58 protein-coding genes and 1 pseudogene (2 of these 59 running past the window's edge) are annotated in these 55,349 nt (G+C 65.0%); 43 read left to right on the top strand and 16 right to left on the bottom strand.

All coding sequences use genetic code 11. From position 1 onward, the window contains the following. On the top strand, positions 1–388 hold the final stretch of the coding sequence (locus tag VNN77_08485) for an AsmA family protein (protein HXG51424.1). The gene continues 2,081 nt to the left of window position 1, outside the view; only the last 388 of its 2,469 coding nucleotides appear in the window; its start codon lies off the left edge, out of view; the stop codon is at positions 386–388. A gap of 21 nt (positions 389–409) precedes the next feature. Here the strand turns inward: VNN77_08485 and VNN77_08480 are convergent, their stop codons facing one another. Then, complete coding sequence (locus tag VNN77_08480; GenBank protein ID HXG51423.1) at positions 410–1,249, bottom strand: CmcJ/NvfI family oxidoreductase; 840 nt, start codon at positions 1,247–1,249, stop codon at positions 410–412. A gap of 108 nt (positions 1,250–1,357) precedes the next feature. Between VNN77_08480 and VNN77_08475 the strand changes: the two genes are divergently transcribed. Beyond that, a complete protein-coding gene (locus VNN77_08475; GenBank protein ID HXG51422.1) occupies positions 1,358–2,455 on the top strand; it encodes an ornithine cyclodeaminase family protein in 1,098 nt (365 codons plus the stop codon). A 51-nt stretch (positions 2,456–2,506) separates the two neighbouring features. Here VNN77_08475 and VNN77_08470 read toward each other — a convergent pair whose 3' ends face one another. Continuing rightward, entirely contained in the window at positions 2,507–3,250 is a 744-nt protein-coding gene (locus VNN77_08470; protein HXG51421.1) for a 3-oxoacyl-ACP reductase family protein, read from the bottom strand. 379 nt (positions 3,251–3,629) lie between these two features. On the opposite strand from VNN77_08470, the gene VNN77_08465 reads away from it, so the two are divergent. Continuing rightward, positions 3,630–4,589, top strand: coding sequence for an ABC transporter substrate-binding protein (locus tag VNN77_08465; GenBank protein HXG51420.1), 960 nt, complete (start codon positions 3,630–3,632; stop codon positions 4,587–4,589). A 71-nt stretch (positions 4,590–4,660) separates the two neighbouring features. Beyond that, a complete protein-coding gene (locus tag VNN77_08460; GenBank protein ID HXG51419.1) occupies positions 4,661–5,761 on the top strand; it encodes an amidohydrolase family protein in 1,101 nt (366 codons plus the stop codon). Between the two features lie 43 nt (positions 5,762–5,804). On the opposite strand, the gene VNN77_08455 is transcribed toward VNN77_08460, so the two are convergent. Beyond that, complete coding sequence (locus VNN77_08455; GenBank protein HXG51418.1) at positions 5,805–7,127, bottom strand: transglycosylase SLT domain-containing protein; 1,323 nt, start codon at positions 7,125–7,127, stop codon at positions 5,805–5,807. A 145-nt stretch (positions 7,128–7,272) separates the two neighbouring features. On the opposite strand from VNN77_08455, the gene VNN77_08450 reads away from it, so the two are divergent. The 7 genes and pseudogenes from VNN77_08450 to VNN77_08420 all read left to right on the top strand — a co-directional run bounded on the left by VNN77_08450 (position 7,273) and on the right by VNN77_08420 (position 13,593). Next, the gene (locus VNN77_08450; protein ID HXG51417.1) at positions 7,273–8,838 is read left to right on the top strand and encodes an ABC transporter substrate-binding protein; all 1,566 of its coding nucleotides are present in this window, start codon (positions 7,273–7,275) and stop codon (positions 8,836–8,838) included. After that, positions 8,835–9,752, top strand: coding sequence for a nickel ABC transporter permease (gene nikB / locus VNN77_08445; GenBank protein ID HXG51416.1), 918 nt, complete (start codon positions 8,835–8,837; stop codon positions 9,750–9,752). Before VNN77_08450 ends, nikB begins: the two co-directional genes overlap by 4 nt. Positions 9,753–9,905: 153 nt before the next feature. Next, positions 9,906–10,706 (top strand): ABC transporter permease, encoded by an 801-nt coding sequence (locus tag VNN77_08440; protein ID HXG51415.1) that lies wholly within the window; start codon positions 9,906–9,908, stop codon positions 10,704–10,706. Between the two features lie 342 nt (positions 10,707–11,048). Continuing rightward, a pseudogene (locus VNN77_08435) lies at positions 11,049–11,222 on the top strand (glutathione S-transferase N-terminal domain-containing protein). A gap of 21 nt (positions 11,223–11,243) precedes the next feature. Further along, positions 11,244–11,570 (top strand): glutathione binding-like protein, encoded by a 327-nt coding sequence (locus tag VNN77_08430; GenBank protein ID HXG51414.1) that lies wholly within the window; start codon positions 11,244–11,246, stop codon positions 11,568–11,570. Between the two features lie 132 nt (positions 11,571–11,702). Further along, a complete protein-coding gene (locus VNN77_08425) occupies positions 11,703–12,758 on the top strand; it encodes an ornithine cyclodeaminase family protein (GenBank protein HXG51413.1) in 1,056 nt (351 codons plus the stop codon). 16 nt (positions 12,759–12,774) lie between these two features. After that, positions 12,775–13,593, top strand: coding sequence for a carbon-nitrogen hydrolase family protein (locus tag VNN77_08420; protein HXG51412.1), 819 nt, complete (start codon positions 12,775–12,777; stop codon positions 13,591–13,593). Positions 13,594–13,642: 49 nt separating this feature from the next. Here the strand turns inward: VNN77_08420 and VNN77_08415 are convergent, their stop codons facing one another. Both VNN77_08415 and VNN77_08410 read right to left on the bottom strand, forming a co-directional pair. After that, on the bottom strand, positions 13,643–14,494 hold the full coding sequence (locus tag VNN77_08415; protein ID HXG51411.1) for a transporter: 852 nt from the start codon (positions 14,492–14,494) through the stop codon (positions 13,643–13,645). A 379-nt stretch (positions 14,495–14,873) separates the two neighbouring features. Beyond that, the gene (locus VNN77_08410; GenBank protein HXG51410.1) at positions 14,874–15,251 is read right to left on the bottom strand and encodes a DUF4168 domain-containing protein; all 378 of its coding nucleotides are present in this window, start codon (positions 15,249–15,251) and stop codon (positions 14,874–14,876) included. Between the two features lie 240 nt (positions 15,252–15,491). Here VNN77_08410 and VNN77_08405 point away from each other — a divergent pair, with 240 nt between their 5' ends. Beyond that, the gene (locus VNN77_08405) at positions 15,492–15,893 is read left to right on the top strand and encodes a VOC family protein (GenBank protein ID HXG51409.1); all 402 of its coding nucleotides are present in this window, start codon (positions 15,492–15,494) and stop codon (positions 15,891–15,893) included. Positions 15,894–16,003: 110 nt separating this feature from the next. Here VNN77_08405 and amrS read toward each other — a convergent pair whose 3' ends face one another. Next, on the bottom strand, positions 16,004–17,107 hold the full coding sequence (gene amrS / locus VNN77_08400; GenBank protein HXG51408.1) for an AmmeMemoRadiSam system radical SAM enzyme: 1,104 nt from the start codon (positions 17,105–17,107) through the stop codon (positions 16,004–16,006). 105 nt (positions 17,108–17,212) lie between these two features. Between amrS and VNN77_08395 the strand changes: the two genes are divergently transcribed. The 3 genes from VNN77_08395 to VNN77_08385 all read left to right on the top strand — a co-directional run bounded on the left by VNN77_08395 (position 17,213) and on the right by VNN77_08385 (position 19,232). After that, on the top strand, positions 17,213–17,989 hold the full coding sequence (locus tag VNN77_08395; GenBank protein HXG51407.1) for a sulfite exporter TauE/SafE family protein: 777 nt from the start codon (positions 17,213–17,215) through the stop codon (positions 17,987–17,989). A gap of 26 nt (positions 17,990–18,015) precedes the next feature. After that, positions 18,016–18,153: a hypothetical protein gene (locus tag VNN77_08390; GenBank protein ID HXG51406.1), complete on the top strand. Its 138-nt coding sequence runs from the start codon at positions 18,016–18,018 to the stop codon at positions 18,151–18,153. Positions 18,154–18,245: 92 nt separating this feature from the next. After that, complete coding sequence (locus tag VNN77_08385) at positions 18,246–19,232, top strand: ABC transporter substrate-binding protein (GenBank protein ID HXG51405.1); 987 nt, start codon at positions 18,246–18,248, stop codon at positions 19,230–19,232. A 113-nt stretch (positions 19,233–19,345) separates the two neighbouring features. On the opposite strand, the gene VNN77_08380 is transcribed toward VNN77_08385, so the two are convergent. Next, positions 19,346–19,744, bottom strand: coding sequence for a response regulator (locus VNN77_08380; GenBank protein ID HXG51404.1), 399 nt, complete (start codon positions 19,742–19,744; stop codon positions 19,346–19,348). A 305-nt stretch (positions 19,745–20,049) separates the two neighbouring features. Between VNN77_08380 and VNN77_08375 the strand changes: the two genes are divergently transcribed. The 3 genes from VNN77_08375 to VNN77_08365 all read left to right on the top strand — a co-directional run bounded on the left by VNN77_08375 (position 20,050) and on the right by VNN77_08365 (position 21,821). Then, the gene (locus VNN77_08375; GenBank protein ID HXG51403.1) at positions 20,050–20,526 is read left to right on the top strand and encodes a cupin domain-containing protein; all 477 of its coding nucleotides are present in this window, start codon (positions 20,050–20,052) and stop codon (positions 20,524–20,526) included. Positions 20,527–20,742: 216 nt separating this feature from the next. After that, the gene (locus VNN77_08370; protein HXG51402.1) at positions 20,743–21,294 is read left to right on the top strand and encodes a chromate transporter; all 552 of its coding nucleotides are present in this window, start codon (positions 20,743–20,745) and stop codon (positions 21,292–21,294) included. After that, positions 21,291–21,821, top strand: a complete 531-nt coding sequence (locus VNN77_08365; protein ID HXG51401.1) for a chromate transporter — start codon at positions 21,291–21,293, stop codon at positions 21,819–21,821. Before VNN77_08370 ends, VNN77_08365 begins: the two co-directional genes overlap by 4 nt. A 38-nt stretch (positions 21,822–21,859) precedes the next feature. On the opposite strand, the gene VNN77_08360 is transcribed toward VNN77_08365, so the two are convergent. Continuing rightward, positions 21,860–22,936, bottom strand: coding sequence for a hypothetical protein (locus VNN77_08360; GenBank protein HXG51400.1), 1,077 nt, complete (start codon positions 22,934–22,936; stop codon positions 21,860–21,862). A gap of 319 nt (positions 22,937–23,255) precedes the next feature. Here VNN77_08360 and VNN77_08355 point away from each other — a divergent pair, with 319 nt between their 5' ends. Both VNN77_08355 and VNN77_08350 read left to right on the top strand, forming a co-directional pair. Continuing rightward, positions 23,256–24,491: an MFS transporter gene (locus VNN77_08355; GenBank protein ID HXG51399.1), complete on the top strand. Its 1,236-nt coding sequence runs from the start codon at positions 23,256–23,258 to the stop codon at positions 24,489–24,491. Positions 24,492–24,773: 282 nt separating this feature from the next. Beyond that, positions 24,774–25,382 carry a histidine kinase dimerization/phospho-acceptor domain-containing protein gene (locus VNN77_08350; protein HXG51398.1) on the top strand — a complete coding sequence of 203 codons (609 nt, stop codon included), beginning with the start codon at positions 24,774–24,776 and terminating at the stop codon, positions 25,380–25,382. Between the two features lie 398 nt (positions 25,383–25,780). Here VNN77_08350 and VNN77_08345 read toward each other — a convergent pair whose 3' ends face one another. After that, a complete protein-coding gene (locus VNN77_08345) occupies positions 25,781–25,927 on the bottom strand; it encodes a hypothetical protein (GenBank protein ID HXG51397.1) in 147 nt (48 codons plus the stop codon). Between the two features lie 286 nt (positions 25,928–26,213). Between VNN77_08345 and VNN77_08340 the strand changes: the two genes are divergently transcribed. Genes VNN77_08340 through VNN77_08325 form a run of 4 tightly spaced genes read left to right on the top strand, consistent with a single transcriptional unit; the run spans position 26,214 to position 29,773 of the window. After that, positions 26,214–27,113 (top strand): substrate-binding domain-containing protein, encoded by a 900-nt coding sequence (locus tag VNN77_08340; GenBank protein ID HXG51396.1) that lies wholly within the window; start codon positions 26,214–26,216, stop codon positions 27,111–27,113. Between the two features lie 14 nt (positions 27,114–27,127). After that, complete coding sequence (locus VNN77_08335) at positions 27,128–27,985, top strand: substrate-binding domain-containing protein (protein ID HXG51395.1); 858 nt, start codon at positions 27,128–27,130, stop codon at positions 27,983–27,985. Between the two features lies 1 nt (position 27,986). Next, a complete protein-coding gene (locus VNN77_08330) occupies positions 27,987–28,700 on the top strand; it encodes an ABC transporter permease (GenBank protein ID HXG51394.1) in 714 nt (237 codons plus the stop codon). Further along, entirely contained in the window at positions 28,682–29,773 is a 1,092-nt protein-coding gene (locus VNN77_08325) for an ABC transporter ATP-binding protein (protein HXG51393.1), read from the top strand. Before VNN77_08330 ends, VNN77_08325 begins: the two co-directional genes overlap by 19 nt. 25 nt (positions 29,774–29,798) lie before the next feature. Here the strand turns inward: VNN77_08325 and VNN77_08320 are convergent, their stop codons facing one another. Continuing rightward, positions 29,799–30,809 (bottom strand): ribonuclease Z, encoded by a 1,011-nt coding sequence (locus tag VNN77_08320; protein HXG51392.1) that lies wholly within the window; start codon positions 30,807–30,809, stop codon positions 29,799–29,801. A 172-nt stretch (positions 30,810–30,981) separates the two neighbouring features. Between VNN77_08320 and VNN77_08315 the strand changes: the two genes are divergently transcribed. Both VNN77_08315 and VNN77_08310 read left to right on the top strand, forming a co-directional pair. Then, a complete protein-coding gene (locus VNN77_08315; GenBank protein ID HXG51391.1) occupies positions 30,982–31,773 on the top strand; it encodes an MBL fold metallo-hydrolase in 792 nt (263 codons plus the stop codon). 12 nt (positions 31,774–31,785) lie between these two features. Continuing rightward, entirely contained in the window at positions 31,786–32,655 is an 870-nt protein-coding gene (locus VNN77_08310) for a hypothetical protein (GenBank protein HXG51390.1), read from the top strand. A 36-nt stretch (positions 32,656–32,691) separates the two neighbouring features. Here the strand turns inward: VNN77_08310 and VNN77_08305 are convergent, their stop codons facing one another. Further along, the gene (locus VNN77_08305; protein ID HXG51389.1) at positions 32,692–32,913 is read right to left on the bottom strand and encodes a hypothetical protein; all 222 of its coding nucleotides are present in this window, start codon (positions 32,911–32,913) and stop codon (positions 32,692–32,694) included. 73 nt (positions 32,914–32,986) lie between these two features. On the opposite strand from VNN77_08305, the gene VNN77_08300 reads away from it, so the two are divergent. Then, positions 32,987–34,420, top strand: a complete 1,434-nt coding sequence (locus tag VNN77_08300) for a UbiD family decarboxylase (GenBank protein ID HXG51388.1) — start codon at positions 32,987–32,989, stop codon at positions 34,418–34,420. A 96-nt stretch (positions 34,421–34,516) separates the two neighbouring features. Here the strand turns inward: VNN77_08300 and VNN77_08295 are convergent, their stop codons facing one another. From VNN77_08295 to VNN77_08285, 3 genes are read right to left on the bottom strand one after another with little or no spacing between them, the layout of a single operon-like run. Continuing rightward, positions 34,517–35,503 carry a PhnD/SsuA/transferrin family substrate-binding protein gene (locus VNN77_08295; protein HXG51387.1) on the bottom strand — a complete coding sequence of 329 codons (987 nt, stop codon included), beginning with the start codon at positions 35,501–35,503 and terminating at the stop codon, positions 34,517–34,519. Between the two features lie 25 nt (positions 35,504–35,528). Beyond that, positions 35,529–36,287, bottom strand: a complete 759-nt coding sequence (locus tag VNN77_08290) for an ABC transporter ATP-binding protein (GenBank protein HXG51386.1) — start codon at positions 36,285–36,287, stop codon at positions 35,529–35,531. 2 nt (positions 36,288–36,289) lie between these two features. After that, complete coding sequence (locus VNN77_08285) at positions 36,290–37,141, bottom strand: ABC transporter permease (protein ID HXG51385.1); 852 nt, start codon at positions 37,139–37,141, stop codon at positions 36,290–36,292. A gap of 214 nt (positions 37,142–37,355) precedes the next feature. On the opposite strand from VNN77_08285, the gene VNN77_08280 reads away from it, so the two are divergent. After that, positions 37,356–37,499, top strand: a complete 144-nt coding sequence (locus tag VNN77_08280; GenBank protein ID HXG51384.1) for a YHS domain-containing protein — start codon at positions 37,356–37,358, stop codon at positions 37,497–37,499. Positions 37,500–37,797: 298 nt separating this feature from the next. Here the strand turns inward: VNN77_08280 and VNN77_08275 are convergent, their stop codons facing one another. Then, complete coding sequence (locus VNN77_08275; protein HXG51383.1) at positions 37,798–38,052, bottom strand: hypothetical protein; 255 nt, start codon at positions 38,050–38,052, stop codon at positions 37,798–37,800. A gap of 336 nt (positions 38,053–38,388) precedes the next feature. Between VNN77_08275 and VNN77_08270 the strand changes: the two genes are divergently transcribed. From VNN77_08270 to VNN77_08240, 7 genes are all read left to right on the top strand, one after another. Next, positions 38,389–39,222, top strand: coding sequence for a hypothetical protein (locus tag VNN77_08270; GenBank protein ID HXG51382.1), 834 nt, complete (start codon positions 38,389–38,391; stop codon positions 39,220–39,222). 116 nt (positions 39,223–39,338) lie between these two features. After that, positions 39,339–40,196 (top strand): amidohydrolase family protein, encoded by an 858-nt coding sequence (locus tag VNN77_08265; GenBank protein HXG51381.1) that lies wholly within the window; start codon positions 39,339–39,341, stop codon positions 40,194–40,196. A gap of 38 nt (positions 40,197–40,234) precedes the next feature. Further along, positions 40,235–41,710: a hypothetical protein gene (locus tag VNN77_08260; protein ID HXG51380.1), complete on the top strand. Its 1,476-nt coding sequence runs from the start codon at positions 40,235–40,237 to the stop codon at positions 41,708–41,710. Between the two features lie 278 nt (positions 41,711–41,988). Continuing rightward, on the top strand, positions 41,989–42,357 hold the full coding sequence (locus VNN77_08255; GenBank protein HXG51379.1) for a DUF423 domain-containing protein: 369 nt from the start codon (positions 41,989–41,991) through the stop codon (positions 42,355–42,357). Positions 42,358–42,630: 273 nt separating this feature from the next. After that, positions 42,631–43,749, top strand: a complete 1,119-nt coding sequence (ald, locus tag VNN77_08250; protein ID HXG51378.1) for an alanine dehydrogenase — start codon at positions 42,631–42,633, stop codon at positions 43,747–43,749. Then, complete coding sequence (locus VNN77_08245) at positions 43,746–44,678, top strand: exopolyphosphatase (protein ID HXG51377.1); 933 nt, start codon at positions 43,746–43,748, stop codon at positions 44,676–44,678. Before ald ends, VNN77_08245 begins: the two co-directional genes overlap by 4 nt. Before the next feature lie 216 nt (positions 44,679–44,894). After that, positions 44,895–45,203 carry a cupin domain-containing protein gene (locus tag VNN77_08240; GenBank protein HXG51376.1) on the top strand — a complete coding sequence of 103 codons (309 nt, stop codon included), beginning with the start codon at positions 44,895–44,897 and terminating at the stop codon, positions 45,201–45,203. Positions 45,204–45,339: 136 nt separating this feature from the next. Here VNN77_08240 and VNN77_08235 read toward each other — a convergent pair whose 3' ends face one another. Beyond that, positions 45,340–46,551: a hypothetical protein gene (locus VNN77_08235; protein HXG51375.1), complete on the bottom strand. Its 1,212-nt coding sequence runs from the start codon at positions 46,549–46,551 to the stop codon at positions 45,340–45,342. 259 nt (positions 46,552–46,810) lie between these two features. On the opposite strand from VNN77_08235, the gene VNN77_08230 reads away from it, so the two are divergent. The 8 genes from VNN77_08230 to VNN77_08195 form a co-directional block, all read left to right on the top strand. After that, complete coding sequence (locus VNN77_08230) at positions 46,811–47,734, top strand: hypothetical protein (GenBank protein HXG51374.1); 924 nt, start codon at positions 46,811–46,813, stop codon at positions 47,732–47,734. Beyond that, positions 47,731–50,280, top strand: a complete 2,550-nt coding sequence (locus tag VNN77_08225; GenBank protein ID HXG51373.1) for a hypothetical protein — start codon at positions 47,731–47,733, stop codon at positions 50,278–50,280. Before VNN77_08230 ends, VNN77_08225 begins: the two co-directional genes overlap by 4 nt. Positions 50,281–50,296: 16 nt before the next feature. Further along, positions 50,297–51,124, top strand: a complete 828-nt coding sequence (locus tag VNN77_08220) for an ABC transporter permease (protein ID HXG51372.1) — start codon at positions 50,297–50,299, stop codon at positions 51,122–51,124. Further along, positions 51,106–51,927 (top strand): ABC transporter permease, encoded by an 822-nt coding sequence (locus tag VNN77_08215; protein ID HXG51371.1) that lies wholly within the window; start codon positions 51,106–51,108, stop codon positions 51,925–51,927. The genes VNN77_08220 and VNN77_08215 overlap by 19 nt, the downstream gene beginning before the upstream one ends. Before the next feature lie 2 nt (positions 51,928–51,929). Beyond that, positions 51,930–52,730, top strand: a complete 801-nt coding sequence (locus VNN77_08210; GenBank protein HXG51370.1) for an ABC transporter ATP-binding protein — start codon at positions 51,930–51,932, stop codon at positions 52,728–52,730. A gap of 42 nt (positions 52,731–52,772) precedes the next feature. Beyond that, on the top strand, positions 52,773–53,786 hold the full coding sequence (locus tag VNN77_08205) for an ABC transporter substrate-binding protein (GenBank protein HXG51369.1): 1,014 nt from the start codon (positions 52,773–52,775) through the stop codon (positions 53,784–53,786). Between the two features lie 277 nt (positions 53,787–54,063). Further along, positions 54,064–55,077 carry an ABC transporter substrate-binding protein gene (locus VNN77_08200; GenBank protein HXG51368.1) on the top strand — a complete coding sequence of 338 codons (1,014 nt, stop codon included), beginning with the start codon at positions 54,064–54,066 and terminating at the stop codon, positions 55,075–55,077. Between the two features lie 28 nt (positions 55,078–55,105). Beyond that, positions 55,106–55,349, top strand: partial view of a RidA family protein gene (locus tag VNN77_08195; protein ID HXG51367.1) — the 5' portion only. Its footprint extends 143 nt past the window's final position; 244 of the gene's 387 nt are visible here — the first part of the coding sequence; it begins with the start codon at positions 55,106–55,108; the stop codon falls past the right edge of the window.

Raw genomic sequence — 55,349 nt, 5'->3', positions numbered from 1 at the left:
GGGAAACGGCTGGGCCGATTTCGACCGCCGTGTCGACTTCCGCTCGGTCCTGCAGTTCTCGCCCCGCCTGTCCGCGGACATCGCAAGCTCCGCGCGCGAGGTGCGATACCTGTTCAACGGCCAGGGGCAGATGGAGGTCCCGTTCGCGCTCGCCGGAACGCTTCCAAACGTAAGACCCCGGCCCGACGGCGATTACCTGGCCCGCATGGTCCAGCGCGGCTTCTTGCAAAAAGGCGCCGAGGAGATCCAGCGCCGCTTCTTCGGCAGGAAGGAACCCGACGCCGCGAGAGACCAGCCGGCTCCCGTCCCGCTCGAGCCGGAGCGAAGGCGACGGGAGTCGCCGGACGACCTCATTCGCAAAGGGCTGGATCGTCTCTTCGGCCGTTGAGCGCTTCGACCTCCGGCCTCTTCAGGCCGGGGCGAAAAAAGCGAACGTCCGCACCTCGATGCTCTCGCGCGGCGGCGCCCCGGGCGGACAGGCCGGATCGTCGAACGCCGCGTGCGCCGTCCAGCGGGCGCGCCCGTCCACAGCGGAATCGTAGGTCTTGAAGACGATCGCCTCGTTGCGCGCCATTCCCGGGAAGTAGTACCAGGCGTGATCGGGGCTGTAGGTGATGTGATAGATCTCGCCGACGCGATCGGGATAGCGCCGCTCGGTCGGAACGAGGTTCTGGACCGAAAGGCTGCGCGCGTCCGCGACCGCCAGGGGCGAGGTCCAAACCGCATTTCGAATCGGGCGCCAGACCTGGATGACCGCGAAGCGATGGCGCAGCAGCTCCTCGGCCTCGCGCGGCGGCAGGATGTCGCGCACCCGCTGCGGTCCCGACCAATTCGTGTAGTCGTTGTGCACCCGGCGGACCGGCTGCTGGGTCTGCCTCTCCGCTCGCGTCGACTCGTCCTCCGCGCGCAGCGTGTGATCGAAGATCACCACGCGCGCCGCTCCGGTCTGCTCTTTCACCAGCCGCTCCATCTCCGGGTAATAGACCGAACGCACCTCTTCCTCGTCGTAAAAATCCTTGACGCGCGTCTCGTGGTCGACGAGAACGAAGCCTTCGCGCTCGAGCGAGAGGAGGCCCCGCAGGGGTCGCGCGTTGCGGATCGCCACCGGCCGCTCCTCGTAGCGCCCGGTGTGCTCGGTGGACGTGCCGCGCCCGCGCGACGCGCTCACCGGCTTCTGCCCCGTGTCGATCAGATACATCAGCGTGGCCCGGACGAGATCGGGTGAACCCTGCGGTTCGGCGGACGCCATCGGGCACCTCCTGCGCGGAACGCCTTTACATCGGCGGCTGGAAGGGCTATACCAGCGCCGAAAACGGCTTGTCAATCGCGCGCGGGGCGCGGCAGGAGAGGAGGGACCGTGATTTTTCTCACCAACGAGCACATCCAGCAGGTTCTCACGATGCCGCTCTGTCTCGAGGCGATGGAGGATGCTTACCGGGAGCTCAACGAGCAGCGCGCCGGCTATCGCCCGCGAATCGATTTCTACGTGCCCCACGAGCCGCATTACTACCGTTGGGGAACCATGGAGGGAGCCTCCCGCAAGCTCGGCGTCTTCGCCATCCGCATGAAGTCCGACATGCTCGCCTGGGAGGAGCAGGACGGTTTTCTCGTGGAGGACAAGTACTGCATCCGCCGCGGCACCTACTGCGGGCTGATTTTCCTGTTCAGCACCCGCAACGCGGAGCCGCTGGCGCTGATGAACGACGGCTACCTCCAGCACATGCGGGTCGGCGCCTGCGCGGGCCTCGGAACCAAGTACCTCGCGCGCAAGGACTCGCGGGTGATGGCGATGATCGGCTCGGGTGGCATGGCGCGGACCTACGCGCTCGCGATCAAGGAGGTGCGGCCGATCGAATCGATCCGCGTCTTCAGCCCGACGCGAAAAAACCGCGAGGCCTACGCGAGCGAGATGCGCGAGAGGCTGGGGATCGAGGTGGTTGCGGTCGACTCCCCGGAGAAGGCCCTGCGCGGCGCGGACATCGTGTCGCTCACCACCGACTCGCTCGTGCCCGTCATCAAGGCCGAATGGCTGGAGCCCGGCATGCACATCAACAACGTGCGCAACAACGAGGCCGGGCCCGACGTGCTCGCGCGCGCCGACGTGATCGCCCGTCTCGGAACCTCGACGCTGTTCGCCGACCGCTCCGTGCGGGAGGTCACGACGGGAAGCGACGGCATGTTCGGGTACATCGCGGGGAGCGAGGACGAGAAGCGCCGCATCCCGGCCGCCCCGTATCATCAGATCGACAACCCCAACGTCGGCACCGTGCCCGACATCATGGCCGGCCGCTGGGTCGGTCGCGCGGACGACCGCCAGATCACCTTTCTCAACAACCAGGGAACGCAGGGGCTGCAGTTCGCGGCCGTGGGCGGCACCGCTTACAACCTCGCCAGGAGCCGCGGGCTGGGCCACCCGCTCCCGCTGGAGTGGTTCACCCAGAACATCCGCGATTGAAGCGGGCGCCGAGCCGCGCCGGCGCTTTCCGGACCGCGCGGTCCGGCGGGGTCAATGGAAAAATCCTCCGCCGTCCACGTTGAGCAGCTGCCCGGTCATGAAATCGCTGTCGGAAGAAGCGAGAAACAGCACGGTTCCCACAACGTCCGCCTCCACCTGGGTCCGCTTGAAGCAGCGGGCCTCGTTGCGGATGCGCTCGTATTCCGGGTCGACCTTCCGCCCCTCGGTTACCGTGAACCCGGGCGAGACCGCGTTGACGCAGATATTGTACTCGCCCAGCTCCCGCGCCATCGCTCGCGTCATGGCGATCACGCCGCCTTTCGAGGTGACGTAATGGATGTAGTTGGGGTTGCCGGTGAGCGCGACGCTCGAGGAGATATTGATGATCTTGCCGCGCCGTTGCTTCTGCATGTACGGCACGACCGCCTTGGCGCAGAGCCATACTCCGCGGAGATTGACCGCCATCGCCTTGTCGAACTCCTCGACGGACATTTCCCAGAACGGCCCCTTCCAGACGGTCATGAAATAGGCCGCGTTGTTCACCAGAACGTCGACCGTGCCGAAGCGACGCACGGTCTCGTCGACCATGTCCCTGACGCTGCGCTCGTCGCTCACGTCGCATCTCATGCTGATCGCGGTGCCGCCCATGTCCTGGATCGCCTTGACCACATGGTCGGCGGAAGCGATATCGGGCAGGCATACCTTCGCGCCTTCCTTCGCGAACGCGATCGCGTAGGCTTTTCCGATCTTTCCTCCGCCGCCGGTGATGATCACCGACTTGTCCCGGAAACGCATACGTCCCTCCGCGCAAATCGTTGTTCTCGGCCTTAGCACCGCGTCTGCCCGGAGTCAAACCGAGCGGGCTCCGACAGATCGGCCGTGGGCAGAAGACCGACCGCGCTGGCCCGCCGGGGACCCCAGGGAAACTTTCCGGTTTCCGGTCCCCTTGACGATCTCCGCCTCAGGCCCGATATCCCGGTGTCTCGCTCGTGCCGGTCTTCGGTCGTTCTCCCCGGAACTTTCGAGCTGCGGCGCTCTTTGCGGCGCCGGCTGGAACGGAGCGCGGCGGGCGAACGGCTGGTACGGCTCGAACAAATGCCGCGGGGACTGGACTTCGCTCGTCCGAGCGTCATATGATGCCCCTCGGCGGCGCGGCCGCGCCGGGGAGGACCGGATGGCGAAGCTCAAGCTCACAGTCGCGTGCGACCAGTACGATTACCTGCAACCGCTGCGCGAAGGTAAGGTTCAGCCGCAAGGCATCGACCTCAACCTGATCACGGTCGAGAGCGGCCTCCGCCACCAGCGGATGTACCGCTACGGCGAATACGACGCCTGCGAATTCTCGATGTCCTCGTACCTGGTCGCCAGGAGTCAGGACGTGGCCTGGTTTCAGGCGATACCCTTTTTCCCCCGTCGCATGTTCACCCACAAGTTCTGTTTCGTCCGCGCCGGCTCCGGCATCACCCGCCCTTCCGACTTGAAGGGCGCCCGGATCGGCCTGCGGAGCTACGAGAACACGCTGGCGCTGGTCACCAAGGGGATGTTCCACAACACCTACGGGCTCCCGGTAACCGACGTGACCTGGGTGATCGTCAATCAGGAGCCGGTCGGGTCGCGCCTGCCTCCGGCGATCAAGATCGAGCGGGTCGAGGGCGGATGGCGTCTCGAGGACCTTTTGCTCCAGGGCAAGGTGGATGCCGAGGCCGAGCCCGACCTGCCTCAGGCCTGGCTCCGCGGCGAGGGAACCGTGGCGCGCCTGTTTCCCGAGGTCGAGAAGGAAGAGCGGGCCTATTACCAGAAAAGCCGCATCTTCCCGATCATGCACCCGATCGTCATCAAGACCGAGATCCTGAAGAACGACCCCTGGGTGGCGACCAGCCTCTACGAGGCTTTCATGGCGTCACGGCGCGCCTACGACGAGTTCATGCAGCAGCCGCATCGCCTGAGCTTCGCCTGGGGTCGATCCTACCTCGAAGAGGAGCGGAAGTTCTTCGGCAAGCACCCCTTCTACCAGGGATTCAAAGAGAACTATCACGACGTCCAGACGATGATCACTTTCGCCGAGCAGCAGGGAATGCTCGCAAGGCCGTTGACCGTCGAAGAGCTGTTCACGGAAAATACGAGAAATACTTGAAGCCGCCGGTCCGCCGGCCCTTCGCGCCGCGCGACGCCGGGCCGCGTTGAAAGGTTCCGGGAGGAGGGTTTATGTCCGAGTACCGCATTATCGACGCCGACGGGCACGTGATGGAGCTCGACTCGGAGCTGCGCGAGTTCATCGGACCCCCCTATCGCGATCTCGAATGGCACCAGAGCTATTCGTTCTGGCCCGGGCTCACCATGGACGGCTATCTACGCTCGCTCCGCAAGCCCGGCGGCTGGGCCGGCGGCGGCAGCGGCCCCGACGCGCAGCACTGGTTGAGCTTCCTCGACAAGAACGGCATCGAGCTTACGGTTCTCTATCCGACGCAGGGTCTCACGCACGCCGCCATTCAGGACAGGGATTGGGCCGTATGCATGGCCCGCGCCTACAACGACTGGCTCTACCACAGGTTCATGAAAGTGAGCCCGAGGCTGGTCGGCGTGGCGCTTTTGCCGGTTCAGGACATCCCGGAGGCGGTCCGGGAGCTTCGCCGCTGCGTCAACGAGCTGGGGATGGTGGGCGGAGTCCTGCCCGCGGTGGCGCCCGCCGGCCGGCTCTACAGCGGGCCGGAATTCTACCCCCTGTGGGAAGAGGCGCAAAGGCTCGACGTGCCGATCTCGACCCACGGCGGGCTCAGCGCCCCCGATCTCGGGCTCGACCTCGTCGCGAACTTCACCGTCGCCCACACGCTCGAGCATCCTTTCGCGCAGCTGCGCCAGTTCGTGAGCCTGGTGTTCGAGGGCGTGTTCGAGCTTTTCCCGGATCTCCGCTTCGGCTGCATCGAATGCGGCGTGGGCTGGGTTCCTTACATGATGGACCGGATGGACGAGGAGCAGGAGCGCAAGGGCATCTACTCGCCTCGATGCAAGCTCAAGCCGAGCGAGTACGTCAGGAAAGGCAACATCTTTTTCGCCGTCGAGGTCGAGGAGTCCGCGCTTCCGCTGGCTGCCCGCGTGGCGAACGAGAACGCGTTGCTCTGGGCGTCCGATTATCCGCACGAGCGCGACCAGCGCGACTTCAACCGGGATATCCCGACGCTGATCGAGCGAACCGACGTCAGCGGAGATCTCAAACGAAAGATCTTCTGGGATAACCCGCTGCGGTTCTACCCGAGGCTGCGAGCCCGGGTCGAGAAGGGCGAGACGAAGAAAGCCGTCGGCGCGTAGCCTCCGCCTTCGAGGCCCGGGCGGGTGCGGCCGGCACGGCGGCTCAGCCTTGCGGGATGCGCAACCGCGTGCCCGCGATCAACACCCGGTCGTTGTTCAAGCCGTTGGCGCGCCGGATCGCCGCCGGCGAGATGCCGTATCGGCGGGCGATCTTGGACAGGGTTTCGCCACGCGCCACCCGATGGACGATCCTTGGCTCCTTGGCCTTTTTTCGGGCGGCCGAAACCGAATCCTTCCGCGAGCTTCCCGCAGCGAGCGTCTGATGGACCGAGGCGAGTTGCCGGGCCGTTTCCGCCGGCGCCTTGATCCGGATACCCGGCGGCAATTCCTTCACGCCGGGGTTCAGCGCCGGATTCCACTCGAAAAACTGCTCGCTTCTGACGCGCGCCCGCTCGAGCAGCAGGCGCAGCGGAAGCCTGCGCTTGAGCTCCAGCTCCGCCAGCACCACCGGCTGGTGCGGCCGGAGGTCCGGGAAGTAGGTTTCCCGGTCGCGGACGATGTCCAGAGCCGCAACGAACTCGGCGTAAAAGTTCTTCGAAGCGTAGCCGAACGTCGGCGAGCGATAACGCCGGATCAGCTCCACGAGATCGCGCGATCCGACCGCCTCGATGCCCCGAAGGATGCCCTCGGTCCCGTGGTTGTAAGCAGTGATGGCAAGCGGCCAGTCCCCGAGAATACTGAAGTTCTGCTTCAAGAGCCGCGCTGCCGCCCTCGTTGCCGCCAGCGGGTCGCGGCGTTCGTCGACGAGGTGGCTTACGCGCAGGAACTTCCGCCCGGTCTCGGCCATGAACTGCCAGATCCCCACCGCGCCGGCGCTCGAGCGCGCGCGCACGTTGAAAGCGGACTCGACCAGAGGCAGGTAGGCGAGATTCTCCGGAACGCCTTCCTCGCGAAAAATCTTTTTCATCGCCTCGATGTACTTCCCGGAGTTCCTGAGTCCCGCGGCGAAATTTTCTTTCGCGCCGCGCTGCGCCTTCACGCGACCGTCCTCATCCGTGAGATCGTATTCGGCGAGAACCCGCTGCCGCTCGCGCTCCACCAGCGCGCGCCCCTGCTCGGTGTCCGGGGCCGTAAGGACCTTGTAGATCGTCACCGGATCCTGCGGGTCGTAAAGCACCACCTCGTCGCGGCTGTACCGGGTGAAAACCTGTTTCCAGAACTCGACGGTCTGCTCCAGCCCGGGCGGGACGGGAAAAGGCTCCGCGCCGCCTGCGCCGTCCGGAGAACCGGCCACGAACGCGAGGATCAGAAATAGCCCGAGCCGCCCGCCGAACGACGCGTGCGCGCGCCGCGCCTCCTGGCGGGGCGCGCACGCCCGTGCCGCCGGCCGATCATCCCAGCCTGCTCTTCCCGCGAGCTCACCCATGGTTGCAACCGTTCATCGTCGAATCCGGCGGTGCGCGAGCGCTGTCGGATTCGCTCGCGCCCCCGTTTTTTCTTTTCGCGGCGTACCGAGCGCGCGAAAATTTGACCCATGCTAACAAAAGGTTTATGGTCAGTCAAAACTTTCGTTGATCGTTTCATTGATCGCGCGGTTGATTTTCGGTTCTCTCTGCCTCTCGGCGGCGCTCGCCGCCTTCGCCGGCGGCTGTTTCTTCCGGAGCGCCGAGCAAAAACCGCCGGGCTACGTCTCTGTCGGCATCGAGAGCTACCCGGGGCAACTCGATCCCCGCTTCACCACAGACGCCAACTCTTCGCGCGTGAGCGCGCTCGTTTACAGCGCCCTGCTCCGTCCGGAGCGCGACTCGGAGCTCCGTCCCGATCTCGCGACGTCCTGGCGGAAGATCGACGAGCGCACGTATCTCTTCGAGATCCGTCCCGGCGTCGTATTCCACGACGGCACTCCGCTCACGGCGCGCGACGTCAAGTACACCTACGACTCCATCCTCGATCCCGCCACGCGCTCTTCCAAGCGGGCGCTGCTCGGGCCGCTGGCTTCCGTCGAGGAGGCCGGTCCGTACGGGGTCCGCTTTCGCCTGTCGGCGCCCCATGCTCCGTTTCTCGAGCAGTGCACGATCGGCATCGTCCCCGCCGGCACCCCGGCGCAACCGGACAGGCCGCCTCCCGGCTCAGGCCCTTTCATTGTGGAAACGATCCGTCCCGGCGAGAAAGTCGTGCTGCGCGCCAACCCGCGTTACTGGGAAGGCCGGCCGCGGATCGACGGCCTCGCCTTCCACGCCGTCCCGGATGCGATGGTCCGCGTACTGGAATTCAAGAAGGGCACCATCGATTTGCTGCAGAACGACATCGAGCCGGACATGCTGCCGTGGCTGAGGCGGAACACCGCGGCGGCGATCGAGACGCGCCAGGGAACCACGTTCCAGTACGTCGGCGTCAACCTCACGCACCCGATCCTGGGGCGCCGGGAGGTCAGGCAGGCTCTGGCTTACGCCATCGACCGCGAGCGGATCATCCGCCATCTGCTGAAGAACCTCGCCGCCCCCGCAACCGGGCTCCTCTCGCCGCTCCATTGGGCCTACGACCCCTCGGTCCCCCAGCGGCCCTACGATCCCGAAAAGGCCCGGTCGCTCCTCGACCGCGCCGGCTTTCGCGATCCCGACGGCGACGGTCCGCGCCCGCGCTTCAGGCTCTCGTTCAAGACCACCAACATCGACCTTCGGCGGCGAATCGCCGAAGCGCTGAAGGAGCAGCTCCAGCGGGTCGGCATCGAGCTTGACGTCCGCGCTTACGAGTGGGGCACGTTCTACGGCGACGTGCGCCGGGGCAACTTCCACCTGTTCTCGCTCGCCTGGGTGGGAGTGCTCGATCCCGACATTTATTACAACCTGTTCCACTCCTCGAGCGTTCCGCCCAACGGCGACAACCGCGGGCGCTACGCGAACGCGGAGCTCGACCGGCTGCTCGAGCGAGGGCGGGCTTCGCTCGAACGCGAGGAAAGGAAGGCCGTGTACCGCCGCGTCCAGCGCCTGCTGGCCGAGGAGCTGCCGTACATCCCGTTGTGGTGGTGGAAGAACGTCGTGGTGAGCCGGCCGGATCTCAGGGGCGTCGAGCCCTACCCGAACGGCGATTTTCTATTCTTCAAGAATGCGTTCCTCGATGCGGCGGATTCGCGGTGAAGCGCTATCTGATCCACAGACTCTCGTTGGTCCTTCCGGCGTTGCTCGGCGTCCTGACACTGGTCTTTTTTCTGATGCACGCCGTCCCGGGAGACCCCGTAGAGGTGATGCTCGGCGAGACCGCGACCGCGGCGGACAAGGAGGAGCTGCGGCGCGCGCTCGGCCTCGACCGCCCGCTCGCCCGCCAATACGTCGCCTTTCTCGCCGCGCTCGCACGCGGCGATCTGGGACGCTCGCTTTACGAGCAGGCGGCGGTCGCGGACCTGATCGCGGCGAGGCTGCCGGCCACTCTCGAGCTCACGCTGGCGGCCATGGCCGTCGCGTTGCTGATCGGCTTCCCCCTCGCCTTCCTGGCGGCGGCCCGCCGCGACACCTGGATCGACCGCTCCTCGCTGCTCTTTTCGCTTCTCGGCCTGTGCTTTCCCACCTTCTGGCTCGGCCCGATGCTCATGATCGTGTTTTCCATCCAGCTCGGCTGGCTGCCGGTGTCGGGCCGCGGAGGGCTCGCGCACCTGATCCTCCCGTCGCTGACCCTGGGGACCGCCATGGCGGCGACCGTGACCCGGATCCTCAGGGCGAGCCTGCTCCGGATCGCGAACGACGACTACGTCAAAACCGCGCGCGCCAAGGGGCTGAGCGAGACCGTCGTCTGGACCAGGCACATGCTGCGCAACGCGCTGATCCCGCTCGTGACGATCCTCGGGCTGCAGTTTGGCGGCCTGCTCGCCGGCTCGATCATCACGGAGACGATCTTCACGTGGCCGGGGATCGGCCGCTTGACGGTCCAGGCGATTCAGACGCGCGACTATCCCCTCGTCCAGGGATGCGTGCTGGTGATCGCGGTTTCGTACCTGGCGGTCAACTTTCTGACCGACCTTGTCTATCGCTGGATCGACCCGAGGATCACCTATTGAAGAAAATTCATGGCAGACGAGCGCCGGTTGTGCCCTGGACTCGGAACGCCGGGCGACGAGACCCGCACCGCCGTCTTCGGCGGTCGGACGTCGGACGTCGGCGGAAACCGGCAACCACGATACGGGGTTCGTCTGCTTGCGAGCTTACCGGACATGCGGAGTAGGCTCTGGCTCTATACCGGTTGCGCGCTCCTGGCCGTGCTCGCCGCGGCTGCGCTCCTCGCGCCGCTGCTCGCCCCTTACGATCCGGCGCGCCAGGACCTGGAAAAGGATCTGATTCTCTACTCCCCCGAGCACCTGCTGGGAACGGACAAGCTCGGGCGGGACGTCCTGAGCCGGATTTTTTACGGGGCCCGGATCTCGCTCTCGGTCGGCCTCGCGACCGTCGTCGTCTCGCTCGCCATCGGGCTCGTAATCGGCTCCGCCGCCGGCTACTGCGGCGGAATCGTCGACCAGCTGGCCATGCGCGCCGTGGACATCCTCATGGCCTTCCCCGGCATTCTTCTCGCGATCGCCTTCACCGCGGCGCTCGGGCCGGGCCTGCAACACGTCGTTCTCGCGCTCTGCCTCATCGGCTGGACAGGCTACGCGCGTCTGGTTCGCGGCGAAATCCTCTCGCTGCGAGAGCGCGAGTTCGTTCAGTCCGCCCGCGCGATGGGCTGTCCCCCGTATCTCGTCGTCCTGCGTCATATCGTGCCCAACCTTCTGCCTGTGCTGCTCGTGCAGGCGACGTTCGGCCTGGCCGCCGCGGTAATCGCCGAGGGGAGCCTGAGCTTTCTCGGATTGGGGGTCGAGCCGCCGACGCCTTCATGGGGCTCGATGCTGAACGAGGGACGCCAGTTTCTGCTGGTCGCGCCCCATTTGACCGCATACCCGGGACTGGCGATCATGCTCACCGTGCTCGGCCTCAACCTGGTCGGCGACGAGCTCCAGAACCGGCTGCAAGGTTCCTAGGCCGGTTTTCCTTACTTGAACCAGACCTTGAACTTTTGAACGTTTGAACGGCCGCCCTCCAGAAGGCACGAATCTCTCCTGGGTCTCGTTACTCGCATCTCCGAGAAAACGGTTCGAATCGGGGGAGCCGCGCCCCGAGCGCCGAGCACCGCAAAGAACGAAATACCGGGTTTTTGGACCTCTTGCGTCTTGGCGCGGGCAAACGCCCTTCGCGGTCGCCGGTCCTCGGGCTTCGGTCGTTTTCCACGCCGTTTTCTTGCGTCCCGCCTTCGCCGGTGATAAGGGTCTGCCGGGGAGGTGACCATGAAGCTCTACTCCTGCCACACCTGACCGTACGCGCACAGGACAAGGATTGTCCTGGCAGAGAAGAAGATCGCCCACGAGCTGATCGAGGTGGACCTCAAGAACAAACCTGAAGAACTGCTCGAGCTCAACCCGTACGCCAAGGTGCCGGTCCTGGTCGACGGCGACGCGGTGATCTACGAGTCCGCGGTCATCAACGAATATCTCGACGAAAAATATCCCGAGATCAGGCTCATGCCGGCGGACCACTACTCCCGCGCCAGGGCGCGGATCTGGATCGATTTCTTCAACACTCGCGTTCACGCGGCGGCTCACGACCTGCGCTACGGCAAGGATACCGACAAGGCGATGGAAAAGATGATGGGTCATCTGAAGACCCTGGACTCGGCGATGGAGGGGAAAGAGTATCTGCTGGGAGAATACTCCCTCGCCGACGTGACCTTCATCCCGTTCTACGTGCGCAGGGACCGCTATGGCGTAACGATCGACGACAACCTGCCCAACCTCAGGCGCTGGGGCGAGGCGTTGATTGCCCGGCCGGCCGTCGCCGCGACTCTCTAGCCACCGGGGGATTCCGACGATACCGAAGTGGGGCCGTTCTTCCCGGTCTTCGGTCCTCGGTCGTTTTTCGCCCGAACCGCCGCGAGCCGTCCCGATTTGCCTCTCCGCTCGTTCCGTGAGAATGTAAGCGGCATGAACCCGCTTTTGATCCTGCCCGGCGATCTGAGGGGCATCGTCCCCATGGAACAGGCCATCGAGGCCGTCCGTACTGGCTTTCGCGAATGGGGCGAAAACCCGCAGCTCAACGCGCCGCGCCGCCGCATCCATATCCCCACCGGCGTGCGCGTGAGCGTTCATCAGGGAGGCGTCCCGGCGGCGCATGCCACGGGACTCATGACCCACTGCGAGTGGGTCAAACCGATGGCCGACCACCAGGAGTATCCGCGGCTGAATCACCCCGTGACCGTGCTCTACGACTCCGCCGAGGGCGAGCTGAAGGCGTTGATCGTCGGCGAGATCACCTGCGCGGAGCTGCCGGACAACGTTGCGGTGACCGGGCTGCGCACCGCCGCGACCAGCGCGGTCGGCACCGACCTGCTCGCGCGCCACGACGCCCGGCGCCTGGGAATCTTCGGTTCCGCCGGGCAGGCGAAGAATCACCTCGTGGCCCTGACGAAGGTGAGGAGAATCGACGAGGTCAAGGTCTACAGCCGCACGCCCGAGAACTGCCGCAAATTCGCCGACCAGATGGGGCCGCTCCTGAACATCGACATCACGCCCGTCCCGACTCCGCGCGAGGCGGTGCGCGGCGTCGACATCGTCCTCTGCGCGACCAACTCCAGCGTGCCGGTTTTCGACGGCGACTGGCTCGAGCCCGGCCAGCACGTGACCACGATCGTCGGCAGCAACGTCGGACTGGTCAAAGGCGGTTTTGCGCCGGCCAAGCGGCGCGAGATCGACGACGCCACGCTCGCGCGCAGCCATGTTCACGGCATCGTCTCGATTCAGCAGGCGGTCCAGGACGAGCAGGCCGACATTTACGATCCCGTGCAGCGCGGCGTGATCCGCTGGGACCAGTTGATCGAGATCGGCGAGATTCTCGCCGGCAAGAAGGACGGGCGCAGCAGGCCCGATCAGATCACGTTCTACAAGAACAACGCCGGACAGGGCGTGGCCGACGTCGCGCTGGGCGCGCTGGTTTACGAAAGGGCGAAGGAAAAAGGGCTCGGGCGGGTCCTCGAGACCTGACCGTCTCTCGGAATTCATGATCGTCGCCCTCGCCCAGGTAAGGTCCTCGACGGACAAAGCGGCCAACCTCCGCCTCGCGCGGGAGCTCATCGGCGAGGCGAAGAGCAAAGGCGCGTCGCTCGTCGTCTTCCCCGAGTTCCTCATGGCCTTTTCGCCCGCGGGCCAGTCCGCGGAGGAGCTCTGCGCTCTGGCGGAGCCGCTGCACGGCCCGTTCGTCTCGTCCCTCGGCGAGGCCGCCGTCCGAACGGGGATCTCGATCGTCGCGACCCTCTACGAATCCGCGCCGGCGCGCAAGTCCTCCCGCGTCTACGACACCGCCGTCTGGATCGAACCTTCGGGAAACCTCGCGGCGGCCTACAGAAAGGTCCACCTCTACGACGCCTTCGGCTTCAAGGAATCGGACAAGTTCGCTCCGGGCGATGAGCTGGCTTCTCCGGTTCGAGCCGGCGGGGCGGCCTTCGGCATGATGATCTGCTACGACCTGCGCTTTCCCGAGGTGGCCCGGCTGCTCGCCCTGAAGGGCGCCGACGCGCTCGCCGCCCCGTCGGGCTGGGTCCAGGGAGACCTCAAGCTGGAGCACTGGCGGACGATGATCCGCGCGCGGGCGCTCGAGAACGGCTGCTACGTAATAGCTCCCGATCAGGTGGGCAACATCTATATCGGCCACAGCATGGTGGCCGACCCTCTCGGCCGCACCCTGCTCGACATGGACGAGCGCGAGGGAGTCGAGATCGTCGAGCTCGACCTCTCCCTGATCACGGAAGTCCGCAACCAGCTTCCCCTGCTCGCGAACCGCAGGCCGGACGTCTACGATCGAATGAAGGGAAACGAATAGCGGGTCGGGCAGGCGTGCCTGTCCTCGTCGCGGCGATTCTGTCGCGCCTCTAGAAAAGTTTGTGCTCGACTGAAAGGTACAGGAGCGCGCCGATCTTGTCGGCGGCCCTGGAAACCCCGACCGGAATTCCGATGCCGACGACCGTTTGCAGCCGCTCCTGATTGACGATCGCCGCGCGAATGCCCGGAGAGAGGATTGCTTTGAAATCGCGCTCCTTCTTGCCTCGATCGTCGATTCCCTGTTCGAGCTCTCCGACCCATTCGAGCAGCAGGTGGATGTTCGACGAAAGCGCGAGGACGGTGCTGGCACCGATATCGTAGGAAACCAAAGATCGCTTCGGCGAGAGCCTTCGAGGATCGTCCAGGCGAGCTCTGACCTTGGGAAGATAGGTCAGCCCGAGATTGGCGTGGACGGCCCAACGCGAAGCCACCTTCTTGCTGGCCGCCAGGCTCCACTCGTAGCCGACGACCCCGTCGCCGGTTCCCTCGTTTCGATTTCCCGTAGGAAAGATGAGTCCGAACTTCGGCGCAACCGCAGGAACGCTGGCGGTCTCTTCCGCGAGCTGGTAGCGGTAAGCGACCGCAATGTCTCCGACGCCGCGCTGCCTTTTCCCTTCGTCCCGAAGACGAAAGAACGGGATACTGAAACTCAGCTGATGGTCTTCGTTAAAGAGCCACCATTCCTGCTCGACGGCGAACGACCACCCCGGGCGGCGGGAGTCCTTGCTGTAAAGAGCCTTGAGGATGTGCTGCACCTCGCCCCGTTCCTGGTTGTAGGCCTCTTCGATCAGGAAGCTGTGATCCGAAAATCCGTCGATCGGGCGAGGCTCGGCGGCTGAAGCCGCCGGGCCGGACAATAAAACGCCGACCCAGAAAATCAGGATCAACCTGCTTCCCTTCATTGACCTGGATGCCCTGTCTTGAACGCTTTGCGGACATGTACAGGCGTTGCGTGAGGTTTGTCAAACGGCCGTTGCGCCTGCCGCCCGACCGGCGAGAATCGCGGCGACTTAACCGGTATGTCGCGGCGGCGCGGGAAGCCGGCGTCGGCGGGATCGTGTTCGGCGTCCGGTTCGTTCCGGACGTGAAAACCATCGACGACGTCATCCGCTCGATGGAAGGGCTCCGGAGACCTGAACCGCCCCGGGCGCGCGGCCGGTCTTGGCGGGAGCGGCGCGGACCAGGGCATCCGCATCGCAGCTGCCGGAAAAATATTCGACCGGGCGGTGTCGCACGCTGCCGCCGCGGGCCGAGCATTTGCCGGCCCGCGGCGGGAAAAAACTAGGACTTTCCTCTTTCCTCGCTGATCATGTTGAGAAGCTTGTTTCGCAGACCTTCGTCTGCCCGCGCGATCGCGAAAATCCTGTTGTACTCCTCGGCGGTGAGGCCGCCCCTGCTGAGGGCCCTTTGCATCTGCGAAGCGGCTTCGTCTTGGATCTTCTTCGCTTCCTCCGTGTTCCTGGCGTCCTTGAGCCGAGGCTCGTACGTCCGGCGAATTTTTTCGACCTCGACGTAAACCCTGGCGAACACCCTGAGCTCGTTGTCGCTCACGCTCGCCTGCGGCTTTTCGGACTCTTCGGCGGCGAGCCCGACGCACGGAACGGAAAAAAGGAAGAACGTAAAGATCGCGGCCACGGCCGCGCCGGGCATAATCCCCATCGAATGCCCTCCTTCGAGAAAGGTTAAGACGGTGGGACGCAAAGGACATGCCCCGGGCTCGCCGAACGGCGGCTGACCGAGTTTTCGGGCCGTTTCCCGCCGGGCGGTGTTTCATGTGCATGAGTTTCACTTCAGGCCCGAGGCGGGAAAAGGCGACAGTCCGGGTCTGCCGGCGAACGGTACGATGAATTTGACCGCTCCCGGCAAACGAAATAGGCTGAGGCGCACGGGGAGGGTTCCATGAGCATCCGCGGATTCGACCACGTCGCCATTCCGATTCAGAACGTCGAAGAGATGCTTGCCTTTTACCGGGCGCTGGGGTTCGCGGTGAACGGCAGGGGCCCGCGCTATTCGGTTCACTTCGGCGACCAGAAGATCAACTTCCACGGCCCCGAGGTGTGGCAGGGCGGCCGCTTTACGCTGCGCGGCCCGACCGCGAGGCCCGGCTGCGGCGATTTTTGTTTCGTCTGGGACGGCGGCGTCCAATCCCTGCGCGAGATGCTTTCGCGGGCGGGCGCCAGGATCATCGAAGGCCCCGTCGAACGGATGGGCGGCCGCGGCGGCGGTGCCCAGAAGGGGACGAGCTTCTACGTCCGCGACCCCGACGCCAACCTGCTCGAGTTCATCGTCTATCCCGAATGAGCGGGCCTGCGTTGCCAGCAGCATCGCCCGGACCGTAACCGTGATCGATCTCCAGAGCCTGGAAGCCGTCGCCGAAGCGCCGTCGGGCTGAAATCCGCTGTTGAGCCGGATCAGGCGGGAAAATCTGCCAGGCGGACCGGTCGCCGCCGCGCTCCCCAGGTTCCCGGGCGGGCCTCGAAGACGCCGGCGCAGGGAGCGCCGCATTGGCGGCAGCGGCCGCCGGCGTCCAGACCCCACGCCGTGATCTCGTACAGGTCTCGCCCGATCAGCCTGGCCCCGCAACCGTGGCAGTACGTGCTGCCGCCTTCCTCGTCGTAGACATTGCCGGTGTAGGCGTAGCGGATCCCGTTGTCCATCGCGATCCTGCGCGCTCGCGACAGCGTGGCTGCAGGCGTCGGCGGCACGTCGAGCATCTTCCAGTCGGGATGGAAAGCGGTGAAGTGCCACGGCACGTCCGGTCCGAGATGGTCGAAGCCCCAGCGGGTCATCCGGTCGATCTCCGCCTCCGAATCGTTGTACCCGGGAATCAGGAGCGTGGTGATCTCGAGCCACACGCGTGTCTCGTGCCTGATGTACACCAGGGTGTCGAGGACGGGCTCCAGACGGCCGCCGCAGACCGTGCGGTAGAAATCCTCCGTGAAGCCCTTCAAATCGACGTTGGCGGCGTCCATGTAGCTGTAAAATTCACGACGCGGCTCCGGCGTCATGTAGCCGGCGGTCACCGCAACGGACCTGAGGCCGACCTCACGGCAGGCCTGCGCCACGTCGATCGCGTACTCCATGAAGATGACCGGATCGTTGTAAGTGAACGCCACGCTGCGGCAACCCAGCTCCAGCGCCGCCCGCGCGATGGTTCGGGGCGCCGCCGCATCCGCCAGCGTGTCCCACTCCCGCGACTTGCTGATGTCCCAGTTCTGGCAGAACCGGCAGGCGAGATTGCATCCGGCGGTGCCGAAGGAGAGGATCGCCGTGCCGGGCAGGTAGTGGTTGAGCGGTTTCTTCTCGATCGGATCGACGCAGAAGCCGCTCGATCGACCGTAGGTCGTAAGCACCACGGCGCCCCCGCGGTTGGCGCGAACGAAGCAAAACCCCCGCTGGCCATCGTTCATCTTGCAGAACCGGGGGCAGACGTCGCACTGCACCCGTCCGTCGGGAAGCCTGTGCCAGTATTTGGTCTCCGCGACCCACCGCGGATCGAACGGCTCCGTCTCCATGCGTCAAGCATAGCCCGGCCGAACGCCCTTTGAAATAGACGCGTATGGTGCTTTGCTTCGGACTATGGCACTCTGGCCTGCGGCAACGAACGGGTTTAGGCTTCAGTGGATCGCTTTCTCGAATTCCTGGTCCGGGGCACGGATCTTTCGTTCGGCGGCTTTTTCCTTCTCTGCGGGGTCTCTTTCCTGGGAAGCCTGATCGCCGGGGCTCTCGGTCTCGGCGGAGGAGTCCTGGTGCTCGCCACCATGGCGAATCTGCTGTCGCCCGCAGTCCTGATCCCGATCCACGGCGTGGTGCAGCTCGCCTCGAACCTGAGCCGCGCCGTCCTGAGCTGGCGTCAAACCTTGATTTCCATAGTGGCGCCGTTCTTCGTTGGCTCGATGATCGGCGCCGCCCTGGGCGCTCATCTCGTCGTTTCCCTGCCGAAATACCTCCTCCAGATCGTGATCGCGCTTTTCATCCTGGCCTCGACCTGGGCTCCCGCGCTTCAGAGCACTTCCACCGGCAGGGTGAAATTTTTCCTGGTCGGCATCGTCACCACCCTGGTCACGATGTTCGTGGGCGGCACAGGCGTGCTGGTCGGCGCCTTCGTCGCTCCCGCGTGTCGAGAGCGGCATCAGTTCGTCAGCACGCATGCCGTCGTCATGACCATCCAGCACGGCCTGAAGATCGGAGCCTTCGCGTTGCTCGGCTTCGCCTTCGGCCCCTACGTCCCGCTCCTCGCCGGTCTGGTTTTGTTCAGCTTCCTCGGAAGCTACGCCGGAAAGCTGGCGCTGAATCGGCTGCCCGAGCAGCTGTTCCGCGCGGCTTTAAAGGCGACGCTGACCGTGCTGAGCCTGCAACTGCTCTACACCGCGGCGATCCAGCTCGCGGCACGATAGCTCCGCGCGGAGCAGCCGGAGGCCTTATGAAGCCATGCGGTTCTTTCCTGTTTTGCATCGTGGTTTCACCCGCAAGCCGATCCTCCGCCATCAGCAGCAGCGAACAGTTCTACCGCGACCGGCAGCCCGGGCGCGTCAACTGGCGCGCGATCGTGAGCGATTGATGGCCGCGGCGCGTTCCCGGCTTGTATTTCTCGGGCGACGCGGGCAATAATCGGCGCGATACGGCGGCAGGCGCAGATCTCCGGGAGGACTCATGCTTCGATTGTTCCCCCTCGTCCTTGCATCGATAGGGTTGCTGTTCCAGCCGCCGCGGGCCGGCTCCCAGGACCGCGTGCGCGCCGGCTGGGCGGCGATGACGGCGTCGCATACCCCGCTCTGGGTGGCTCAGGAAAAAGGGTTCTTCGCCAGGCAAGGGCTCACGGTGGAGCCGATCTTCTTTGGCGCCGGCCCCCCCGCAATGCAGGCGCTGGTGGCGGGGGACCTCGATATCGTCGTCACCTCCGCGCCCAACGTCGTCAATCCGCGGCTCGGCGGCGCCGATACGGTGATGGTCCTCTCGATCATTCCGACGTTCATCGACCATATCATCGCCTCCCCCGACATCGCCCGACCCGAGCAGCTGCGCGGGAAGACGGGCTCCGTCAATCGATTCGGCAGCATCTCCGAAATGGGGCTCAGGCTTTCGCTCCAGCGCCTCGGCATCGACCCGGAAAAGGACGTCCGCATCGTTCCCGCCGGCGGCAACCCGGAGCGGCTGGCCGCCATCTCCAAGGGCCTGTCCCAGTTCACGATCATGAACGAGCCCTTCATCAAGGAAGCGGAGCGCCTGGGCTTTCGCGATCTCGTCAACATGGCGGCGCTGAAAATCCCCCTCCACGGGAACGGCATCGTCACCCGGGAGGCGACCGTCAGGAGCAGGCGCGCGGTGGTCGCGAAGTTCGTTCGCGCCATCACCGAGTCGATCCACTACATCAAGTCCGACAGGGAAACGACCAAGGCGATCATCGGCAAGTATACGAGGTTCACCGACCCCGAAGGTCTGGAGCGGACCTACAGAAACTATACTTCCGTGCTCATGGATGTGCCCTACGCCGATCCCGCCGGCATCAGGACGCTGCTCGACTACATGGCGCCGAGAAATCCCAGGGCGGCGGGCGCGGACCCGCGGAGCTTCGTCGACCCGAGCTTCGTGCAGGAGATGGAGTCGTCGGGGTTTATCAAGCAGCTGCAGAGGAAATGAAGAGGAACGGCAGCGGCCCGCGCCGACCTCGGCCGCCGGGGCGCCCGCGAGCAGTCGCGGGTTTTAGCTCAGGTTCGCTGCGGCCCGGCAGCTTTCTTCCCGGCGGCCGCCGTTCATTCGTACGAGCACTGCAGGTAGGTGCGCAGGAGGTCACGCAGCACCGGCAGCTGGAAGGGCCGGTAGAGGATCTCCTCGGCCCCCGCGTGAAGCGCGCGCTCCACGCGCCCGGCCACGTTGCACGCCGTGGTCCATGCGGTGCTGATGATGACGGGAATGTTTTGCGTGGCCCGATTGGCTTTCAGGCGAGCCGTGGCCTCGTCGCCGTGCATTCCGGGCAGTCGCAGGTCCATCATGATGAGGTCGGGGCGGAGAGCGGAAGCCTTTTCCACCGCTTCGGGGCCGCTGCCGGCTTCCAGGACCTCGTATCCCAGCCCTTTGATGTAATCCCCGAAGGACTTTCGGGATGCCGGGTTTTCGTCAACGATGAGGATCTTCTTCGTCACGGTTCGCATGCACGCCCGTCGGTGCACGAAGGATGCCAGCCCTGAACCGGTCCGGCAGCCTGGTATTTTCTTGCCATGCAGAGCAGTCCCGGGATACGGCGCCTCGGGTCCCGTTTCGGTGCGACAGTGAAGCGGCAAGGAAAATCTTCCGGTCGCCGGTTGTTTTTACGGGTGGGTGAGACCGGTGAGCTCGCCCGCACCGGATCCGGCTGAAGCGGGCGGGCAGCACGGGAAGGGCCTCTTGCCTGCCTGGGCTGACCGTGATTTCCTCGAAAAATCCATCGGCTCGCAAAGGGCGAGCCCGGGAGGGAGCGATGGCTTTTCAGGTACGAAGGGTGGTCACCGGCCATGATGCAAGCGGGCGCGCGGTGGTGAAAATCGACGAAATCTGCAAGAACAGGGTGTCCAATCGTCCCGGAGCGACCGCCTACGTGGTCTGGACCACCGAGTCCTTCCCCGTCGATAATACGGGCGAGGCTGATCAGGCGCTGAGGACGGTGGGCACGACGCTGAAGAACGGAACCGTCTTCCGCGTGATCGAGTTCGTGCCCGGCGTCGCCCCGCGCAACCATAGAACCGATTCGATCGACTACGCCGTCGTCCTGTCCGGCGAGATCGACATGGAGCTCGACGATTCGACCGTCCACCTGAAGGCGGGAGACGTGCTCGTCCAGCGCGGGACCATCCACAACTGGGTCAATCGCGGCGCCGAGCCATGCGTCATCGCCTTCGTCCTGATCGACGCCAAGCCCGTGGAGGCCGGCGGCAGGATCCTGCACGCCGTCGGTTGAGGTCGAATCGAGCGCCGGGCCGAGACGGGCCGGAGCCGGAGCGTCGATCCCCGCCCCGCTCCGCCCGCCTCACGCGGCCGGCGCGCCTCTCTCCCACCTGACCGTCCGGGTTCCCGGACGGACTCTCGGAAAGCGCTTTTCGGCCCTGCCGACCGAGAAGAAAGAAAGGGCCGGTTGGTACCGGGCCGGAAACGGCTCGATCGTTTCCGCGGAATCATGACTCGAGAAGAAGACCAAAAGCGCGTCGGTTGTCCTGCGCTGTTTCTCGCCTTTTCTTCGGTGAGCCTCTCCGGTTTCGGGGGCGTTTTGTTCTGGGCGCGGCGGGTGCTGGTGGAGCGCCGTCGCTGGCTCACCGAGCAGGAATTTCTGGACGTCCTCGCGCTGGGACAGCTTCTGCCCGGGCCAAACGTACTCAACGTCGCGGTTCTCGTCGGCTACCGCTTCGGCGGATGGCGGGGCGCCGCCTGCGCGGTCGGCGGGTTTCTGGGATGGCCGTGCCTCGTGGTCATCGCCATGGGCATGCTCTATCAGCACTACGGCGCTCTGCCGCAGGTGCAGCGCGCGCTCGCCGGCATGTCGAGCGTCGCCGCGGGCTTGCTCCTCGCCACCGTGATCAGGTTGGCGGTCGTTTTGCCGCGGCGCCTTCGCCCCTGGCTGTTCGGCGTCCTGGCGTTCGCCGGCGTGGGCGTCCTGCGCTGGCCGCTTCTCTGGGTTATCGGCGTTCTCGCGCCTCTCGCGGTCGCCGCGGCGTGGAAGGAAAGCCGATGATGGATCGTTCCGAGCTCGCGTCGCTGTTTTTCCACTTTCTCGTCCTCTGGTTCCTGGCGATCGGCGGTCCGTCGGCGATACTGCCGGACATCCATCGCTACCTCGTCGACGAGCGCCACCTGCTGACGAACGCCGAGTTCGCGGAGCTCTACACCCTGGCGCAGGTCGCCCCCGGCCCCAACGTCATGTACGTCACGCTCATCGGCTGGTATCTGGCGGGCTGGGCGGGCGTTGCCGCCACGATGATTCCCCTGCTCGTCCCCGCGACGACGCTCACGTTGCTCGTAGGGCATCTCAACCGCCGTTACCCCGGAGCTCCGATCCTGGAGGCCGTTCGCCGCGGATTGCCGCCGATCACGATCGGCCTGATGTTCTCGAGCGCGACCGTCCTGATGCGGACCGTCAACCACGACTGGCGCGGCTACCTTTTCACGCTCCTCGCCGCCGCGGTGGTTCTCCGCAAGCGATGGAACCCGCTCTGGCTCCTCGCCTGCGGCGCGCTCGCCGGCGTCGCCCGGCTCGTCTGATCGGCCGGCGGCGCCCTTCGGCCCGTCGCCTGCCGGGATCAACGCGACGGCAACGGTCCGGTTCCCGCGAACCTCTTGAAGAAGGCGATTGTTTCGGGATCGCGCGGGATTTCCTTCACCACCCTCGCCTGCTCGTCCGGCATCAGGGGCGTGGGCTCGTCGCCTCCCGTGAGCTTTCGGTACTCGGCGGCGAACGCCGGATCGGTGTGCGTCTTGCGCACGGCTTCCTTGAGCGTGTCCACCCGATCCCTGGGGGTTCCCGGGGGCAGCAACAGCGCCGTGCCGATCGACCGGAACGCCCGCATCATGTGGAGCAGCTTTTTTTCCTTCTCGGACCTGGCGAAGCTCTCGATATCGGGAACGCCGAGGTGGGCGAAACGAGGGTCTTTCCGCCCCTTCGGGATCTCGATGGCCGCGTGGAAATCCACCAGCCGCTTGTTCACGAAATCCTGCTCGACCACGGTGCCGGTGGATGCGACCTGCGCGTCGACCTCGCCGCGGGCAAACGCCAAGTCGAGGTCCTCGTTCTCGTAGCCAGGAATGATCCTGGCGTCTTTCAGGTCGAGGAAGTAGGCGGTTACCCGGCTGTGGATGTAGCCGGTGTGGCCGACCGGAGCGCTGCCGATGCGCACCCCCGAAGCCGAGCGCAGCCTCGCAACGCTGTCCAGGCCGATTCCCTTGCGCGTGACGAAGAGGTAATACAGCACGTGCTCGGTCGTCCCGAGGTAGATGAGCTTGTCGATGTCGTACTGAACGCCGGACTCGCCGAGGACGGCGTACGGCACGATGCTGCTCGAGATCCGAGCCAGCGTGAGACCGTCCGGGCGCGCCGTGTTGAAGAGATAGTTGGCTGCCTTTCGACCGCCGCCGCCCGGCATGTACTGAAACGCGATCGCCGGATTGCCCGGGATGTGCCTGGAGAGGAAAGGGGCCAGAGCCTTGGCCCGCAAATCCCCCATCCCTCCGGCGCCGGACCCGACGATCAGGGTGATCGTCTTCCCCTGATAGAACGGCGTCTGAGCGCGAGCCGGGCCGAAGAAGACAAGCGCGGAGGCGGGCAACGAGAGGAGCAGGCAGAGAGCGCGGCCGACAAGGCGGGTTTGAAGCGGCGCCATAACAACCTCCCTCAAAAGCAAAGCTTTTGATTGCGGAAACGATCGCTGCTCCGGTCCCCTAGCCATAATGCGGATGCACCAGCTCAGTCAAGCCGCTGCTCCGGCCCGCGGACCAGCCTTTTTGCATGCGGAGAGTTCGGCTAGAATGCCTCCTCCAGCCGGATCGCCTTCGTCAACCGACGACGTCTCGATCCCCGTACCGATGCAATCGGCGGTTCGCACCGGTCCGGCTGGAGATACACGGCTCGCGCCGCGGGGCGACCCGGCGGTGATCGGGCGGACCGCCGGACGGCGGTGAGAGAATCCGGTTCGAAAATCGATGTGGCACTCCGTTCCGCTGACGCTCTTCTGGTTCGTTTATCTCGGCTCCCTGGGAATCTTCTATCCCTACTTCAGCCTCTACCTGCGCGAGAACGCCGGCCTCTCCGGGACGGAGGTGGGGCTGGTTCTGGCGATCTCCCCTCTGGTCGGAATGCTCGCCCAGCCGTTCTGGGGCCTGGTCGCCGACCGGACCGGAGCGCGGGCGCGGATGCTCGCGCTCCTGACCATGGCGACGGCGCTCGGCTATCTCGGCGTCGGCGCCGCGCGCGGATTCTGGCCGATCGTCGCCGCGACGGCTGGCCTGGCCCTGGCCGGGACCGCGGTGTTTCCGATGGTGACCTCGGTGAGCTTCGCGATTCTCCGCGACGCGGGGCGCCATGCGTTCGGCCGGGTGCGGGTATGGGGCACGATCGGCTATTTCATCATGATCGTCGTGTTTCCCCGGCTCCTTGCGGGCCACGGCGCGCCGGTCCAGGAAAACGGCTCGGTCTCCCAGCCGGGCCTCGGGCTGATGTTCCCCGTTACGGCCGCCCTGGTCTTTGCCGCCGCGATCATTGCCTTTTTCCTGCCGGCGAAGGGCGCCGTCGCGCTGCGCGCCGGACGCGGCGACTGGCGACAGCTCGCGCGCAATCGCGCTTTTCTGAGATTCCTGCTGTTTTCCCTCTGCGCCCACTTTCTGATGCACGGACCGATGTGGCTGTTTCCGCTCTTCGTCCGGGCCCGCGGCGGCGACCTCGAAACCATCCGCAACATGTGGATCCTCATGCTCGTGCTCGAGATTCCGCTCGTGCTCCTCACCGGCAGCGGGCTCAAGCGGCTCGGAGCGCGCGGTCTTCTCGCCGTGGGGGTTTCCGTCGGCGGTGCGCGCTGGTTTCTCTGCTCCGTCACGACCGACGGCACGCTGCTCCACGCCGTCCAGGCGCTCCACGGCGTGATCGTCGTCGGGCTCAACCTCGGCAGCCCGCTCTACCTCGACGTCATCGCGCCGGAAAGGCTGCGCTCCACGGCTCAAGGAGTGCTCTCGATGGTCGGCGGCGGCGTCGCCGCGACGGCTTCCAATTTCTTTGCCGGATGGCTGGTGGACAGGGCGGGGATCGACTGGCTCTATTTTACCTTCGGCCTCGGCTCCCTCGCCCTGGGCCTGCTGGCCCGCTGGATTCTGCCGCACCCGCAGCGCCGCCCCGAGGAGCTCCCGCCCGCCGGCCCCCTCGCCGCCGACCCCGCGGTCTTTTGAGGAGGCCGGTCGTGAAATACGATCCGCGAAAGCATCGTCGCCGCAGCATCCGTGTGAATACATACGATTGCGCCCAGCCGGGCGCACGTCGCTCGCCAGCAATCGGTCGGCGCAGGCCTGCGTGTCTGCCCCGATACGAGATCGGCGGCACACGCGGCGGCAGGGGGGACAGTCCACCCCTACGGGAAATCGTTCAATCGTTCAAAATAATGACCGAGTATATCCGCCATGTATCCGCCATGCCAAAAACCAGGGTTGGCCGCCCAGACTCAGGCCGCCGCCATGGAAGCAGAAGCGGAAATCAACGCGGCTCTGGCTTCGCAGGTCGTCAGCGCCAATCCCGAAATGTGGCGCTTTCAGGTTGAAAAGCTGGAGGAATTCCTCAGGCAACGCCCCCGAAAAGCCCACAACGAAACGCGGCGTATTCTCGATAACGACCGCCAGCTCGTGGCCGAAAGCGTCGATCCTCTCGACTGGCCGGTCATGACCCGTTCGGACGCACTTTTCGACGCGGGCGTAACTGTTGGCCAGATCGAAATCAGCCGTTCGCTCCGTCCGCTGCTGCTGCATGCCGGGGAACTTTTCGTTTTCGGCTCGTCGCTCGGCTTGGGGCTATTTCTAATCTTCCGCGTGGTCCCGTTACGCCTGCTCAACCGTGCGCTGGCGGACAACGCGAGGTTTCTCGAAGATCTTAAACGAGCCAATGGGAAACTGGAGGCCGCCAATAGGGAGCTGGCAAGGCAGGCCGCCGACCTTGCGAAGGCCAGCAAGCTCCAGGCGGATTTCGCCGCCATGATCGCTCATGATCTGCGCTCTCCACTGATGAGCATTGCTGGAGCTGCCGAGGTGATGATGGACGGGACGTTCGGCGAAGTTACCGCCGAACAATAGAAATGGCTCGAAAAGATACACGCCAACAGCACGAATCTGGTCGATCTGACAAGCGACTTCCTGGAAATTTCCAAATTCGAGTCTGGCTACGCAGACCTTCATGTGGAAGCCACCGACCTCGGACAGCTGATCCAAAGATGCGTCAATAATCTTGCAGTTTTGGCTCGACAGAAGAACATTTCGCTCAAGACGTCCGTCCAGGCCTCGCTTCCGCCAATTCAAGCAGATCCTCGCCGAATGGATCAGGTCTTGGGAAATCTGATCAGCAACGCGATCAAATTTACCGGCGAAGGAGGAGAAGTCGAGATCGGCGCGCTTCAGGAAAACACTGCAGAAGCTCGGGTTTGGGTGAAAGATACCGGGACAGGCATCCCCCCGACGAGATCGATGCTCTATTCTCAAAATACCGCCAGGGCGGTAATGCCAAACGCACGGCCGGCCGGGGAACCGGGCTCGGCCTCGTCATCTGCAAAACGATCATTGAGGCTCACGGCGGCAGAATCGAAGTTGAAAGCGAGCTCGGCAAGGGCAGCATCTTTTTCCATACCCTTCGCCCCCCCAGCCGATCGCAGCGCCAGAGCGAAAGAACCTCTCGATTCCCTGAGTCTTTTCCAGGACCGCCAGATCAGCTAATCCTTCCGGCCAAGCCGCAGCATTGTGGCGATCAAGACGATAAGGCCTGGGCTCTCGCGAGTGCCATGCCTTCCGGCCGCTGCTCCCGGTCACCGTGGATTCCTGCTCTGAAAAAGTCATTAGACGTTAGTTTTTGTAAGAATTCTTGATTCTGTTCCCAATCCCTGTTATGAACGGCGCCGTGACAAAGGGGGCGGCATGCGGGAGCTCTTGAACACGAAAGAGGTGGCTAGTTACCTCGGGATCAACGAGAAAAAGGTCTATTACCTGGCGAAGAACGGCAAGATCCCGTGTACGAGGGTTACCGGCAAGTGGACGTTCTCTAAAAGACTGATCGATGAATGGATCGACGAGAGCAGTCGGGCTGCGGCCGGAGGCAAGAAACGAGAGCAGAGAGCGTTTCTGCTCGCCGCGGGCAGCGATGATCCGAGCCTCGGAATCCTGCGCGATCTTTACGCGTCGCGCAGCGCGCCTGTCTCTCTCTTCATGGCGACCACCGGCAGCAGCGCCGGCCTGAGATCCCTCCGGGATGGGGTGGCGGATTTCGCCCTCGCCCATCTTCTCGATCCCGAAACCGGAGACTACAACCTTCCGTTCATTCACAAGACGATCCCTTCGGGGGTGGCCGTCGTCCCCCTTTTCCATCGGGAGCTGGGGCTCGTGCTGAGACGCGGCAACCCCCTGAGCCTTCGAACGCTAGCCGATCTCGCGCGAACCGGCGTCCGCATGATCAACCGCCAGCCCGGCTCCGGCACGCGCCACTACATCGACCAGGAATGCTCCAAGCTGGGAATCGATCCCAGGACGATCGACGGATACGACGAATCCGTCGCCACCCATCTGGAAGTGGGATTGAAGATCCTGAGACAGGAAGCCGACGTGGGCGTGGCGACGACGTCGGCCGCGCGTCTGCTCGGCCTCGATTTCATTCCTCTCGCTCAGGAACGCTTCGACATTCTGATCCCGAAGGAGCGCTTCTTCTCGGCGGGAATCGAGACCCTGCTGGAGATCGTGGGATCGCGGGAATTCCGCAACCGGGTGGAGTCGCTGGGAGGATACGACACTTCGGAATCCGGAAGGATTATCGCATCGAGCTGACGAAGTCGCCGCCCATGCGCTCAAAGATCTCGTTCCGGATCTTTCTCATGGGACTGTTCCTGGCTTCGGAAGTCCCCTGTCACACGCTGGCAGGCGAAGCCGCAAGCAGGTCCGTCATCCTCTCGACCACCACGAGCACCCAAGACTCGGGACTGCTGGACGTTTTGCTCCCGCTCTTCGAAAAAAAGACCGGCCACAGCGTCAGGCCGATCGCCGTCGGCACGGGCCAGGCGCTTGCGCTGGCCGCCAAGGGCGAGGCGGACGTGACGCTGGCGCACGCGCCGAGTCTCGAGAAAAAGTACGTCGCCGACGGAAAGCTGCTGAACCGCCGGCTGGTCATGTACAATGACTTCGTCATCGTAGGCCCGCCGTCCGATCCCGCCAAGATCAGATCGACCAGGAGCAGCGTGGAGGCCATGCGGCTGATCGCAAAAAACCGCGCCCGATTCGTCTCGCGCGGGGACAACTCGGGAACTCACAACCTGGAGAAGGCACTCTGGAAGCAGGCGGGAGTCGAACCCGAAGGCGGCTGGCACATCGAGTCCGGCCAGGGCATGGGGGCGAGCCTCCGCGTCGCCAACGACCGTAACGCCTACACGATTGCGGATCGGGCGACCTACCTCGCCTTTCGCAAACGGATCGCGCTCGCGGTCCTCCTGGAGGGCGACAAACCGCTCCTGAACATCTATTCGGTGATGGAGGTGAATCCGGCCGGCGGCCCCGGGGTGAACGCCGCCGGCGGAAAGGCTTTCGCCGACTTCATCGTCTCCTCCGCCGCCCAGGCCGTGATCAAGACTTTCGGCGTCGAGAAATTCGGCCGGCCGCTGTTCGTTCCGATCGCGGGAAAGCGAGAGGAAGAGATCGGAGGATAAGATGGGGCTCGTTTTCGACGGCGTCAGGGAAGCATTCAGGCTGATCGTGACGGCCGACCCGGAAGTGCTCGGCGTCACCTGGCTCTCGCTCCAGATATCGGGCGCCGCCACCCTTCTCTCGCTCATCCTGGGCATGCCGCTCGGGATCGGCGTCGCCCTGTCTCATTTTCCCGGCCGGAACCTGATCGTGAGCCTCATCAACACCGGAATGGGTCTTCCGCCCGTGGTGGTAGGGCTTTTCGTCACGGTCTTCCTCTGGCGCAGCGGACCGCTGGGGTTTCTCGAGCTGCTTTACACTCCCACGGCCATGATCATCGCCCAGGTCGTCATCGCAGCTCCGATCGTGGCCGGTCTCACCATGGCCGCCTTCCAGACCTTGAACCCGAATTTGCGTCTGCAGCTGCTGGGCATCGGCGCGTCCCGGCTTCAACTGCTTTGGCTCCTGTGCCGGGAAGCCAGGCTTCCCCTTCTCGCCGCCGTAATGGCGGGCTTTGGCGGAGTGATATCCGAGGTCGGCGCCTCGATGATGGTGGGCGGCAACATCCGCGGGCAGACGCGCGTGCTCACGACGGCTACTGTGCTGGAAACGGGAAAGGGGAATTTCGAAATCGCCATCGCCCTGGGGCTGATCCTGCTCCTTCTTACCTTTGCCGTGAATCTCGCCCTCACGCATATCCAGCAGCGCGAGCAGCTGAGATGGCCGAAGCCCTCGTAACGCTTCGCGACATTCTGGTTCGGTACGGCGACGTCGATGTCCTCGACGTTCCCGATCTCTCGGTTCGCTCCGGCGAGGTCCTCGCGATCATCGGCCCCAACGGAGCGGGAAAGTCCACCCTGCTGCGCGTGATGGGGCTGCTGGAACGGCCGACGCGGGGAGTCGTTTGCTTTCGGGGCAGGGAAGTGGACCGCCGCGATCTCCTGCCGCTCAGGCGCCGCATCGCGAGCGTCTTTCAACAGGCGCTGCTCTTGAATGCTTCGGTTTATGAGAATGCGGCACTGGGGTTGAAGCTCCGGGGACTGGACCGCCGCTCCATCGAGCAACGCGTATTCCCGTGGCTCGAGCGTCTCGGGATCGCCCATCTGGCCGGGAGACGGGCGCGCAGCCTGTCGGGGGGCGAGGCGCAGCGCGCCAGCCTTTCGCGCGCCCTGGCTCTCGACCCCGAGCTTCTCTTGCTCGACGAGCCCTTTTCGGCGCTCGACCATCCTACCCGGGAGCAGCTTCTCCTCGATCTGGAGGAGATCCTTCAAGAGACGGGCGTCACGACGGTTTTCGTCACTCACGACCGCAACGAGGCTTCCATATTCGGAGATCGCCTGGGGGTCCTGATCGGGGGCAGGCTCGTTCAGGTGGGAGAGACGGCCGAGGTATTTTCCCGCCCGGCGGACGAAAACGTCGCCGACCTTGTCGGCGTCGAGACGAGAATCCCCGCGACCGTGGAGAAATCGGCTCAGGGAAGGTGCGTGATTCGCTTTGCCGGCGGCTCGATCCGGGCCGGCGGCGATTTTCAACCCGGCGAGCGGCTTCTCCTCTGCGTAAGGTCGGAGGAAATCGCCCTGCGGCCCGTCGGGCGGCAGGAGCCGGCCCGGGACGGGTTCAATGAGCTGGCGGCCACGGTACTGAAAATCAGGCCGTTGGGCACGCAGCACCGAATAGAGCTGGACTGCGGCGGCAATCGTCTCGTTGCGCTGCTCACCCGCTCTTCCCTGTCGGAGCTCGGCGCCCGCGAGGGGGAGCAGGTGATCGCGTCGTTCAGCGAAGCCGCCGTGCACGCCGTCAAACGAGGCTGACGAAAGTCCAGGGCGCGGCGGGCCGTCAGGCTGCCGATTCATCCGCTTCGCCGGCCGCGAACGCCGCCAGGGCCTCGTCCCGCAGTCGATCGGGCTCGGACCGGTAGCGCAGGGAAAAATGAAACGGCACGAACTTTTTTACCCCCGCGCGGCGCGCCAGGCGGCCCGCCTGTGTCGCGGTCAGATGGTACCGTTCCCGCGCTCTTTGCTCGTCCGCTTGCGAGAACGATGCCTCGCAAAAGAAAAAATCCGATCCCGCCGCGAGCGAAACGATCCGTCCGGCGTTGGCCGCGTTGTACTGGTTGTCGACGACGTAGGTGATCTTCTGCCCGGCGCTCTCGAGGATCAAAAGATCGCGCCACGCTTCGAGGGAAAGCTCCCTGGTCTTCCCGCTCTCGAGCGGCGCCCCGAGGAGCGTGGTCGAGGGATGCCGCTCCCGCAACATTCTTTTCAGCTCGTCCAGCCACGGACCCGGCTGCAGGCCTTCGGCCTGGAGCACGTCGGGCCTGACGTTCAGACGGTTGCTCTCCTCCAGGCTGAAGGCCAGGCACGGCACCGCGTGGTCCAGCACCGCGCAGCGGACGCGAAACGACGACTCCTCCAGCAGCGTTCCCGTGAACGGCCCCTCCGCCTCCCCTTCCGGCGCAAAGCCGCCGGCGGCCTTGAGATCGACTTTGCGCACCACGGGGGGGTCGACCTCGTGGACCGCGAGCGCGATCGGATATTCGCGAATCCAGTTCCACGTGTAGCCCGCGAGCTTGCCGCGAACGTTGTCGATGATCCCTTTCGGTCCGTACAGGCGCAGCTCCCGCTCTCGATTGAGCGAGCAGCGCAGCAGGTGATCGAAGCCGATGAAATGATCGAGGTGCGTATGGGAAACGAAAACATCCGAAATCTTCAGGATCTCCCGCGCGCTCAGGCGATCGATGCGCCCCAGGTCGAAAAGGACGGCCCGGCGCTCGTGATGAAAGCCGACGAAAAGAACCGGATCTTCGAAAGGACCGTTGACGAGGCGGGGCGCGAAACGGTCGGCCATAGGCCAGAACTACAGGGCTCGCCCCGCCGGCTCAAGCGGCTCGAGATCCGCCGACATTGATCCACCGGTCCCTGGCGTTGAAATGCGCGGCGCCGCCCGCGATACTCCTTTCTCTCCGGCCTGCAACTGTGCTAAAACGGCCGCCGACGAAACCGAAAGGAGAACGCGGGCGATGGAGGTTTGCTTCCTCGGCACGGGGTCGCCCCAACCCGATCCGCGGCGGGGCAGCTCGGCGATTCTCGTCGACGCGGGTGCCGCGCGACTTCTGTTCGACTGCGGGCGGGGTTGCATTCAACAGATGGCCCGCCTCGGGATCGCGCCCGCGAGCGTCACCCACTGCTTTTTGACCCACGGCCACTACGATCACGTGGCGGACTACGCGCTGCTGGTTCTGACCTCGTGGCGCTTCGGCCGGCGCCATACGCTGCAGGTGTACGGTCCGCCGGGAACCCGGGCCATGTCCGACGCGCTTTTCCACGACGCTTACAAGATCGACATCGCCGCGCGCAAGGCCCTGAAGAAATCCGACGCCGCCGGGGATATCGACATTTGCGTGACTGAGATGGTTGGCGGGTCGGTGGCAGAGGGCGAAGGATGGCGCGTGCGCGCCGTCGAGGTCGAGCACTGGCCGATCCCGCTGTCGCTCGGCTTTCTGGTCGAAGCGGGCGGCAAGCGCCTCTTTTTCACCGGCGACACCTCGCCCTGCGACGCGGTCCGAAACGAGGCGGCGGGCGCCGATCTGCTGATCCACGAAGCGATGTATTTCCCGCCCGGTTCCGGCCACTACCGGAGCCACAGCCATCCGGAGCACGCCGGCGAGGTCGCCCGGCAGGCCGGCGCCCGGCAGCTGGCGCTCACCCATCTGCAGCCCGACGTCCTGCAGGAACGGTTGTTGAACGACGCGGGCAGGAAATTTTCGGGAAAGATCGTCATGGCGGCGGACGGAATGCGCCTGACGGTCTAGCGGGGAGGGCTCATGGACATCGGCAAATGCGTCGTCAAGGCCAGGCCGGGAGTTCTCGGCGGAGTGGCGGAAGAAAAGCGACCGCTGCGGGAGCGCGTCGCGCTGCCGGTCAAGCGCCGCATCTTCATCAACCGCGACTCGCATCCTGAGGCCGACGTCTACGTCGCGATCCACGAAGCCGAGAACCTGCCGGCGGAGGTCCCCGACTATCAGGTCCCGCATTGCCACAACACAGACGAGTTCTATTTCTTCGTGGGCAACGGTCCGGGGCTGACAGGGCTCGCGGGGCAGATCAAGTTCGAGGGCCGCGCTCACCGGATCTCATCCCCCGCAACCGTCTACATTCCCGCGGGCACGGTGCACGAGTACAAGGTCGTCGAGGGCGCGGGATACGTGGTGGTTCTCTTTCGCAGCCGCGGATACACCCATATCGACCGGGAACCCGACCTCGACGCCGGCGCGAGGGAAGCCGAAAGATTCGCGCGCTACGTGTTCCCGCCGGAAATTCGCGCCACGAGCGAGATACGGGCGCACCGCGATTCCGCGCCGGGCACGCGTTACGTCTTCGTCGACGAAGAGATCAGGCCCGAAGCGGCTTTCTACACCGCCGTTCGGGACGTTTCCGACCTCGAGGCGACGCAGACCGGATACGTCGACAGGCACACCCACAACTGCGACACCTACCATATCACCGTGGGCGCGGGAGAGAACCTGACCGGTCTTCGAACCGAGTTCGTGATCGGGGATCAGAAAACCGTAGTCGACAGCCCGGTCGCGGTTCACGTTCCGGCCGGGGTGCCGCATTCGCAGCGACTCATCGGCGGCTCCGGGCAGTTTTTCAACTTCGTCCCCCGGGGCGCCTATAACCGGAGCCTGGTATGAGCGGCTCCCGCGCCCCGAAGCTTGGCCGGTCCCGGGTCATTCGCCGGGGCACCGCTCCCGGGGATACGGCCTGAGAACCGGCTCCGCACGGTCGTCCTCGATGCTCAGCAGCCAGGCGCTGCGCTCCTTGAAATAAGCGATCAGCCTGCAGGTTTCCGCCTGCCCCATTTCCCGCGCCCAAACCACGGTCTCGCGATCGATGCTCGCCCCGTTGTGGACCCACTCCCGCGACGGGAGGTGGCCGCGACCGTATCGCACGGAAACGAAAGCTCTGTCCCGGGCTGCTTTTTCGGTCTATATTGGCCCCCGGCTGTCCGGGAGGAGCCATCCCATGGCGAAAGACATGCGTTCGTGGATCGCGGAGCTGGAAAAGGCCGGCGTGCTCTCTCGAATAGCAAAACCGGTGGACCCGCGCACCCAGATGGGAGCCCTGCTCTGGCAGGCGCGGGACCGGGCTTTGCTCTTCGAGAACCTGACCGGCTTTCCGAACTGGCGCTGTCTCGGCCAGGCGCCCGGCGACGTTTCGCTCGCCCCTCTCGCCTTCGGCTGCCACCGAAACGACATGGTCCCCGAGTTCGTGCGCCGGACGGAAAAGCTCGGCAGCACCCGGCTCGTCGACACGGGCCCGGTGAAGGAAAAGATCGCGGCGGGCGCGGAAGTCGACATCACCAGGATGCCGATCCATCAGGCAGGGGTCCGCGACGGCGGGCCGTTCATCGGCTCCGGCCTAGTCATCACCAAGAACCCGGAGACCGGGCGGCGCAACATGAGCTTTCACCGGCTGCAGATGAAGGGTCCCGCGAAGACCGGCATCCTCCTCTATCCGCGCCACGCCTGGAACAACTACCAGCTCTACGAAGCGCAAGACCGCCCGATGCCGGTCGCGATCATGATCGGACATCATCCGATGTACTATTTCGCAGCGGCGACGACGACGCAGTACGGCGTCGACGAGCTGGAGATCGCTTCCGCGCTGCTCGGGGAGGAGGTCGAGCTGGTCAGGTGCGAGACGGTCGACCTGGAGGTTCCCGCGCACGCGGAGATCGTCATCGAGGGCGAGATTCCTCCGAAGGTGCGCGAGCAGGAGGGCCCGTTCAGCGAGTTCCAGGACTATTATCTGACCGGTTCCGGAATGAACCCGATCGTCAACGTCAAGGCGGTGACCATGCGGCGCGACGCGATCTTCAAGGCCGTCCAGAACGGCACCGAGGTCGAAGGTTGCGTCTACCACAAGGTGCCGATGTCGGGGCAGATCCTGCGGCGGATCCGCACCGTGGGCGGCTTCACGGAGGTGAAGAACGTGCTCGTGCTGCCCGGCATTTTCGGGGTCGTGGTCCAGATGAACCCGCGCTACTACGGCGAGGCGAAAAACGTGCTCATGGCGGTGCTCTCGGGCGAGTACCAGCACCCCAAGGTGGCGATCGCGGTCGACGAGGACGTGGATATCTTCAACTACGCGGAGATCCTCTGGGCCATCTCGACGCGCGTCAATCCCCAGGAGGACATCACGATCATTCGCGGCGCGAAGATCCACGCGATGGATCCCTCCTGCCCCGAGTTCGGCCGCCCCGGTTCCCCCGGCTGGCACCGGATCGGGGGCAAGGTCATGATCGACGCCACCAAGCCCCCCGCGTGCGATCCCGCGCGGCGGGACGAGTTCGAGCGGTTGCGCCCGATGGGCTGGGAGACCGTCCGCCTGGAAGATTTTCTGCCCGAAGGGGCGCCGCCGCCGCGCTACGCGAGCCTGAGGGATACGCGGCGCTAGCCTCGCTCGAGAGCGCCGCTCCCGTTCGCTTTTCCTCCGTGAATAATCCGTCAACCCCGCACTTTCGCGGGGGAAGCGGCGAGCACCGGCCCTCTGCTAAGGCGTGAACAGCGGCTCGATGTGGCTCTCGGCTTCCTTCGGGAACATGCCGAGCGCCGTCCCCTCGCGCAGGAAGGTCTGCATCGCCTTCAGGGTGGCCGCTTCCGGCCACTTGAACTCTTCCGGCAGCAGGAAGGCCCTCGTGCGCTGCCATGCGGGCCCGAGGTCTTCCGCGCGCTCCAGGCCGAAGAACCGCTTCGCGTATTTCTTGAAGTGCCCTTCGTCCTTCTGGACGCCGCGGTATGCTTCGGTCCAGGCGGCGCGCAGACTGGCTACGAGGGCACCGTTGGCCCGGACCCATGGCTCGAGCGCCCCCAGCCACACGACCGGCAGGATTTTCGTGCTCAAGAGCCTGTTCATCTCGTCTCTCAGGCTCATGATGGTCCGGTACTTTCCCGTCGTCACCAGCCGCGAGACGTGCGCCTCCCAGATCAAACCCGCCTCGACGTCTCCTTTTTCGAGCACGGCGATGATTCCCGGCCCGCCGAGCTTCTTGAGCTGGAAGTCCTTTTCGATGCTCGCGCCCTTCTTTCGCATGATGAAATCGAAGAGGTTGTACAGCGTGGTCACCTCGGGAGTGAGCGCGACCGGCTTTCCCTTGAGGTCTTCCACGGAACGGTACGGCGAGTTGCTGCGCACCAGGACGAACATGTGCGATGTTTGATACGGCTGGATCAGGCGCATCGGCACTCCGGCGAGATTCGCCCGCAAACCCGCCTCCGGGGTCATCAGGCCCACGGAGATCGCCTGGATGCCGAGGAGGCGCTGGATCTCCGGCACGCCCGCCCACCGGGGCTTCATGACGAAGCCGTTTCGCCGGTCGAGGCCGTGGTCGATGATGTACTGACCGCCGAGCCCGAAAAGCCCGTCCTGCGGCAGCCCCACCTCCACGGCGGGCAGCTCCGCGCCCGAGGCCGGCCCCGACGTGAAAACCGCGGCGACCAGGGCCGCCGCCCCCCATCTTCGCAATCTACCCGGCAACATCTGCAATCGAACCTCCTCTCTCTCTTCAGGCGAGCACCGTCTGGAGCAGCTTTCTCTTGAACGCGATGAAGCCGGCGTCGTCGGTGTCCCTTTCCAGCGGGCGGAAGGGATTCTCGAAGATCTCCACGACGCGCGCCGGACGGGCGGAAAGGATCACGATCCGATCGCCCATGTAGGCCGCCTCTTCCACGTCGTGCGTGACCAGGAGCGCCGTCTGTCCGAGGCGCGCGCAGATGGCGAGCGTGTCCTCCCGCAGCCGGCGGGCCGTCAGCTGATCGAGCTTGCTGTACGGCTCGTCCATGAGCAGCACCTCGGGCTCGACCGCCAGCGCCCGCGCCAGCCCGGCCCGCTGGCGCATGCCGCCCGAGAGGTAGAGCGGGTACTGCTTGCGAAATTCCCAGAGGCCGACGAGCGACAGGTAGCGCTCCACCCGCTCTCCCCACTTGCGCCGTTCCACTTTCATCCCCTTCAGGGCGAAGACGATGTTGTCCTCGACCCGCTTCCAGTTGAGCAGGCGGGCGTCCTGGAACACGTAGCCGATGCGGGCGCTTCGCCCTCCCCCGCTCTCGCCTGCCCCCGCCACCACCTCGACCTTGCCGCCGTCGAGCGGCTCGAGCCCGGAGACCGCGTTGAGGAGCGTCGACTTGCCGCACCCCGACGGCCCCAGAAGGCAGGTGATGCCGTGCTCGCGGGTCTCGAACGACACGCGGTCCAGGACGAGCATCGGGCGGCCGTCCTCGCGCGGGAAAAACTTCGCCGCGTCCTCGACCCGCACGTAAGCCATCGTCAACGCCTCCAGGCCTCGACCCGCGGCCGCCAGCGGGTAACCAGGCGCTCGAGCCAGCCGATGATGCCGAACTCGATCACGATCATCACGATCAAGAACGTGATCGCCCAGGCCAGGACGGTTTTCATGGAAAAGACGTTGAACCCGCGCACCACCTGATAGCCCACGCCGTTACTGAAGCCGAACATCTCCACCACGACCACCACTTTCCAGGCCAGGCCGAGGCCGTACCGGACCGCCGCGAGGATGTGGGCCACGAGCTGCGGCAGGATGACGTCCGCGACCTTCGACCACGCGCTCGCGTGGAAGGCCTTGCTCATGTCGATGAGGTCCTTGTCGATCGCCTTGGTCCCCTGCCACAGGCTGATCGTCAGCATGGGAAGAATCGTGACCGCCACCGCGGCGTACGCGCTGGTTTCCGTGAGGCCGAAGAACATGATCATCAGGACCGCCCAGATCAGGCCTGGCATCGTAAGGCCCAGGATGACCGGCGGCTCGAAGAAGCTTTCCAGGCTCCGCGACGTCCCCATCAGGATTCCCAACGGTACGCTGCCCGCCATCGCGATGGCGAAACCGACGAAAACCCGCCGCAGCGTGCTCCCCATCTCGGAGAAGAACGTTCCCGAAGCGATGATCGCGCCGACCTCTTCGAGCGTCGCCCACGGCTTGGGCACGAGCGTCGGCGGGAAGAAAAGGCTGAGCACCCACCAGCTCAGGAGCATCGCGAAGATCGAGCCGACGCGAAGCGCGACATCCCGAGCCGCTTCCCGTCCGCGGCCCCCGCGCGCGGGCGCCAGATCTTCGGCCTCGGATTCGGTTTTGCCGGAAATCGAGAGCGATTCCTGTTTCATCGGCGTGATCGAAGAGAAGGCGCCCGGTCCGGCCAATCCTATGGCGGGCAGGGTGGTCTGTCAACGCGAGCGCGCCGGCCCTGCCTCAGAGATTCCCCCCGGCCTGCCAGGAAATCCTCCGGCCGGCATCGGAGCGGGCTCGTTTGCAACCGGAAATTTTGATACCTTTGTCCGGGCGAGGCCTTCAAAAAGGACCGAAAGAAAGGAAAAACTCATGGCAAAGGATCCGGTCTGCGGCATGAACGTCGAAGAACAAAAGGCGGCCGGCACCAGCGAATACAAGGGCCGCACTTACTTCTTCTGTTGCAGGAGCTGCAAGGAGAAGTTCGATCGAGATCCGGAGAAGTACCTGAAATAGGGACCGCGGTCACGGCCGCCGACCGGGCTCCCGCAGGGGGCGCCGCGGTATTGACTTCCGGCGACCCCAACGGACACGTTCTCGAGCTCCTCGGCCCGGCCCGATCGGAAATCTCGCCGAGCCGCGTCTCCGAGATTCTCCCCGACCTTCGAACCTCGAGGCCTTCCGCCGGAGCGCGTCCGCGCCGCCCGGGGGTCGCCGCATCGTTGAATTATCGGTCCCGACTTCCTATGATCCCGCCCAGCGGAGGACGCATGGAGACCATTCGCTTCGTCGACACCACGATCCGCGACGGCCATCAGAGCCTCTGGGCGGAAAACATGACCACGGGCATGATGCTGCCCGTCGCCGAGAACCTGGACCGCGCGGGCTTCGAAGGCATCGAGCTGATCTCCGGCTCGCATCTCAAGAAGACCGTGCGCGAGCTCCGGGAAGATCCCTGGGAGCGCGTGCGTTTGATGGCCCAGAGAATCACCCGGACGCCGCTGCGGGTGATCGCCGGCCGCGTCAACACTTTCGAGTACAATCCGCCCTGCATGTACCGCCTGTTCATCGAGCGCATGTTCGCCAACGGGGTGCGCGAGGCGCGGATCTCGGACGAGTGGAACGACTACGGAGGATGGAAGTTCAGGGTCGGAGTCGCCCACTCCGTGGGGATGCGCGTGATCCTCAACCTCATCTACTCGGTCTCGCCCAAGCATACCGACGATTACTACGCCGAAAGAACCCGCCAGGCCGCCTCGCTCAAGCCTTACCGTCTCTGCCTCAAGGACCCGGGCGGATTGCTCACGCCCGAGCGCATGCGGACGCTCGTCCCGGTCATCTTCGCCAACGCCGGCGGGATTCCGGTCGAGCTGCACACGCATTGCACGACCGGGCTCGGCCCCCTGTGCTGCATCGAAGGATCAAGCTGGGAATACGCTCGATCAACACCGCGCTGCCGCCTCTGGCGGACGACTCCTCGAACCCCTCGCTCTTCAACGTCGCCAGGAACGCCCGCGCTCTGGGGTACGACACGGCCATCGACGAGGAGGTCCTGCGGCCGGTCTCGAGCCATTTTACCGCGATCGCCAGGCGCGAAGGCTTCACGATCGGCGCGCCGGTGGAGTACGACTACACGCAGTACCAGCACCAGGTCCCCGGCGGCATGCTCTCCAACCTCCGCCACCAGCTCCGCAAGGTGGGGCTCGAGCACAAGTTTCCCGAAGCCCTCGAAGAGACCATCCGCGTGCGGGCCGAGTTCGGCTACCCGATCATGGTCACCCCTCTTTCCCAGTTCGTCGGCAGCCAGGCGGCGATCAACGTGATCGTCGGCGAGCGCTACAAGGAGGTCACCGACCAGGTGATCAAGTACGCCCTGGGCCACGCCGGCGCCGAGGGAAGCCGGGACATGGACCCCAACGTGAAGGACAGGATCCTGGACCGCCCGAGAGCGCGCGAGTGGGCGGCCTGGACGCCCGACGATCCCACTCCGGACGCGATGCGGCGGCGTCTCGGGGCGGAGGGAGTCTCCGACGAGGAGCTCCTGCTCCGCTGGATCGTCGGCAAGGAGGACATTGACGCCATGCGCGCCAACCCCCGTCCCCTTGAATACGCCCCTCCCGGCCGGCCGCTCGTCGATCTCCTCGAGGAGCTGTCGAAGCGAAGCGACTACAATCGGATCCACGTCAGCAAGGGAGGCCTTTCCATCCGGCTGGAACGGCGCGGCGCGGCCCGGCCCTAGCCGCCGAGCCGCCGCGCTTCGGTTGCAACCGGCGGCGGTCGATGCAATAAGAATGCAGTGGATCGGCGAAGAACGATCCGATCTCGTTCCGCACGGACGGAAAATAAGGAGGAACCATGGCTTCGGACATCGTGGCGATCGACGTTCACATCCACCTTTCGGATGAGGTGACGCAAAAGGCGAAAGGCGCCCGCACCCAACAGATGGCGCGCTATTTCGGACGCGAACGCCCCCCGGTTTCGATCGACGAGCTGGCGGACCAGTACCGGGCCCGCAAGATGATGGCGGTGCTCATGAACACGCGCGACGAGACCGTAACCGGGCTGCCGCCCGTCCCCAACGACCACGTCGCGGGAGCGGTCAAGAAGCATCCGGACGTCTTTCTCGCCTTCGGCGCGATCGATCCCTGGACGGGACGGCTCGCCCTCGACGAGATTCGCCGCTGCAAGGATCTCGGCCTGCACGGCATCGGCGAGCTGAACCCCGCACGGCAGCATTTTTTCCCGAACGACGTCCGGTTCTACCCCCTGTGGGAAGAGTGCGCGAAGCTCGGCCTGCCGGTTCTCTTCCACGGCGGGATGGCCGCGGCCGGAGCGGGAACGCCGGGGGGCATGGGTGTCAAGCTCAAGTACAGCCAGCCCATCGCGCTGGACGACGTCGCCGCCGACTTTCCGGAGCTGAAGATCATCAGCGCCCATCCCACCTGGCCGTGGACCGCGGAAAGCCTCGCCATCGCGCGCCACAAGGCCAACTACTACATCGATCTCTCGGGCTGGGCGCCCAAGTACTTCCCCGCCGAGCTCCTGCACAACATCAACACTTTGCTGCAGGACAAGGCGATGTTCGGCTCGGACTGGCCGGCGATCAGCGTCGAGCGCTGGCTGGAAGAGTTCCAGCAGTGCAACATCAAGCCCGAGGTGCGAAAGAAGATCATGCTCGACAACGCCAAGAAATTCTTTAACCTGAACATCTAGGGGGCTCGTTCGGGGCCGAAACGGGGGCGGATAGAGCCATGAGCGAGGGCATCCGGTTCGTCGACACCACGATCCGGGACGGCCATCAGAGCCTGTGGGCGGAAAACATGACCACGGGCATGATGCTGCCCGTGGCCGAGCGTCTGGATCGGGCGGGATTCGACGCCATCGAGCTGATCTCCAGCTCGCACCTCAAGAAATGCGTGCGCGAGCTCAAGGAAGATCCGTGGATGCGCGTTCGCCTGATGCGCGAGCGGATCACGCGAACCCCGCTGCGCCTGAACGCGGGGCGGTTCAGCGCGTTCGACCTCACGCCGAAATCGATGTACCGCCTGTTCATGGAACGCATGGCGGCCAACGGGATCCGCGAGGCGCGGATCTCGGAAGAGTGGAACGACCTCGAGGGCTGGCGGTGGAAAACCCAGGTGGCGCGCGACGTCGGCATCAATCCGGTCATCAACCTGATCTATTCCGTCTCCCCCAAGCACACCGACGACTATTTCGCCGAGCGCACGCGGCAAGCCGCGTCGCTCGGGGTCAATCGGCTGTGCCTGAAGGATCCGGGCGGCCTCCTCACGCCCGAGCGGGTGAAAACCCTCGTCCCGGTCATCTTCGCCAACGCCGGCGGGACTCCGGTCGAGCTGCACACGCATTGCACGACGGGGCTGGGGCCGCTTTGCTGCCTGGAGGCGGTCAGGCTCGGCATCCGGGTCGTCAACACCGCGATTCCTCCTCTCGCCGACGGATCGTCGAACCCGTCGCTTTTCAACGTGGCCAGAAATCTCCGGGCGCTCGGCTACCGTACGCTGATCGACGAAGAGGTGCTCAGGCCGGTCTCCGAGCATTTCACGATCATCGCCAAGCGCGAGGGCTTTCCGATCGGGGCGCCGGTGGAGTACGACTACACGCAGTATCTCCATCAGGTGCCGGGCGGAATGATCTCGAACCTGCGGTTCCAGCTGCGCAAGGTGGGGATGGAGCACAAGATCGACCAGGCCCTGGAGGAGACGATGCGGGTTCGCGCCGAGCTGGGCTACCCGATCATGGTCACCCCTCTTTCCCAGTTCGTCGGCAGCCAGGCGGCGATCAACGTGATCGTCGGCGAGCGCTACAAGGAGGTCACCGACCAGATCATCCAGTACGCGCTCGGCTACTGGGGGCGTGAAGGGGCCGAGCTGATGGATCCCGAGGTCAAGGCGAAAATTCTCGATCGCCCCCGCGCGCGCGAATGGGCCGAGTGGCGGCCGCCCGAGCCGACGGTCGGCGAGATCCGTAAAAAAATGAACGCGGAGGGAGTCTCCGACGAGGAGCTGCTGCTCCGCTGGAACCTGAGCGTCGAGGAGATCGAGGCGGCGCGAGCCGCGGGCGCCCCCAAAGAGTACCTTACCGCGCGCAAGCCGCTCGTCGTCCTGCTCGACGAGCTGGCCAAGCGCTCCTCGTATCGGCGGATCGAGGTGCGAAAAGGGGGCGTGTCCATCGCCCTCCGCCGCAGCTCGCCCGGCGCGGACGCCTGACCGCCGGCTGCGCTTCCCGCGCGCCGGCGCTTTCCTCACGGCGCGTCCGAATCGACCCGGGGATTCGTTAGCGGACGGACATCCACCGAAAGGAGGCTGAGGCCTGAAGGGCGCGGCACCGCAGCGTAAAGCTCCCGGTTCGGCCCGAGTGGCCGGATTACCGGCTGCCGGCGCGATAGCGTGGCGGCCTGCGAGGCACCGGCCTGTTGACCGCGGTCGGAAGGTTCCGGCCGCGTGCCACCGCGATACGATGTCTACACACTTGCGAGCTCGCTAGCATGGAACGGATCTTTCTGATGACAGGCGCGCTCTCGGCGTTCCTCGCCGTCGCGCTCGGAGCGTTCGCCGCTCACGGCCTCAAGACCCGCCTGAGCCCGGAGATGCTCGCCGTCTTCGAGGTCGGCGTCCGCTACCAGATGTACCACTCGCTGGGGCTTTTCGTCGTCGCCTTTATGCTTTCGCGCTGGCCGCAGGGCGCTGCGGCGATGGCGGGCTGGTTGTTCGTCGCCGGCATCGTCGTTTTCTCCGGAAGTCTTTACCTCCTCAGCACAACCGGGGCCCGCTGGCTCGGGATGATCACGCCCCTCGGCGGAGTCGCCTTTCTCGCCGGCTGGTTGCTGCTCGCCTGGTCCGCCTGGCGGCAATGAGCGTCAGCGCGTGCCGTAAGCGGTGAGCCGAAAAGTTCAATCGCGCCAGGAACGCCGAGGGCGTGCGGGACGGTTTCCGGTTTCCGGTTCCAGGCTTCTGGTACGCCGGTTGGAGATCCACGTTCGAACCACTTGACTTCGAACACGGTTGCTCGAACAGGGGCGCTCCGCGCCGCAACGGCTTGAACCGAGCGAAGCGATTGAACCGCTTGAACGGCTCGAACCATCCATTCTTCGTTGACTGTCTCGACGCCTTCCAGTACCTTTGATTTGATGATCGTCGGGGTTCCCCGAGAAATCAAGGAAGAAGAAAACCGCGTGGCGATGACTCCGAGCGGCGTTTCCGCTTTCGTCTCCCGCGGCCACACCGTTCTCGTGGAAAAAGGCGCGGGCTTGGGGAGCGGTATCGCCGACCGGGCTTATGCCGGGGCCGGAGCGACCATCGTCGATTCCGCCAAGGAAGTCTGGGAACAGGCCGAGCTGATCATGAAAGTCAAGGAACCGCAGCCGTCGGAGTTTCCGTACCTGCACGAAGGGCTCATCCTTTTCACCTACCTCCACCTCGCCGCCAACGAAACCGTCACCTCCGAGCTGCTCGCCCGCAAGGTCACCGCCATCGCCTATGAAACAATCCAGCTCGAAGACGGCTCGCTGCCGCTGCTGATGCCCATGAGCGAGATCGCCGGGCGTCTTTCGATCCAGGTGGGAGCTTGGTGCCTTCAGGCCGAAAACGGCGGCCGCGGCATCCTTCTCGCGGGCGCGTCCGGCGTCCGGCCGGGAAAGGTCGTGATCCTCGGCGCCGGGATTGCCGGCACGGCGGCCTGCCAGATTGCGGCCGGGGTGGGCGCCTATGTCAGCATTCTCGACGTCAATCCGACCAAGCTGCGCTACGTTCACGACATCCTCGGCGGTCACGTGACCACTCTGATGTCCAACCGGGCCAACGTCGAGGAGGAAGTGGTCGACGCCGACCTGGTGATCGGCGCCGTCTTGATCCCCGGCGCCAGAGCACCCAAGCTGATCACGCGCAACGTCGTCAAGCTCATGAAGCCGGGGGCGGCGTTCGTCGACATTTCGATCGACCAAGGGGGATGCGCGGAAACGTCCCGGCCGACGTCGCACCTCGCGCCGATCTACGTCGAGGAAGACGTCGTGCATTACTGCGTGACCAACATGCCCGCGATCGTTCCAAACACGTCGACATACGCCCTCACCAACGCCACGCTGTCCTACGGACTGGAAATCGCCAACCGCGGGGTCGTCCAGGCCCTCAAGCGCAATCCCGCGCTCGCCAGGGGGCTGAACACCTGCGCCGGCAAAATCACGCACCCCGGGGTCGCCGCCGCGCTGGGCCTCGCGCTCACGCCCGTCGAGGAGGTGCTGAAATCATGAGGCTCGTCACGCGGGCCGATTTCGACGGCATCGTTTGCGGGGCGCTGATCACCCGATTCGAGCCGATCGACTCCTATTTGTTCGTCGAGCCGAAATTCATGCAGGACGGACTCGTCGAGATCCGGGCTGGCGATATCATCGCCAACCTCCCCTATCAACCGGGCTGCACCCTGTGGTTCGACCACCACATCACGAACACGACCCCGGACTTTGTGCGTCCGATCATCCCGGGAAAAGGGGCGTTCCGGCTGGCGCCCAGCGCCGCGCGGGTGGTCTGCGAGTACTATATGGAGATCTCCGACGAGAGCGATCCGGAAGGCGCCGCGCGGCTGGCCTTTCTGCGCTCCGAGCGTATCGTCCACCTGCTCCGCGAGACCGATCGGGTGGACTCCGGGCAATTGACGCCCGAAGACGTGAACCATCCCGAAGGCTACGTCCTGATTTCCATGACCACCGACGGAAAACGCCCGCAGGACGAGCCGTACTGGCTCCGCGTGATCGCGCTGCTGCGCGACGAGCCACTGGAACGGATTATGCAGGACCCGGAGGTCGCCCGGCGCTGCCGCCAGGTTCTCGAAGACCAGGACAAGCTCAAGCGGATCCTGCTGGAGCGCACGACGCTGCGGCGCAACGTGATCTTCGTCGACCTGCGGGGGGTGGGAGAGATTCCCGACGGCAACCGCTTTCTCGTCTACACGCTTTTCCCGGCGGGAAATATCTCGGTGAAGATCGCCGACGACAGCCAGCGCGAGGCCACCACCGCCATCTCCGTCGGCTACAACATTTTCAATCCCACCTCGCGCGTCAACGTGGGCGAGCTGCTGCGTCGCTACGGCGGCGGCGGCCACAAAGTGGTGGGATCGTGCCGGGTGCCGAACAGCGAGGCGGATCGAACGCTCGAGGAGATTCTCGCCGCCGTTACCGAGTGATTCCGGGCCCGGCTGCGTCCGGGTCCAGGGTCGGCGGTCTTGCGTTTCCGCCCCGCCCGCCGCAACGGCTCGAACGGAGCGTCAGCGATCGAACGGTTCGAACCGTTTGAACGGCAGCGAAGCGAACCTCCATGAACGGCCCGCAGGGGCCGGCACGGCTCGAAGGCTTTGAAAGCGAAGCGCCGAAGCGGTGTGAAAGTCGCCAGGATTCGTTCGATGCTCGAACGGCTGACGCGGCTCGGCGACGAGATCCGCCACCGGACTCTCTTCGAAGGGAAAAATTTCACTTCCGGCCTGATCGAGTTTCGCCCGACCGGAAAGGTCGACCCGAAGCAAATCGTGCACCACGACCGCGAGGTCGTCTGCTACGTGCTGCGCGGGCGCGGGCGGCTGCGCGCGGGAGGCCGGCGGCTCCCGCTGTCACCCGGGACCGTGTGTCACATCCCGCGGCGAGTGCCGCACGATTTTGCCGCGCTCACCGCCGGCAAGCTCGTGATCTGGTACGCGTTGATCAAGGCGGGGTAGTCCGGGTGTCCGATGTCCTGAGTCCGGCGTTTGCATTCTCGCCCGAGAAAGCAAGCCGTGAAAAGTCACTACACGATCCGGGCGGCCGGGCTGCGGTTCGCGGCAGACCCGGGAGCCGAGACCCGAAACGCATTTTTCACCACACCCGTACCAGCTTCGCCCTGAAGTAGGCGTCCCAGACCGCCAGGGCGGGCTTCGGCCGCCCGTCCGCAGTCTGCATCCCGGTGTATGCCCAGATTCCGGCCAGCTCGCTCATCGACGGCGGGAGCTTCGCCACGAGCTTGTCCGAGTCCGTGGTCGCGAAGTTGATCACGAACTCGTAACCTTCGCGAGCGGCCGTGGACAGCAGCAGCTCGGCGAACTGGCGCTGGTCGCCCTCCGATCCCTTGAGGGTCACTCCGTACGAGCGCAACGGCACGTCGCGTGACGTCATGCCGCTTTCGGACACCGCTACGGGTTTCTTGAAGCGCGAGGCGAAGGCGAAGAAGTTCGCCGGCACCGGCCGCGGCACCGCGGGGCTCATGTGCGGATAGGCGCTCATCGCGAAGAGATCGCTCTGTCTCATCAGGTCCGCGACCTCACGTTCCTGGTCCGCGCCCCTGGCCTCGCCGGCAAGTCGCTTGTAGTGCAACACGTCGGTGGTGAAGAAAACCTGCAGGGCGGGGTATTTTTTCTTGAGAGCGCGGTAGGTCTCCCGGTGCAGCTCCTTCAGCTGGCGCCATCCGGCGGCGTCACGGCTCAGCAGCACGTTCGACTCGACCCCGATGGCGAGATAATCCGGCCGCATCGCCTGCACGCAGCGCAGCGCGAAGTTCAGGTAAGCCTTCTTGACGCTCGGGCTGTTGAGCGGCTGCTTGCTCCACGGCGGGGGGAGCGGAAGATTGTCGCGCTCGCCCCAGTAAGACGCGAGCCCCCGGCGGTCCTTGTCGAGAGGCGAGATCGACAGGAAGAGCTTCTTGCCGGCCGGCGGCCGGTAACTCATGGCTTCCTGAACGTCCTTCGAGTAGGGTTTGTCGGCGAGGGCCTCGGGCCACGGGATACCTCCGATGAATGTCACCGATACGATATCGCCGTGCGCGTGAGCGAACTCGCGGGCCACCCGGATCCCCTCGGCGGAAAGGTCGGCGGGCCACAGGGTGAACCCCATGAAGAACGGGCGCGTGTCGGGACCGCGGAACGGGGGCCCGGGAGGCGCCGGCGCCTCCCGGGTTGGAGCTTCCTGCGGGGGAGCGGGAGACGCCGGCGGTGCCGGTGCGCCGCCTTCCTTCGGAAACGGAGCGCATCCCTGGAGCGCGACGAAGACGATAAAGGCGATGAACCCGGACAACGAGGACTTTCCGTCGCTCATAACAACGCGCATGATAGCGCACCGCGCGCGCCTTGTCAGCGCGCCGCGAGTCGTTCGTATCGGGCTCCGGGTGCCCCGCGGCGGTCTCTGAACCGCCGGGTCTGTTTTCATCGGGCGGATCATACGGTATCTTTGAGGGACGGTCGGTGAACGCGGAATGGTGACGGACCGGTCCGCACGCTTCGGACTTCAGAGCCGCGCGCGCGGTCGCGCCGGGCAACGCTCGCGCGCCGGCGACCGCGCGGAGAAGAGCCATTCCTTGAAAACGATCTCGCCACGCTTGCTCGCCGTCCCGCTGGCTTTTCTGCTCTCCGGAGTTCTTCTCTCCGGTTGCTCCGGGCGCACGGTCACACCGGAGCCCCGATACGTCCCGGCAGGCGATCTGCTCGACATCATCAAAGATTTCCAGCGCCTTGCGCGCGAGGACATCTACCGCTTCCCGATTCCCAAGGACGTCACCGGGATGAACATCTTCAAGGCGACGCTCGTCAGGCTGGACGACTACGAAAAGAAAAATCCGGGCAGGTTCATCGACATCGTTCAATTCAACCGGGCTCTGGCCTTCGAGCGGCTGCGCGACTACGACCAGGCCGCCGTCTGGTATCGGAAAGTGGCGGAGACCGACGGCCGGCTCGGCCGCGAAGCGGCCAGAAACCTCGAGGCGCTCGACGCCTTCCAGCGCGTCCGCGACAAGCCGGTTTCCGCGGAAGATCCGTTCCAGTACATGAAGGCGCTCGACGAGAAGGTCGCCGCCTGGAACGAGCTGATCGCCCGCTACCGCGGAACGCCCTACGAGTTCCTCGCCCGCGTGGAGGAAGAGCGGGTCGACCGGGCCAAGATCGCGTTCGTGGAGGCCAACCGCTACCGCCTGAAGGAAGGCAACCAGCTGGTCATTCTGGGCTACAGCCAGCTCGTGACCAAGCACCGCCAGAGCAAGAACATCTACCGGTTCCTGATCGACTTCGGCGACTTCTACGCGCGGCTTGCAAAAGAGTACGTCGCCCAGTACGATCCGGAGGGCCTGGAGTTCGACTTCAAGGCCTTCGATCAGTTTGCAAAATCCGCATTAAAACTCTATACGGAAGTGGTCCAGGTGGACGGAATCCTGGAAAAAATAGAGGCCCAGGGCAGGATCGAATCGATGCGGGGGCTGATCGAGAAAATAACGAGGCTCAACCGATGAGGATGCCGGCGCGCGGTGGTCCCGGGCTGCTCCGGCGTCTGTCGGCGAGGCGGGTGCTCCTCGGTTTGATCGCGGCGGTTCTGGTTCTCGTACCCCGGCTCGCCCGGCCGCAGGAACGCGAGATCGTCCTGGAAAAGATCCTCAACCCGCTGCCGGACTTCGATCCCTTCGAAGCTCCCGCCGCGGCCGCTCCGCGCTATTTTCCCGACGAGGTCGACCGGCGCGCCCGCGAGCTGATGATCGATGCGCTCACCAACCGCACGGAATCGCTCCAGGAGCATCTCCGGTTTCTCGAGAAAGAAGACGCCCGGCTCCAACGGGAGCAGGGCTCGGTCACGGGGCTGGCGGAGCACGCGCTCGACCTGGTGAACAACACGATTGCCGACCGGGAAGCGTTCCTGGCCGCCCAGAAGCAGGCGCTGAAAAGCGCCCGCTCGCCGGAACGGAAGAGATACCTCGAAGCGATCCTCAACCGCGACGATCTCACACGAGCCGACGATCTCGTGCGCCAGAGCTCGACCAACCAGTGGGGAGGGATCCTCAACCGCCTGATCAGCTCCATCGACCTGGTGGGGGTGGCTTCCGGGAACTACGCGGGAGCGGCCGCCGAGACGCTCATCAGCCAGATTTACGCGATCAGTAACCGGGAGATGTCGGTCGAGGAGCGTCGCGCGCTGGCGCGCCATCTCGATCACCTCAAGCGCTATCCCGACGACCCGCGCAATCCGGAAATCCTCGAGCAGGCGGCGGGGATCGAGATCAAGAAGAAGAGCCTCCTGGTGCAAAAACAGCTCGCCAGGGGAGACGAGGCGCTCGCCAAGGGAGACCTCGACCGGGCTCTCTTCCATTTCGAGATCGCTTCCTTCATCGACCCCGAGTCCGGGCCGGCCCGGCGCGCGGTGCACAGGGCGACCGAGCTCAGGTCTTCCCGCAGGGCGGCGGCCGAGAAAGGGCTTGCGGCGGCTCCCGAACGGGATCTTTCGCCGGCACAGGAAACGGATGCGCGGCGGCTGCTGACCGCGCTCAGCCTGCGCGACCCGCTCCAGCTCGAGCGCGAAGCGGTGGCGCTGGAGAAGAAGCATCGCGGCAGCGCCCTCGGCGACGCCGCCCTGGACGCCGAAGCCGTAGCCCTGGAAATGCGCGGGAGGCACGATACGGCGAAGAAGATCCTCGAGGAGCTTTCCCGCTCGGCCCACGACCCGCGGGCGCGCGAGCGCGCCGCCGCCCTTCTCGGAAGCTCCGAGTACAATCTCCTCGCGGCCTTCCACGATGCACGTAGCGAGCGGCGCGCGGAGTCGGTGAAGTACGTCCTCCTGGGCGACGACCTCCTCAAGAAAAACCTCCTCTACGCCGCGGGCGCTTTCGCCGCCGCCGGTCCCGCGGCGGGAGTCGCGCTCGGCGCCGTCAACGCCTTCATGATGGGAACCAATCTCGCCCGCGTGCTGGGCGACAACCCCGTCTCGTCGCAGCCGGTGATCGACGCGGGGGTCGCCTTCGTCCGCAGCCATCCGGAGTCCGAGAGCTCGGCCGATGTCTATCGGGTTCTGGCGGAGGCCTACGAGGAACGGGGCGCTTACGACAAGGCCCTCTATTTCCACGAGCTGGCGGGCAGCCCCAGGGAAAAGCTCGACGCCGTCAAGCAGAAAGCCGCGCGCGCGCTGCTCGACGTCGCCGCCAGGGCCAGGAGCCGCGACGCCCGCGAGTACTACCTCGCCGCGGTCATCGACGCTTACCCGAACAGCGCGGCCGCCGCGGAGGCGACCAGGAAGCTCGCGGAGATGGCGCGGGATAACCGCCAGGGGCTGCGCATGAGCAAGCAGTTTCTGCTCGAGAATCCGGAAATCTACGGTCCGCGCGGCCTGGGGCTCAAGGCGTCCCTGCTCGACGGCAATCCGGCGAATATGGAGATCGCCGACCGGGGCGTGAACCTGCTGAACGAGCAGGAGCTCCTGGTCTATTATCAGACTCCCTGGGGCGTGCGGAGCCAGAGCTACCCGGTGGGCCGGCAGACGGTGGAGCGCCTCTTCGCGACGCTGCGCGAGAAGAACCAGCAAGTGGCGCTCGCGGACGCCAACCGGCGGGCTCCCGGCACCGAAGGCGGTATCCAGAACCTGCCCTCGTCTGTGCGCAGGGGGACCACCGGGGTTCGACGCGAGCGGCCGGAGGAGAACGAGGACACGACGTTTTCCTTCGTCCGGCGAGCAGACGGCACGCTTCCGGCTTACCCCAAGGTTCTGGACCACGAGCTGCTGAGCGAAAACGAGCGCAACCCCGAAAGCAAGTACAAGCTGCCGCCGATCCAGGGAAGCGTCTCGGCGAGCCGCTTCACGTTGAGCGGCGGGCTGCCTGCGGGTCTGTGGGGCAACCAGATCGCCATCGGCAGCGATTCCCGCAGCCCCTTTGCGGGGGTTCAGCTGCCGCTGCCACTGCTCCAGGGATTCGTGCCCGTCGACTTCATGATCCAGGGAAGGCCGGGCGGTGTTTCGATCTATCCGAGGATCCACACCCAGGACGATCGCAACGAGGACGCCGAGCTCTACCGATAAGCGACGGAGTACGCCCTTGCAGAGCACGATCTCCCTCTCCCGCCCTCGTTATTTCGACCTCGCCCGCTGGCGGCCGGGCAAGGAGGCGACTCGCGGCTGGCTGTCGATCGTCGGCGGGCTGGCGATCTGGGAGGCCCTCGCCCGGGCGTTGCTGGAAAACGAGCTCTTGATTCCGCCTCCGAGCAGCGTCGCGCTCTCGTTCTGGCAGCTCGCCGGGACCGGGGAGCTGACCCGACATTTCGCGGCGACGTTCCTCGAATTCGCCTACGGCTTCACGACCGCCTGCCTGATCGGGATCGCAATCGGGTACCTCATGGGGATGTACCGCTGGTTCGACGAGATCATGGACCCGTGGATTGCAACGCTCTACTCGATCCCCGTCGTCACGATCGTCCCGCTGATCATCATCTGGTTCGGAGTGGGAATGGTCTCGAAGGTGATCGTGGTCTTCAAGATCACCGCGGTGGCGATCATCCTCAACACGGCCGCCGGCATCAAGTCGCTCGATCCGGTCTGGCTGGAGCTGGCGAAGTCGCTGCGCCTGAGCTCGTGGGAAACGACCTGCAAGATCCGCCTGCCCGGCGCCCTGCCGTTCATCATCACGGGAATGCGGTTGGGCGTGGGGCGGGCCCTTCTCGGAGTGATCGTCGCCGAGCTGATGGCTTCCAACGCGGGGCTGGGGTACCTGCTTCGCGATTCTTCGGAAACCTGGGACAGTCCCAAGCTTTTTCTCACGGTCGTTCTGCTGGCGGCGATCGGCCTGGCGAGCTTTCACCTGATCAAACGGCTCGAAGTGAAAATGGCTCCGTGGCGACAGACCGCCGAATGGGTCTCCGAGTCCTGAAGTCGCCCGTGTCCCCCGCCATGAACGAGCGCGAAAACCGATCGCCCCGAAAGCTCCTGCGCGCGGTCTCCGTGGTTGCCGGTCTTCTCCTCTGGCACCTGCTCGCAACCCGCGTGGTGGGCGACTCGGCCCTGCTGGTCTCGCCGCTCGTCGTCGTCGAAACCGCCTACGACATGTCGGCCGTGACCGGCGAGCTCTATCCGCACCTGTTCGCCAGCTCGTGGATTTTCCTCTACGGCTTTCTTCTCGCGGTGCTCGTCGGCGTCCCCACGGGATTCGTGATGGCGCTCAACACCACCATCCGTGATTACGTCAATCCCTGGGTCATGGTGCTCTACACGTCGCCGCGCATCGCTTTCGCGCCGGTTCTCTTGCTGTGGTTCGGCGTCGGCGGTGCCTCGAAGGTGGCGATCGTCTTCCTCGGCTGCGTCTTCCCGATCCTGATCAATTCGTACTACGGGATGCGCGTGGTCAACCGCGAGTTCGTCGAGCTGGCACGCTCCTTTCGCCTCGGCAGCCGGGCCCTGTTCTTGAAGATACTCCTGCCCGCTTCCGTTCCCTTTCTTCTCGCCGGTATCCGCCTGGCGATCGGGCGGGGCCTGACCGGGGTCGCCATCGCCGAATGGTTCGGAGCCACCGAGGGCCTGGGCTACCTGATCTTCTTCGCCGGGCAGACGCTCAATGTCCCGATTCTCTTCGTCGGCGTGGCGGTATTCGCGGTGCTGGGGATCCTCGGCTTCGAAGTCGTCCGGCAAATAGAGAACTACGCGACTCCGTGGCGCAGGAGCCTGCCGCAGGGCTGACCATGGCTGCTCCCGTCCTCGAACTGCGAAACCTGACCAAGGAAGTCCCGCGACCCGGGCGCGACCCCTTCGTCATCTTCCGCGACATCAATCTCACCGTGCGCGACGGCGAGTTCGTGAGCATCGTCGGCCCCAGCGGCTGCGGCAAGACGACGCTTTTGCGCGTGATCAACGGCCTCCTGCCCCACAGCAGCGGGCAGATCTTCGTCGACGGCAAGCCCGCCAAGGAGGTGGAAAACCAGCTCGTGATGGGCTTCGTCTTCCAGGGCGCCTCCCTCCTGCCCTGGCGGACCAGCCTGAAAAACGTCCTGCTCGGCCTCGAGGGGCGGAACCACGATGCCAGGGAGGCGGAACGCCACGCCCGGCGGTATCTGGAGCTCGTAGGCCTGGCCGGCTTCGAAGGCCATTACCCGCACGAGCTTTCCGGCGGGATGCAGCAGCGGGTCAACCTTGCCCGGGCGCTGGCCGTGAATCCGCGGATCCTGCTCATGGACGAGCCCTTCGCCGCCCTCGACGCGCAGACGCGCAGCTTCATGCAGCTCGAGCTGCTGCGGATCTGGCGCGAAACCAGGAAAACGGTCATCTTCGTCACCCACATGATTTCCGAGGCGATCCTGCTCTCCGACCGGGTCGTGGTCTTCAGCCATCGCCCGGGGACGATCCGCTCGGAGTTCCAGGTTCCGATCACCCGGCCGCGAAGCATGGAGGTCAAGTCGGACCCTCGTTTCGTGGAGCTGGAAAACGTCGTCTGGAAACAGATCGAAGAGGAAGTGAAATCTACGGGAGAATTCGGGAAGCTCTAGGCCCGCCGGACGGCGCGGCCGAATCCCACGAAGGAGGTTTTCATGCGATCCGTGGTTTGCCGAGCCCTCGCTCTACTCGCCGCTACCGCCCTGGCCGCCGCAGGCGATGTTTCCGCGGCGGCGGGCGGCAAGCTCTCCAAGGTGCGCTTCGTCCAGAGCGGGCATACCGCCTCGAGCTGGCCGATCTACGTCGCCCAACAGAGGAAGATCCTCGAGAAGAACGGGATCGAGCTCGAGGTGATCGTCATCCGAGGGGCGACCAACACGACGCGCGCCGTCCTGAGCGAAACCATTCCGATCGGCCGAATCAACCCGGACTACGTCATCGGCGGCATCGAAAAGGGAGCCCGGGTGAGGATTCTCAGCGGCAACATGGAGAAGATTCCGTACGACGTGATCGCCCGTCCCGAGATCAAGAGCGGCGCCGACTTGAAGGGCAAAACCATCGGCGTGAGCACGCTGACGGGCGGCACGACCAACATGATCGAGGAGGTGCTGGAAAAAGCCTACAAGCTCAAGCCGTCCGATTACAAGTACCTCGTGGTCGGCACTTCTCCCGACCGCTACGCCGCGATCAAGGGCGGCTCCGTCCAGGCGACGTTCATGGGCCCGCCGTTCAACTTTCGCGCGATCAAGGAAGGCTTTACCAAGCTCATCACTTTCCACGAGATTCTCGGCCCGATCCAGTTCACGGTCGACTTCGCGCACATGAACTACATCAAGTCCAACCGCAACGACGTCGTCCAGTACCTGCGGTCGATCATCGAGGCCACCGAATGGCTCTACGACCGCAAGAACAAGGAAGAGGCGATCGCCATTCACATGAAGGTGCTCAAGAGCCAGCGCGACATCGCCGAGCAGGACTACAGGTATCTCGTCGAGGAGTTCCAGCCCTTCCCCCGCGGCGGCGCGGTCAACAAGATCGCGATGGAAAAAACCATCGAGCTGCGGGTCAAGGAAGGACTTTACAAGGGCAAGAAGGTTCCTTCGTACACCGAGTTCGTCGACAACTCGCTGATCGAGGAGGCTCAGAAGCTCGCGGGTTTCAAACACTGAGGAGCGCATTGCCGGGCAGACACGCATCGAGGGTCGGCCGGGGGCTCCGCGCAACGGCAGTGTCCGGTTCCCGGTTCCTGTTTTTTACAGCCCACCGTTGAACCCGTGAACGATCGAGGCGCGGCGACGCGGAGAGTCTCGGCCGCGGATCCCCATGATGCGATCTCTGCATGCTCGAGCCACCGCGGATCGGCCGTCTCGGTCCGGGCAACCCTTGTGCGACGTTCACATGAACATGAACCGAGTCATAAACCACAACGTGGAGAGGTGAATTGAGATGAGGTATCGGTCAACTGCACGTCTCGGCGGCGCGCTGCTCAGCGGCGCCCTTGTCGCCATCCTGGCTCACGCCCCGGCCGGAGCCCAGGCGCTGAAGAAAATCCGCATCGGCTATCCGTCCCTGAGCTTCCGGCAGAGCAACGTATGGGTCGCGAAGGAGATGGGGCTTTTCGCCAAGTACGGACTGGAAGTCGAGCCTATCTTCCTGCGCGGCGGCCAGACGGCCACGCAGGCGCTGGTGGCCGGAGATCCGCCGATCGTCAACATCGGAACGGTAGTCCAGGCGGGCCTCCAGGGCTACAATCTGGTGCTGGTCGCGGCCGTGGAGAATCGCTACGATCAGATCGTTTTCGCCCGGCCTTCGATCACGAGGCTGGAACAGCTCAGGGGAAAGAACTTCGGGGTGAGCGGCTTCGGCTCGGCCACCCATTACGCGTCGACGATCCTCGTGAAGCACCTCCGGATGGACCCCAAGGAGCTTCACCTCCTGCCGAGCGGCCCGGACGCCGAGCGTCTCGCCGCCCTTTCCGCGGGGAAGATCGACGCGACGTTCTTCAGCTCTTCGGCGGCCCCGGTCGCCCGGAAGGCCGGCTTCAACGAGCTGTTGAACATCGCCGATCTGGACGTCGAGGTGCAGGGCAACGGCTTCGCCACCTCGCGCGATTACATCAAAGCCAATCGCGACACGGTCAAATCGGCCCTGAAGGGATTCGTCGAGGCGATCTATTTCATCTACGCCAACAAGAAGGAAGCCCAGCGGGTCTTCGCGAAGTACATGCGCACGAACAGCCCCGAGGTGCTGGAGGACTCCTATCAGGGCTACGTCAAGATGATCCCCAAGAAGCCCTATCCGACGCTGAAAGGCATCCAGTTCATGCTCGACATGCTCGCTCCGACGATCCCGCAGGCCCGCAAGGCGCGCCCCGAGCAGTTCGTCGACCTGAGCTTCCTCCAGGAGCTGGAGCACGAAGGCTTTTTCACGGACATGGCCAAACGATATCCGGCGAAGTAGCCGAAATCGCCGACGGAGGGAGGCGCTCATGAAAACTATCGTTCAGCCCCGAAACCTGCCCGATCCCCGCCCTCGCTACAGCCACGGCATTCTGGCCGAAGGGGGCAGGCTCCTGTTCATCGCCGGCCAGACCGCCATCGACGAGAACGGGAAAGTCGTCGGGAAGGGCGACATCGAGGCCCAGACCCGTCAGGTGTTCAAGAACCTCGCGGCGGTGCTCGAGCGAGCCGGGGGAACTCTCGACGACCTGGTCATGACCACGACGTACCTCA

This window comes from Candidatus Zixiibacteriota bacterium (assembly GCA_035574315.1).
Lineage (GTDB): Bacteria > Desulfobacterota > Binatia > UBA9968 > UBA9968 > DATLYW01.
This window is presented reverse-complemented; position numbering and strand designations above follow the sequence as displayed.

Bases quoted from the DNA above. Each gene is read 5' to 3' on its own strand.
- VNN77_08480 (HXG51423.1), bottom strand. From the start codon at position 1,249: ATGGCGTCCGCCGAACCGCAGGGTTCACCCGATCTCGTCCGGGCCACG.
- VNN77_08470 (HXG51421.1), bottom strand. From the start codon at position 3,250: ATGCGTTTCCGGGACAAGTCGGTGATCATCACCGGCGGCGGAGGAAAG.
- VNN77_08465 (HXG51420.1), top strand. From the start codon at position 3,630: ATGGCGAAGCTCAAGCTCACAGTCGCGTGCGACCAGTACGATTACCTG.
- VNN77_08460 (HXG51419.1), top strand. From the start codon at position 4,661: ATGTCCGAGTACCGCATTATCGACGCCGACGGGCACGTGATGGAGCTC.
- VNN77_08455 (HXG51418.1), bottom strand. From the start codon at position 7,127: ATGGGTGAGCTCGCGGGAAGAGCAGGCTGGGATGATCGGCCGGCGGCA.
- VNN77_08440 (HXG51415.1), top strand. From the start codon at position 9,906: ATGCGGAGTAGGCTCTGGCTCTATACCGGTTGCGCGCTCCTGGCCGTG.
- VNN77_08430 (HXG51414.1), top strand. From the start codon at position 11,244: ATGCCGGCGGACCACTACTCCCGCGCCAGGGCGCGGATCTGGATCGAT.
- VNN77_08425 (HXG51413.1), top strand. From the start codon at position 11,703: ATGAACCCGCTTTTGATCCTGCCCGGCGATCTGAGGGGCATCGTCCCC.
- VNN77_08420 (HXG51412.1), top strand. From the start codon at position 12,775: ATGATCGTCGCCCTCGCCCAGGTAAGGTCCTCGACGGACAAAGCGGCC.
- VNN77_08415 (HXG51411.1), bottom strand. From the start codon at position 14,494: ATGAAGGGAAGCAGGTTGATCCTGATTTTCTGGGTCGGCGTTTTATTG.
- VNN77_08410 (HXG51410.1), bottom strand. From the start codon at position 15,251: ATGGGGATTATGCCCGGCGCGGCCGTGGCCGCGATCTTTACGTTCTTC.
- VNN77_08405 (HXG51409.1), top strand. From the start codon at position 15,492: ATGAGCATCCGCGGATTCGACCACGTCGCCATTCCGATTCAGAACGTC.
- amrS (HXG51408.1), bottom strand. From the start codon at position 17,107: ATGGAGACGGAGCCGTTCGATCCGCGGTGGGTCGCGGAGACCAAATAC.
- VNN77_08390 (HXG51406.1), top strand. From the start codon at position 18,016: ATGAAGCCATGCGGTTCTTTCCTGTTTTGCATCGTGGTTTCACCCGCA.
- VNN77_08385 (HXG51405.1), top strand. From the start codon at position 18,246: ATGCTTCGATTGTTCCCCCTCGTCCTTGCATCGATAGGGTTGCTGTTC.
- VNN77_08380 (HXG51404.1), bottom strand. From the start codon at position 19,744: ATGCGAACCGTGACGAAGAAGATCCTCATCGTTGACGAAAACCCGGCA.
- VNN77_08375 (HXG51403.1), top strand. From the start codon at position 20,050: ATGGCTTTTCAGGTACGAAGGGTGGTCACCGGCCATGATGCAAGCGGG.
- VNN77_08370 (HXG51402.1), top strand. From the start codon at position 20,743: ATGACTCGAGAAGAAGACCAAAAGCGCGTCGGTTGTCCTGCGCTGTTT.
- VNN77_08365 (HXG51401.1), top strand. From the start codon at position 21,291: ATGATGGATCGTTCCGAGCTCGCGTCGCTGTTTTTCCACTTTCTCGTC.
- VNN77_08360 (HXG51400.1), bottom strand. From the start codon at position 22,936: ATGGCGCCGCTTCAAACCCGCCTTGTCGGCCGCGCTCTCTGCCTGCTC.
- VNN77_08355 (HXG51399.1), top strand. From the start codon at position 23,256: ATGTGGCACTCCGTTCCGCTGACGCTCTTCTGGTTCGTTTATCTCGGC.
- VNN77_08350 (HXG51398.1), top strand. From the start codon at position 24,774: ATGGAAGCAGAAGCGGAAATCAACGCGGCTCTGGCTTCGCAGGTCGTC.
- VNN77_08345 (HXG51397.1), bottom strand. From the start codon at position 25,927: ATGGAAAAAGATGCTGCCCTTGCCGAGCTCGCTTTCAACTTCGATTCT.
- VNN77_08340 (HXG51396.1), top strand. From the start codon at position 26,214: ATGCGGGAGCTCTTGAACACGAAAGAGGTGGCTAGTTACCTCGGGATC.
- VNN77_08335 (HXG51395.1), top strand. From the start codon at position 27,128: ATGCGCTCAAAGATCTCGTTCCGGATCTTTCTCATGGGACTGTTCCTG.
- VNN77_08330 (HXG51394.1), top strand. From the start codon at position 27,987: ATGGGGCTCGTTTTCGACGGCGTCAGGGAAGCATTCAGGCTGATCGTG.
- VNN77_08325 (HXG51393.1), top strand. From the start codon at position 28,682: ATGGCCGAAGCCCTCGTAACGCTTCGCGACATTCTGGTTCGGTACGGC.
- VNN77_08320 (HXG51392.1), bottom strand. From the start codon at position 30,809: ATGGCCGACCGTTTCGCGCCCCGCCTCGTCAACGGTCCTTTCGAAGAT.
- VNN77_08315 (HXG51391.1), top strand. From the start codon at position 30,982: ATGGAGGTTTGCTTCCTCGGCACGGGGTCGCCCCAACCCGATCCGCGG.
- VNN77_08310 (HXG51390.1), top strand. From the start codon at position 31,786: ATGGACATCGGCAAATGCGTCGTCAAGGCCAGGCCGGGAGTTCTCGGC.
- VNN77_08300 (HXG51388.1), top strand. From the start codon at position 32,987: ATGGCGAAAGACATGCGTTCGTGGATCGCGGAGCTGGAAAAGGCCGGC.
- VNN77_08295 (HXG51387.1), bottom strand. From the start codon at position 35,503: ATGTTGCCGGGTAGATTGCGAAGATGGGGGGCGGCGGCCCTGGTCGCC.
- VNN77_08290 (HXG51386.1), bottom strand. From the start codon at position 36,287: ATGGCTTACGTGCGGGTCGAGGACGCGGCGAAGTTTTTCCCGCGCGAG.
- VNN77_08285 (HXG51385.1), bottom strand. From the start codon at position 37,141: ATGAAACAGGAATCGCTCTCGATTTCCGGCAAAACCGAATCCGAGGCC.
- VNN77_08280 (HXG51384.1), top strand. From the start codon at position 37,356: ATGGCAAAGGATCCGGTCTGCGGCATGAACGTCGAAGAACAAAAGGCG.
- VNN77_08275 (HXG51383.1), bottom strand. From the start codon at position 38,052: ATGAACAGGCGGTACATGCAGGGCGGATTGTACTCGAAAGTGTTGACG.
- VNN77_08265 (HXG51381.1), top strand. From the start codon at position 39,339: ATGGCTTCGGACATCGTGGCGATCGACGTTCACATCCACCTTTCGGAT.
- VNN77_08260 (HXG51380.1), top strand. From the start codon at position 40,235: ATGAGCGAGGGCATCCGGTTCGTCGACACCACGATCCGGGACGGCCAT.
- VNN77_08255 (HXG51379.1), top strand. From the start codon at position 41,989: ATGGAACGGATCTTTCTGATGACAGGCGCGCTCTCGGCGTTCCTCGCC.
- ald (HXG51378.1), top strand. From the start codon at position 42,631: ATGATCGTCGGGGTTCCCCGAGAAATCAAGGAAGAAGAAAACCGCGTG.
- VNN77_08245 (HXG51377.1), top strand. From the start codon at position 43,746: ATGAGGCTCGTCACGCGGGCCGATTTCGACGGCATCGTTTGCGGGGCG.
- VNN77_08240 (HXG51376.1), top strand. From the start codon at position 44,895: ATGCTCGAACGGCTGACGCGGCTCGGCGACGAGATCCGCCACCGGACT.
- VNN77_08235 (HXG51375.1), bottom strand. From the start codon at position 46,551: ATGAGCGACGGAAAGTCCTCGTTGTCCGGGTTCATCGCCTTTATCGTC.
- VNN77_08225 (HXG51373.1), top strand. From the start codon at position 47,731: ATGAGGATGCCGGCGCGCGGTGGTCCCGGGCTGCTCCGGCGTCTGTCG.
- VNN77_08215 (HXG51371.1), top strand. From the start codon at position 51,106: ATGGGTCTCCGAGTCCTGAAGTCGCCCGTGTCCCCCGCCATGAACGAG.
- VNN77_08210 (HXG51370.1), top strand. From the start codon at position 51,930: ATGGCTGCTCCCGTCCTCGAACTGCGAAACCTGACCAAGGAAGTCCCG.
- VNN77_08205 (HXG51369.1), top strand. From the start codon at position 52,773: ATGCGATCCGTGGTTTGCCGAGCCCTCGCTCTACTCGCCGCTACCGCC.
- VNN77_08200 (HXG51368.1), top strand. From the start codon at position 54,064: ATGAGGTATCGGTCAACTGCACGTCTCGGCGGCGCGCTGCTCAGCGGC.